Origin of the sequence: Streptomyces sp. NPDC090021 (assembly GCF_044748225.1) — a bacterium.
GTDB lineage: Bacteria > Actinomycetota > Actinomycetes > Streptomycetales > Streptomycetaceae > Streptomyces.
The window spans coordinates 1-56,670 of sequence record NZ_JBIVFO010000021.1 but is presented as its reverse complement, the minus strand read 5'-3'; the positions used below and the strand labels follow the sequence as shown (position 1 = coordinate 56,670).

The following is a 56,670-nucleotide window of genomic DNA, read 5'->3' as shown; positions in this document are numbered from 1 at the left end:
CCGTCGTAGGTGATCTGGGTGACGCGGGTCTCCTGGCCCTGGCGGACGAAGGAGTGCTTCACCTCGTCGGCGCCGATGAACCTGGAGTTCGCGTCGGACGTGGCGATCCGGTCCCAGGCGTACTCCTCGATCCGGATGCGCGCGCGCTGGATCGGCTCCTGGCTGTTCACGAACCAGCGGGCCAGGTGGATGCCGAACTGCTCGGCGGACTCGATGCCGTACTCCTTGGCGAACGCGTACACCGTGTTCTTGGTGGTGTCCGTCGGCAGGACGTTGGCGTTCGAGCCGGAGTAGTGGACGTCGTCCATGTCGCCGGAGAGGGCGACCGAGACGTTCAGGTCCTTGATGTGGTGGGTGTCGCCGTCCCGCGTGATCTTGACGACGCGGTTCTCTGCCTTGCCGTACTGGTTCTGGCCCAGAATCGTGGCCATGCTAGCTCCCTCGGTAAACGGAGTAGCCGAACGGGTTGAGCAGCAGCGGTACGTGGTAGTGCTCGCCCGGGTTCACCGCGAAGGTGATGGTGACCTCGGGGAAGAACGCACCGCTGTCCCTTACGCGGGGGGCGTCCTGCTGCGCCTCGGCTTGCTTCTTCGAAAAGTACGTCTCGGTCTCGAAGTCGAGACGTACGTGGGTGGTGCCCTCCGGCAGCGCCGGCAGGTCCTTGCAGCGCCCGTCGGCATCGGTGGCGGATCCGCCCAGGGCCGCCCACTCGCCGCTCGGTCCCGTACGGGCCGACAGCGCGATGGCGACGCCCTCGGCGGGCCTGCCGATGCTGGTGTCCAGGATGTGCGTGGACACCGACGCGGTGGTCTCGGTGCTCATGGCGGGTCTCACTCTCCTTCTACGAGGCGGGTCAGGCGGATCCGGTTGATCTTGACGAGCTCGCCGCGGGCGATCTCCCGCTCCTGCTCCGGCGAGTTGTCGATCCGGACCTTGACCGCGTCCCGCATGAACTCACCGGTCGCACCGGTGGCGCAGATGAGGAAGACGTGGCCGAACTTCTCCTGGTAGGCCAGGTTCAGTTCGAGGAGTTCGTTCCTGAGCTCCTCGGAGGCACCGGCCATACCGCGCTGCTCGCGGGCGGAGGTCGGGTCTCCCGGCTTCGGCCGGCCGATCGGCGCGTGGCCTCCCATCGCCTCGGCCAGGTCCTCCGCGGTGAGCTCCGCCATGGCGGCCTCGTTGGCGGCGAACAGGGAGTCGGCGGTGGTGAAGGGGCGCTGGGCGAGCATCTTGCTCCCCCATGCCGAGCTGGCGCACACCTCGTGCAGCTCGGCCGCGGCCGCGCTGTCGTCCAAGGTGTTGATCCGGGTGAGACCCGGGGTCGGACTCGAAGTCACGGTAGGCCTCCGTGGCCTGTTGTTGCTTAGACGGGCTGCGCATAGCTAACGCTCTCCACAACACGGCGTCAACACTTTGTTGAAACTTCCCGTACGCAAAAGCCGCCGCCCGGGTGAATCGGGCGGCGGCTCGTCACTTCGCGTCAGAATCCGCTCACGCTTGGCTGCTCTTACCGGGGTTTTCCCTGTTCAAGTAGTTGTAGACCGTGAAGCGGCTCACGCCCAGCGCGCCCGCGACCGTCTCCACCCCGTGCCGTACGGAAAAGGCGCCCCGCGCCTCCAGTATCCGCACCACGTCCTGCTTGGACTTCCGGTCGAGCTGGGCCAGCGGTACGCCGTGCCGGCGCTCCAGCGCGGCCAGGATGTGGTCCAGCGAGTCCGAGAGCTGGGGCAGGCGCACCGCCAGCAGGTCCTGGCCCTCCCAGGTGAGCACGACGTCGTCGGGCGTGGCCTGGGCCGGGTCCATCAGCTCGCCGCCCATGGCGTCCACGAGCGGCTTGACCGCCGTGACGAACGGGTGGTCGCGGGGCTCGGTCATGACGTCTCCTCGCCGATCACGTTGACCTGGAGGGTGACGCGCGTGGCCCCGGCCTGAAGGGAGTCGCGCAGCAGGGCACCCACGGCGGCGAGCACCCGGTCGGCCTCGCCCTCGGCGGTGTTGCCGAACGGGCCGACGTCCACCGCCTCCAGCTGGGCCTTCTGGATGACCTCGCGGGCCGCCACGGCATGGTCGGGGGCCTCTTCGAGGTCGAAGGGCTCGGTCGTGAACTCCACTCTCAATCGCACGCCGTCAAGCTACCGCGACGTCTCGATTTTTCGGCAGTCCGCACTTGACATCCGCACGGAACCCCATGCAGTCTTCCATCAAGCAGAAAACAACTTCCGCAATACGGAAGGAGCGCACACCCCTCATGGGATACACGGACCAGCGCTTCGATGTGAACCTGTCGATCCTCTTCACGGAACTCCCGCTCCTGGAGCGCCCCGCGGCCGCCGCCGCGGCGGGCTTCACGGCGGTCGAGCTGTGGTGGCCCTGGATCGAGACCCCCACCCCCGCTCAGGAGGAGCTCGACGCACTCAGGAAGGCTCTTGAGGACGCGGGCACCCAGCTGGTGGGCCTGAACTTCTACGCCGGCCGACTGCCGGGCCCGGACCGCGGTGCGGTCTCGGTACCCGGTGAGGAGTCGGACCGCTTCAACGCCAACATCAACGTGGCCGCGGACTTCGCCGCCTCGGTCGGCTGCAAGGCGCTCAACGCCCTGTACGGCAACCGCGTCGAAGGCGTGGACCCGGCCGTCCAGGACGAGCTGGCCCTGAAGAACCTGGTCGTCGCGGCGCGGGCCGCGGACCGCGTGGGCGCGATCCTCCTGATCGAGACCCTCAACAAGCCCGAGTCGCCGCTCTACCCGCTGGTGAGCGCCCCGGCCGGCATCGAGGTGGTGGACAAGGTGAACGAGGCCACCGGCCTCGGCAACGCCAAGTTCCTGCTCGACCTGTACCACCTGGCGATGAACGATGAGGACCTCTCCGAGGTCATCGAAAAGTACGCCGCCAAGACCGGACACGTCCAGATCGCGGACAAGCCGGGGCGAGGTGCTCCGGGCACCGGCGAGCTGCCCCTGGAGGAGCTGCTCGACCAGCTGAAGAAGGCCGGATACGAGGGCTACGTAGGCCTTGAGTACAAGGCCGCCGACGCTGCCGCCTCCTTCGCGTGGCTGCCGGCCGAGGCCCGCGCCGCCAAGTAGGAGGAGGAAGTCCGGGCGATCCGCCAGGCACCTCACGCACTTTTCGTACGAAGCATTAAGAGAAGGACCCTCATCATGAGCAACCTCCCCAAGATTGCCTGGATCGGCCTCGGAATCATGGGCTCCCCCATGGCCGAGAACCTGCTGAAGGCCGGCTACTCGGTCACCGGCTTCACCCTGGAGCAGGACAAGCTGGACCGCCTCGCCGCCGCCGGCGGCATCGCGGCCGGCTCGATCGCCGAGGCCGTCAAGGACGCCGACGTCGTCATCACGATGGTGCCGGCCTCCCCGCAGGTCGAGGCCATCAACTACGGCCCCGAGGGCATCCTCGAGAACGCCAGGTCCGGCGCGCTGATCATCGACATGTCGTCGATCACCCCGCAGACCTCGATCGACCTGGCGAAGAACGCCGCCGAGAAGGGCATCCGCGTCATCGACGCCCCGGTGTCCGGCGGCGAGGCCGGCGCCATCGAGGCCGTGCTGTCGATCATGGTGGGTGGCGAGCAGGCCGACTTCGACGCGGCCCTGCCGATCCTCGAAGCCCTCGGCAAGGTCATCGTGCTGTGCGGCCCGCACGGCTCCGGCCAGACGGTGAAGGCCGCCAACCAGCTCATCGTCGCGGTGAACATCCAGGCGTGCGCCGAGGCCGTCGTCTTCCTGGAGAAGTCCGGCGTGAACCTCCAGGCCGCCCTGGACGTGCTCAACGGCGGTCTGGCCGGCTCCACGGTCCTGACCCGCAAGAAGGACAACTTCCTGAACCGCGACTTCAAGCCCGGCTTCCGGATCGACCTGCACCACAAGGACATGGGCATCGTCACCGACGCCGCCCGCAATGTCGGTGCGGCCCTCCCGGTCGGCGCGGTCGTCGCCCAGCTGGTCGCCTCGCTGCGCGCCCAGGGTGACGGCGGCCTCGACCACTCGGCCCTGCTGCGCGCCGTCGAGCGCCTCTCCGGCGCCCAGGTCTGAGGCCCCCCGCCGGGCCCGCCCAGGGCCCGGACCGCCCCCTCGTGCAGGGGGCACCGAGTCTCCGGACGGTGCCGGTGCTGACACCTGTCCTGTCGCGCCCAAGCGCCGGCACCGTCCGGGTCACCTCACCCCACAACTTCGTTCAACAAACTGTTGACGTTTAGTTCTCGCCGAATTTAGGCTGTTCCGCATGACGGAAGACGCTTTCCGTCAGCAGTTACCCGTACGGAAGGTCACCATGTCGAAGCGCACGCTGACGACCGAGTCCGGCGCCCCGGTCGCCGACAACCAGAACTCCGCCACCGCCGGCGTCGGTGGCCCGCTCCTGATCCAGGACCAGCAGCTCCTGGAGAAGCTCGCCCGCTTCAACCGTGAGCGCATCCCGGAGCGCGTGGTGCACGCCCGCGGGTCGGCCGCGTACGGGTACTTCGAGGTGACCGACGACGTCACCGCGTACACCAGCGCCGCCTTCCTGAACACGGTCGGCAAGAAGACCGAGACCTTCCTGCGGTTCTCCACCGTCGCCGACTCCCTCGGCGGTGCGGACGCGGTGCGCGACCCCCGCGGCTTCGCCCTGAAGTTCTACACCGAAGAGGGCAACTACGACCTCGTCGGCAACAACACCCCGGTGTTCTTCATCAAGGACCCGATCAAGTTCCCCGACTTCATCCACTCCCAGAAGCGCGACCCGTTCACGGGCAAGCAGGAGCCGGACAACGTCTGGGACTTCTGGGCGCACGCCCCCGAGGCCACGCACCAGATCACCTGGCTGATGGGCGACCGCGGCATCCCGGCGTCGTACCGCCACATGAACGGCTACGGCTCCCACACGTACCAGTGGACGAACGAGAAGGGCGAGGCCTTCTTCGTCAAGTACCACTTCAAGACGAACCAGGGCATCCGCTGCCTCTCGGGCGAGCAGGCCGCCGAACTCGTCGGCAAGGACGCGAACTCGCACCAGACCGACCTGCTCCAGGCGATCGAGCGCGGGGTGAACCCGAGCTGGACCCTCCACGTCCAGATCATGCCCGCCGCCGAGGCCGCGGACTACCGCTTCAACCCGTTCGACCTCACCAAGGTGTGGCCGCACGCCGACTACCCGCTGCAGCGCGTGGGCCGCCTGGTCCTCGACCGCAACCCGGACAACGTCTTCGCCGAGGTCGAGCAGTCCGCCTTCTCCCCGAACAACTTCGTCCCGGGCATCACCGCCTCGCCGGACAAGATGCTCCAGGGCCGCCTCTTCGCCTACGCGGACGCCCAGCGCTACCGCCTCGGTGTGAACCACACCCAGCTGCCGGTCAACGCGCCCAAGGCGACGAAGGCCGACAACTACGGCCGCGACGGCGTCATGGCGCTGCGCAACGGCTCGCGCCACGACAAGAACTACGAGCCCAACTCGTACCAGGGTCCGGCCGAGACCGGTCTGGCGCTGGGCGCCCCGAAGGCCGTCTCCGGCTACACGGGCACCCACGAGGCCCCGGCCCACACCAAGGACGACGACTTCTTCCAGGCCGGTGAGCTCTACCGCCTGATGTCGGAGGCCGAGAAGGAGCGTCTGGTGGCGAACATCGCCGGCGGCCTCTCCCAGGTCACCCTTGAGGACGTCATCGAGAAGAACCTGGCTCACTTCCACGCCGCGGACGCCGACTACGGCCGTCGCGTCGAGGAGGCCGTGCGCGCCCTGCGCGACGCCTGAGCCGCACAGATGTACCGGGGGCCTGACGGGAGGTCAGGCCCCGGGTGCTGAGCCCGACCCGTGGACCCGGATGAGGGGTGGTACGCGGTGAGGGCAGACTGCGCCAGCGATGCGGCTGGCGCCGCGTGAGGACCGTGGCGGGCGTGCGAGCCAGTGCGGTGGTAATGGGTTCCGAGGCCCGTCTCTTGACCTGAGGGAGACGACGCCGGAGTTCTCGTCGCCCGCCCGCCACGGTCCCAGCCACTCCTCTTCTTACAGGGGCTACGCACAGAGCCCCCTGCGAGGAGGGGAGATCTCCTCCCCAACACACTCCGCCCGGCGGTGCGAACGTCCTGTCGCGCCAGCCTCGCACCGTCGGGCGGTAACAACCAGAGCGCCGAGTCACGGACGGTCCCGTGACTCGGCGCTTTGCCGTCGGATGACCCCAGGACCCGGCTGCCTGCACCAGGGGTCGAACGGGCCCATGCAGCAGCGGCGGGCACGTCGGATCACTACGCGCTTCTCCGGTCTCGGCGTCCGACGATCCGCAGCTGGTCCGGGGCGGGCTCGACGTTGGTCACGGCAGTGGTGAATTCGCGGCCGGAGGCACCTCGGATGTAGGCCAGCTCCATCCAGCGTTCGATGGCGGCGTCGGAGACGTTCTCGTTGATCACGGCCATCAGCACGCCTTCGGTACCCGAAGCGATGTCGCGGACACGTTGGTGGAGGAGGCGGTGGGGGACGTATTCGTAGCTCTCACTCATCGGACGTTCCTTGGAAGGTGGCGAGGAAACGCTCCCAGCCGGCCTGCGCCCGGGTGAGTAGTTCCGAGCTCGGCTCAATCGCAGCCACAGCCGTCGATGAGGAGGTGTCGTCGATACGGGCGGAACAGAGCGTTGCCGCCAGACGAGCGGGAACCTGACACATGGCCATAACTCCTTCAGACAAGCCAAACTCCTTCACTCATGTACATGAGTGATGCAGAGAAGAGTGCCGCGACTCCTGTACATGAGTCAACCCACTGTGAAGGTGAAATCACAGTGGGTTGGGGTCGGAGGGATGGGCCGTCAGTCGGTCGCCGGGACTCGAAACTCGAAGACGAACTGGTCGGCTGCCATGAGGGTGTCGCAGACCTCAACGACCCGGCCTGCCTCCGTGACCGCGTTCCGGAGCAGGTGCACCACCGTCGCTCCAGGACTCAGTGCCAGCTCGGACGCCTCCGCCTTCGAGGCGGGTCGCGCCTGCAGGGTCTCGACGAACTCGGCGAAGGTGTACCCATGCTCTTCGAGGCGGGCGTAGATGCCGCCACCTCCGGTGTTCTCCGCGAAGAGTTCCGGGATGTCGCGCACCACGTCCCACGGCAGGTAGGACGTCGCGGTTTCCACGGGAGTGCCGTTGCGGAAGTACAAGCGGCGACGCGCAAGCACTTGTGCCCCGGCATCCACTCCGAGCCGCTGAGCGATGGCCTCCGGGACCTCGACAGGGCCGATGTAGACGACGCTCACCTTGGCAGTGGCGCCGGACTGCTCCGACTCGGCGAGGTAAGCGGCTTTGCCGCCCTGCCGCAGGGAGCGACGGAAGCGATTCGACGACCGGTGGCGTACCGGTGGCCGGTCCTTCACATAGGAGCCCTTCCCGTGCCGGGTTTCCACGAGACCGCTGGCGCGGATCTCCAGCATCGCCTTGCGCACGGTCCCGCCCGAGACTCCATAGCGCTCGACCATTTCGGTCTCGCTGGGCACCTGGTCTCCCGGCTTCAAGACGCCGGCGCGAACCTGCTGGACGATGTCCTCGGCGATCTGCACATACCGGGGCACGGCGTTGCCTCCTCCTACAGCTGCTCCCATGGTCCTTCGCTTCCTCCTATGCTCATGTACATGAGTAACAGCGTCCCTTCGGACACGTCAACGCCACTTCATTCCGTGTCGGTTGCCGGGGCGGTGGTGCGCGATGACGGCCGACTGCTGGCCATCCGCAGGGCCGACAACGGGACGTGGGAGCTGCCGGGCGGGGTGCTGGAGCTGGCGGAAACCCCGGAAGGCGGGGTACGGCGGGAGGTGCTGGAGGAGACCGGTATCCATGTCGAGGTGGACCGACTTACCGGCGTGTACAAGAACATCAGGGCCGGAGTGGTGGCCCTGGTCTTCCGCTGCAAGCCCTCGGGTGGCTTCGAACGCGTCTCGGGCGAAACCACCGCGGTCCAGTGGCTGACAGCGGACGAGGTGGCCGAGCGCATGTCCGAGGTCTACGCCATCCGACTCCTGGACGCACTCGACGGCAACAGCCCCCACGTACGGAGCCATGACGGACGCCACCTCCTCACGGTCCAGCGCTGAACTGCAGCGCACAGGTCTGTGTGTCCTGAGTTCGTCGCGGCCGTACCCGGGGCCGCACTCGAACGCGGCGCGGCCCCCGCCCTCCAAGGAGGAACGGGGGCCGCCGGGTACTGCCGCGGGGCAGGGTCAGACCTGCAGGGCCTTGATGGCGGTCGGGGCGTGAGCGGGCTCGGTCGCGAGCTCCTCGAACTCGGTGACGTCGCTCATGTCGACGGTCTTGCTCATCGAGATGTTGGTGACGCGCTCCAGGATGGCCTCGACGACGACCGGGACCTGGAACTCCTGAGCCAGCTTCTTGGCCTCCTCGAAGGCGGCACCCAGCTCGTTCGGGTCGGTGACGCGGATCGCCTTGACGCCCAGGCCCTCGGCGACCTTGACGTGGTCGACGCCGTAGGCGCCGATCTCCGGGGTGTTGATGTTCTCGAATTCCAGGTTGACCTCGAAGTTGATGCCGAGACCGCCCTGCGCCTGACGGATCAGGCCGAGGTAGGCGTTGTTCACGAGGACGTGGACGTAGGGGACCTTGTGCTGGGCGGCGACCGCCAGCTCCTCGATCATGAACTGGAAGTCGTAGTCGCCCGAGAGCGCGACGATCGGGGTCTCCGGGTCGGCGGTGGCGGCACCGATGGCGGCCGGGATGGTCCAGCCGAGCGGGCCGGCCTGGCCGCAGTTGATCCAGTGGCGCGGCTTGTAGACGTGCAGCATCTGCGCGCCGGCGATCTGGGAGAGGCCGATGGTGGTGACGTAGCGGGTCTCGGGACCGAACGCCTTGTTCATCTCCTCGTAGACGCGCTGCGGCTTCATCGGGATGTTGTCGAAGTGCGTGCGGCGCTGCAGGGTGGCCTTGCGCTCCTGGGCGGAGGCGGCCCAGGCGGAGAAGTCCGGCAGCTTGCCCTCGGCCTTGAGTTCCTTGGCGACCTCGATGAAGAGCTCCAGCGCGGCCTTGGCGTCGGAGGCGATGCCGAAGTCCGGGGCGAAGATCTTGCCGATCTGCGTGGGCTCGATGTCGACGTGGACGAACTTGCGGTCGCCCAGGTACGCGTCCAGGTTGTAACCGGTGTGACGGTTGGCCCAGCGGTTGCCGATGCCGAGGACGACGTCGGACTCCAGGAAGGTCGCGTTGCCGTAGCGGTGCGAGGTCTGGACGCCGACCATGCCGGCCGCCAGCTCGTGGTCGTCCGGGATGACGCCCCAGCCCATGAGGGTGGAGATGACCGGGATGTTGGTCAGCTCGGCGAACTCGACCAGCAGGTCGCAGGCGTCGGCGTTGATGATGCCGCCACCGGCGACGATCAGCGGCCGCTCGGACTCCAGCAGGAAGCTCAGGGCCTTCTCGGCCTGGGCGCGGTTGGCCTGCGGCTTGTAGACCGGCAGCGGCTGGTAGGTGGCCGGGTCGAACTCGATCTCGGTCAGCTGGACGTCGATGGGCAGGTCGATGAGGACCGGGCCGGGACGGCCGGAGCGCATGAGGTGGAAGGCCTGCTGGAAGACGCCGGGGACCTGCGCGGCCTCCAAGACCGTCGTGGCCGCCTTGGTGACCGGCTTGGCGATCGCGGCGATGTCGACGGCCTGGAAGTCCTCCTTGTGGAGCTTGGAGACCGGAGCCTGACCGGTGATGCACAGGATCGGGATGGAGTCCGCGATGGCGGAGTACAGGCCGGTGATCATGTCGGTGCCGGCCGGGCCCGAAGTACCGATGCAGACGCCGATGTTGCCCGCCTTGGCACGGGTGTACCCCTCCGCCATGTGCGAGGCGCCCTCGACGTGGCGGGCGAGCGTGTGGTTGATGCCGCCCACGTTCTTGAGCTCGCGGTAGAAGGGGTTGATCGCAGCACCGGGAACACCGAACGCTTGTTCGACACCCTCGAGCTTGAGGATCTCAACTGCAGCAGCGGCGGCTGTCATACGAGGCATCAGGTTCTCCTGCGGGTCTGGCGGTCAGGCACTTTCCGTCATACGGAAGTTTTGTTCTGCTATACGGAACAAGCTAAGCGGCGACTTCTCCGACGTCAAGGCGCTACGAGACCCCGGAACCCACCAAATGCCGCATCTCGCTCGACGACTTGTACAAATCACCGATCGACCGGCGGGAACGGGACCGAAATGGCGCGCTCGCTCCCCCCGGCGATAGCCGGTGGTGGAGCATGGACCCACGCACGGCGACGGAGGGGGTCAGAGGTCATGGCGGAAGCGGTACCGGTGCGCTGCCCGGCGTGCCTGCGCGAGAACGGCTACACCGCGCCGGTCTTCCCCTGCGCCTGCGGAACCCCGGTCCATCCCCCGCTGGACCTGTCGGCGCCCCCGGTGCTGATGACCCACCGCACCTGGTCGGACAGCTGGGTGGCGGTACGGTGCACGGCCTGCGGGCGGGAGAGCGAGTGGCCACACCCGGAGCTGGGGTGCGGGTCGTGCGGCACGGTGGTGCGCCTTCCGGTACACCCGCCGGAGCGGCCGGAGGACGGTACGGGGCGGGGTACGGGACCGGCAGCCGCGACGGGCCCGGCACGCCCGGCCGACCCGGCGGGCTCTGCGGGCTCCACCGGCTCCACCGGCTCTACGGGCTCCACGGGGCCTACGGGGCCTACGGGCTCCACGGGCTCTACGGGGCCTACGGCCTCTACGGACCGCGAGAGCCGGGGCGGGCGGACGGGGCCGGCGGACCTCGGCGGGGGCGGAACCGCGGACCTGCGCGGGGACGGAACGGCGGCGGGGCCCGACGCGGACCCGTCGCACCCGTCGCACCCGACCGCGCCGCCTTCCGCCGTGCCGCGCCCGGCGTTCCGGCCGGTGACCATCCGTACGGCACGGGACGCGGTGGCGACCGCCGCGCTGTACCTGCGCTGGCTCGGCTTCCAGGACGTACGGCAGCCCGACGGGCGGCCGGTCCCCTCGGCGGCGGTGGACCTGCGGGCCCCGGGGCTGGTGGCCCAGGTGGACCCGACCACGGCGCCGGCCGGGCTGCGGGCGGTGGAGTGCGTCTGGCTGAACGGGCTCACGGCCTCGGCGACCAGCGTCTACTTCTCGCTCGCCGGTTACACGGAGGACGCCCGCAGCCGGGCGGACGCGCTCGGCATACCGCTGTTCGTCATGGATCTCACCGGCATGCCCCAGCCGGTCAACGACCCTGCGGACGCACTGGTCGGATCGGGTGCCTGGCCGCAGACCCCGTAGGCTCGTGGCGTTATCCGCTGCCTGTCGAGGAGAGTCCCGTGAGCCTGTACGACATCCCGCTGACCACCCTGTCCGACGAGCCCACCAGCCTGGCGGCGCACAAGGGCAAGGCGATCCTCCTGGTGAACACCGCCTCGCAGTGCGGGCTCACCCCGCAGTACTCGGGGCTGGCCCGGCTGCAGTTCGCGTACGAGGCGAAGGGCTTCACCGTCATCGGCGTGCCCTGCAACCAGTTCGGCGGGCAGGAGCCCGGCAACGCCGAGGACATCCAGACCTTCTGCGCGGCCGGCTTCGGCGTCACCTTCCCGATGCTGGAGAAGTCCGAGGTCAACGGCGAGAACCGACACCCCCTCTACCAGGAGCTGGTGAAGACCCCCGACGCGGACGGCGAGGCCGGGGACATCCAGTGGAACTTCGAGAAGTTCCTGATCTCCCCCGCCGGTGAGGTCGTGGCGCGTTTCCGTCCGCGTACCGAGCCGGAGGCCCCCGAGGTCGTCGCCGCGATCGAGGCGCACCTGCCCGCGTAGGGGCACACGCGAGGAACCGCGTACGGCGCTCGCGCGGGGACAGGGCAGACGACACGGACGGACAGGCGGACAGGACAGGCGGGACGGGCGCTCGTGCGTGAGCGGACGTGAGCGGACGTGACCGGACGTGAGCGGACACGAGGGGGCCGGGTGGGCGCCGCACCGCCCCGCCGGCCCCTCGGCGCCGGCTCAGCGCAGGTCGGCCTCGTGGTACTCCGCCGCCGAACCGGCCGCCGTGAGCTCCCGCAGCTCCACCCGCCGGATCTTGCCCGACACGGTCTTCGGGAGCTCACCGAACTCGATGCACCGGATCCTCTTGTACGGCGACAGCACGGCGCGGGAGTGCTCGAACAGCACGCGGGCGGTCTCCGGCCCGGGCTCCCACCCGCCCGCGAGGGTGACGTACGCCTTCGGGACCGCCAGCCGCAGCTCGTCCGGGGACGGGACGACGGCGGCCTCGGCGACCGCCTCGTGCTCCAGCAGGGCGCTCTCCAGCTCGAACGGGCTGATCTTGTAGTCGGAGGCCTTGAAGACGTCGTCGGAGCGCCCGACGTAGGTGAGGTACCCGTCGGCGTCGCGCGCGGCGATGTCGCCGGTCCGGTAGAGCCCGTCCGCCATGGCCTCGGCGGTGCGCCCCGGGTCGTCGCGGTAGCCGGTCATCACCCCGGCAGGCCGTACGCGCAGGTCCACGCACAGCTCGCCCTCGTCGGGGGACTCCTTGCCGGTGACCGGGTCCAGCAGGACGATCTCGTAGCCGGGCGCCGGACGGCCCATCGAGCCGGGCTTGACGGGGACGCCGGGGAAGTTGCCGACCTGGAGGGTGGTCTCGGTCTGGCCGAACCCGTCGCGGATCGTGATCCCCCAGGCCTCGCGGACCTTCTCGATCACCTCCGGGTTGAGCGGCTCACCGGCGGCCACGGCCTCGCGCGGCGGCCTGGCGAGCCGGGTGAGGTCGGACTGGATCAGCATCCGCCACACGGTGGGCGGGGCGCAGAAGGTGGTCACCCCGTGCCGGTCCATCTCGCCCATCAGCCGTTCGGCGTCGAAGCGGGCGTAGTTGTGGACGAAGACGGTCGCCCCGGCGTTCCAGGGGGCGAAGAGGTTGGACCAGGCGTGCTTGGCCCAGCCGGGCGAGGCGATGTTGAGGTGCACGTCGCCGGGGCGCAGGCCCAGCCAGTACATGGTGGAGAGGTGGCCGATGGGGTACGAGGCGTGGGTGTGCTCGACGAGCTTGGGGCGGTCGGTGGTGCCGGAGGTGAAGTAGAGCATCAGGGGGTCGGTGGCGAGGGTCTCCCCGTCGGGGGTGAAGCCGCCCTCGGCGTCCGGGGTGGCGGCGGCGTCGGCGAGCGGGAGCCAGCCCGCGGGGACCTGCTCACGCTCCCCGGCTGCGATCCGGGTGTAGCCGCCGGGCACCTCGTCGAACTTGGCCGTGTCCTCGGCGCGCGCGACGACGTGGCGGACGTGGCCGCGCTCGACCCGGTCGCGCAGGTCGGCCGGGCCAAGCAGGGGCGCGGCGGGGATGACGACGGCGCGCAGCTTCATCGCGCCGAGCATCACCTCCCACAGTTCGCGCTGGTTGCCGAGCATGACGAGGATCCGGTCGCCCGGAGCGACGCCCCGGGCGCGCAGCCAGTTGGCGGTCGCGTCGGACCGTACGGCGAGCTGCGCGAAGGAGAGGGCCTCGCTGGTGCCGTCCTCCTCGACGATGCGCAGGGCGTCGGCGTCGTTGCCGGCGGCGATGTGGTCGAACCAGTCGAGGGCCCAGTTGAAGCGGTGGGGGCGGGGCCAGGTGAATCCGGTGTGGGCGGTTTCGTAGTCACCGCGTCGCTCCAGCAGGAAGTCCCGCGCCGCGAGGAACTGGGCGGTGGCGCTGTTCCGGTCACTTTCGGTCGTCATGGCAGGTATCGTGCCGCGTCCGGTGTGCGTACCACCAGGGCGGCGTCAGCCGTGAGTTGACCGTATGCGGTGCTTCGGCGGCGGTCCCGCGCGGTGGTCGGGGTGTCGCTCCGGCGGTGGTCCGCCGGCGCGCCGGCGGCGGCCGAGGTGCCGGGCGGCTCAGCCGCGGATCGGCGCGAACCGTACGGACGGGGCGGGGCGGCCGCTCCCGTCGGGCAGCGCACCCATGTCGGCGATCAGCTTCTCTCCCTCGGCGACGATCTCCTCCCCGGTCGCCTTCGGCACACGGTCGAACAGTTCGACGGTGAGCATCCCGCCCTCCAGCTTCCACAGGCCGGCGAGGAACCCGTCGACGAGCAGGGTGCAGTGGGCCTGGTTGCCGGTCCAGCTGCGCCCCTTGACCTCGGGGGCGACCACGCGGGTCCGGTCGGCGTGCGAGAGCAGGAGGTTGTCGAACTCCGGGAGGAAGCGGGGCGGCGCCGGGGTGCCGGCCTCGGGCCGGGGCGCGTCGGGCAGGTCGAACAGCTCCACGCCGTTCTCGTCGCGGAAGACCGCCAGTGCGGGCCGCAGGCGCTCGAAGGCCTCCCGCAGCCGGGTCAGCCCGGCCCAGGTCTGCATGTCCCTGACGGAGGCGGGCCCGAAGGCGGCGAGGTAGCGCAGCACCACGTCGTCCACGGGCTGCGCGGACCCGGCGGGCTCGCCGAGCCAGTTCTCGACGGTGGTGAGCCGTACCTGCCCGCTGAGTCCCCACACCCCGCGGGGCGTGACCTGGACCAGCGGCAGCCGGCAGCGGGCCGCGACGGACAGGGACTGCGGATCTGCGTCGGGCCATTCCCGGAGCAGGTCCTCGCGGATCTCCGCCATGGTGCGCGGCGCGCTGTCGACGAAGGCGCGGGCCCGGTCGGCCAGCCGGTCCAGGTCCACCCCGACGAGGCCCCGGCGGAAGTGGGCCACCTCGCGGTCGCGGACGGGCTGGACGAGCGGGCGCAGGGTGAGGGCGTCGTGGGCGGTGTGCGTGTGGATGGTGGAGCGCATGGTGACCATCCGGACCACCTCGCGGGACTCCATGAGCCCGGCCAGCTCGGCGGTCTCGAAGCCGGCCAGCCGGGCGTGCAGTTGGAAGTAGGGCGGCTTGACGTTCTGCGCCTGCAGCCCGAGGAGGTGGGCGACGGCGTCCCGCGCGGACATCTCGGCGCGGTTCAGCAGCAGCTGGCGGGCGAGCGTGGCGCGGTTCAGCGCGCGGGTGCCGAGTACGGGATGTGTCGTCCTGGAGGCCATGGCAGCAAGCTATCCCCCCCATGCGGACACCTTCTGTCCGCAACTCCGCATCGCGTCTTCTCCGGACCACGGGCCTGCGCCGCCGCACCCAGGCGCACACCCGGGCCTCCTCCCCCTCGGCCGGAGGCCGCGCTGTACGCCATCCTCGACGCGGTGGCCGACGGCATGGCCGCACCACTTCTGCGGCCGCCATAATGGAGGCATGCCCTCCAGCCCGCAGCATCCCGCACCCGCGCCAAAGGGCCTCTCGGGGGCGGACGCCGAAAACCTCGCGCTGTACCGGGAGAAGTTCCGGAGCCGACTGCCGGAGTCGCTGGACGAGCTGCACGGGCCGACGCACGGTCTCGTGGAGCTGCCGCTGCACCTGGCCTGGTCCGGGATGACCTCGTACGACCTGGGGAAACCTCGCCAGCGCATGGGTCTGTACCGCACCGTCCTGCACGAGGGCCTGCACGACGACCTGCCCCGCTACCTCAACCGGGATCTACTCCTCCAGCTGTGGCCCGTGCTGCGCACCCTCGTCGGGCGCACCGTGCGCACCGTGTGGGAGGACGCCTTCCCCCAGCTCGCCTCTCGCACCCGGGCAGCCGCGTGACGGACATGCCGGAGCTGCACAGGCGGCTCCTGGCGGATGTGATTGCCCTCGGCTCAGCGTATCCCTTGGTCCTCACCGGCGGGTATGCCGTGAGGGCGCACAGCCTCGTGAACCGTCCCAGCCAGGACCTCGATGTCGCCACCGAGAACCCCGCGCCGATGGCCGACATCGCGGCCACACTCCGCAGCGGCCTCGAGTCTCGGGGCTGGACAGTACAGGCGCTGGAGACTGCCCCTCTGTCCGCTCGCTTTACCGTGACTGACCCAGTCACCGGGCAGGACTGTGACTCGGACACCCGGACGGGCTACGAAATCCGGCATCACGCCGCGTGACGCACATGCCGAGGGCTGCGACAGCCGTGGCCGGTAGGGCCATGTGCTCCCGAGCGCCTGTGCGCCGGGCCGGGGCGCTGCGCGGGCGCCCGTACCGGCGCGGCCGGAGACGCCGCGCGCCCCGCGAAGGGTCGCGAGGGCGGAGGATATCCGCTGCGGGCGGCGTCAGGGCCGTGTATGCCCCGAAGGACGGTGGTCGCCACGACCGGGTTTGAGCCGGGCACACCGGCAGCGCCATGATGGGGCCGTTCGAGTGGCCCCGGTGCGGTAGGAGCGGCAGATGCGGCGAGACGGGAAGACGGCCCCGTCCGATCTCCAGTTGAAGATCGTGCTGCACGGCACAAGACCGCCCTTGTGGCGGCGCCTCGTGCTGCCGTCCGACACCTCGCTCGGGACGCTGCACGACGCCATCCAGGTCGCCTTCGGATGGCACGGTGAGCATCTGCATCTGTTCACCGACGAGTTCGGCCGGGGGTACGGCGATACGGCCCGACTCACCGGCATGGATGTCAGCTTCGGCCACCAGGTCTTCGACGAGGACGCCACCGCGCTCGGCGACGTGCTGGCCGAGGAGAAGGCACGGCTGCGCTACGTCTACGACTTCGGCGACGACTGGGAGCACGGCATCACGCTGGAGAAGACACTGCCGCGCCCGGTCGGCGCAGAGCGGGCGGTGCGCTGCGTCGGCGGGCGTCGCGCCGACGTGCCGGCCGAGGACATCGGCGGCGTGTGGGGGCTGGCCGAGGTGCTGGAGCTCCTCAAGAGCCCTGACGGGGACGGGGATGGCCCGTACGGTGAGCTTGTCGCCGAGCTGCGGGCGGCCGGTTACGATCCGGCGGCCTTCGACCGGGACGGGATCACCGCGCGACTGGCCCGGCTGACGCCGGACGCGGTGTCCGGCACAGCGAAGCCGCCGACCGGTGATCGGGGCGGACGCGGCGGTGTCCGTCGGCTGACTGCCGACGACGTGGCGTTGTGTACGTGCGGGCACTGCCGGGTGGGCGATCCGGTCGATGCCGGAGTCGACGGACCGGCCGAGGACGCGCCTGTGCTGCGCCCGGTGACCCTGGCTCCGCGGGAGGACCTGGTCGCTGCCGTGCGGGGCATTCCGCTCTTCGACGCTGCGCTGCGGCTCGCCGCCTGGTGCCGCGAGGGACGGCAGGTCACCGCCGGCCGGGTGCTGCGGCCCGCGCTTGCCCGTGAGGCCGTCGAGGAGCTCCGGCTGTGGAAGCTGGCCGGCGACGACTCACCGTTCGCCGATGCCGTCGCGCGGGCTCATGCGTTGAAGTCGCTGCGCAGCGCCAAGGACGTGGCCGTTCTCGATGATCCGTGGTGGCTCGCCGTGGACGGCGGGTTGATCACGATCAGCCGCGGCCGCGCGTGGGGTGGCTCGGCAACCGACTTCACCGGTGAGGGCCTCCTTGAGTTCTGGACCGCCACGATGGGCGATCTGCTGGAGGAGATCGGCGAGACGGGGGTGCTGGACGGGTGGCACGGCGAACTCGGCGAGCTGACGGCCGAGATCGCCGACGGACTGGTCGGAGTGCTGTACGAGGCCCCGGACGACGCCTGGGTGGATGTCGAAGACCTGCGGGCGAAAGCCCGCGAGGTGGGCGAGAAGGGGCCGGAGTTCGATCTCTTCGAGGCGCTGTTCGCGGTGTCCTTCCGGAAGCTCGGGGAAGCGCTCGCCCTGCTGGGCGCGGTGGAGTACGAGCCCGGTGACGGCGGCGATTCGGCCGAGGAGACTCTGCGCACACTCCTGGACTCCGTGGTCGGACAGAAGCCGGGCGGCGGTTCGGGAACCTCGACGGCGGCGTCGGAGCGGTCGTCGGACGACACCCGCGGGCACCGCATGCGGCTCAGCCCACTCGGCCGCCACGGGCTCCGCGCGTACCTGATGGAGTGCGGTGTGGCCGCGCCCCTGCTCGGTGAGTACGCCGAAGCGGACGCCGAGGCTCTGCTCCGGGGGCTTCTGGGCTACTCCCCCGAGGAGATGCGCCGGGAGGTCGACGGGTGGCTGGCACACCGTTCGGCGGCGGATGCCGCGGTAGGACTGCTCGACGCATGCGCGGGAGAGGGGTCCGAGGCAGCGGCGAAGCGCGCCGTGGCCCAACTGGTGCTGGCCGGCCTCGACGACCCCCGGGCCCTGCGCGTACTGCGCAAGGCGGCGGACTCCGACGCCGAGGGGTGCCGTCAGGTGGCCACCACGACCCTGGGCGCGCGCCTTGGCGCAGAAGCACTCGCGGACCCGGCGCGTGCGGAGGAGGCCGGACTGTGGATGCTCATCGACGGACTGTCGATCCTCGCCGGTGCTCCGGAGGGCGAGGAGCTGACCCGGGGCTTCCTGGAGAGCTGGAACACGGCGCCGGAGGCGCTGGAACAGCGGGTGGACGAGCTGTGGCGAGTGGAGCACCCGGCAACCGCCCAGGTGCTCGCCGAACTGGGTGAGGGCCTGCGCGGCGTCGACAAGCGACTGGCCAAACGCATGCGCACCGCGGCGAACAAGGCCCACTCGCGCCGGTGACGGCAGGGTCGGAACCTGCTAATGGACGAAGGCGCGGTGAAGACCGCCTGAACGACAGTGAGGCGTAAAGGGAGTGGCACGAGTCCTCGTACACGAGCAGGGCGCAGGCGCGGGCACAGGCATGGGCACGGGCACAGGCATGGGCACAGCCACAGGCACGGGCACAGGCACAGGCACAAGCACAGGGAGCGTGCCGCCATTGGCCGCGCCGGAGTCGGCCGCCTGGGCGCGGGGTCTGCTCGACGGCGGCTGGGCGGCGGTGTTCCTGCCCGGCGAGCCTGCCCGCCTCGGCCAGTTGCTGCTCTGGCAGCCCGCCGGGGCGGCCGCCGCCGAGGGCACGGCACCCGCGGGCGTCGAGACCGAGGCGACGGAGCTCGTGCTGCCGCACGGCCGCTCGGTCAGACGGCGCACGGTGGTGGGTTACGCGCTGCCCGTCGCCCTCGCTGTGGCCGCGCTGTCCGGGGCACAGCCGCCGCACCCCTCCGCCGCCGCCTGGCAGGCCGCCGCCCGATTCGCGCTCCGGCTGCTCGCCGACGGCCGTCTCTACCCGGCCCTCACCCCCGGCGGCTACGACAGCTGGCAGGCGGGCCCCTTCACCGCCGCCCAGCGTCGGACGCTGGACGCCCTCGCCGCCGCCTTCCCGCCACACGGCCACTGCCTGCCGGAGCCGGGTCCTGCCCCGCTACGGATCGCCGAACCGGCCCCGCTGGTACGCCGGTTCTGCGACGCGGTCGCCGACGCCCTGGTCCGTACCCCGGCCGCGCCGCTCGCCATGGGAGCCCTGCCGTACGCCTGGCGCGAGACGCGTGCTGTGCCCAGCCTGCACGAGTGGGCCGAGGAGACCGCCGCCGCGTTCACCGCCGACGTCAGGGTCTCGCTGCGGGTCGACGTACCCGAGGGGCGCCGCCGGCGGTTCCGGGCCGTCCTCCAGCTGCACACCGCTGCGGATCCGGCGCTCGTCGTGGAGGCCGCACGGCTGTGGAGCGAGCCGACCGAGACCGAGCGCCTGTTCGGCCCGCGCGCCGAAACCGAGATGCTGCTCGCACTGCGGCGCGGCGCCCGCGTCTGGCCACCGCTCGACCGGCTGCTGAAGGACGCCGCTCCCGACCAGCTGCGGCTGACCGACGACGAAGCCTTCGACCTGCTGGGCGACGCCACCGACACGCTGCGCGCCGCCGGTGTCGACGTGCACTGGCCTCGCGAGCTCGTCAAGGCACTCACCGCGACCGCGGAGATCGGGCACCACACCGCCCCCGGATCCAGCGCCGGCGGCATGCTCGACGCCGACACCCTCCTCGACTTCCGCTGGCAGCTCTCGCTCGGCGGAGACCCGCTCACCGAGGCCGAGATGGACGCCCTCGCCGAGACGCGCCGCCCCCTCGTCCGGCTGCGCGACCAGTGGGTGGTCGCCGACCCGAAGCTGGTGGCCCGCGCCAAGCGCCGCCGGATGGAACCGCTCACTCCCATGGAGGCGCTGGGCGCCGCGCTGACCGGCGAGGCGGAGCGGGACGGAGAGACCTTTCGCTGTACGGCGGTCGGTGCGCTCGGCGACCTCGTCGCCCGTATCCACGACCCCGGATCCCGCACCCCCGCCCCGCAGCCCACCGCGCTGAAGGCCACGCTGCGCGACTACCAGAAACGGGGCCTCGCCTGGCTGGCCGAGATGTGCGAGCTCGGTCTCGGCGGGTGTCTCGCCGACGACATGGGCCTGGGCAAGACCATCACCCTGCTCGCTCTGCACCTGCACCGCCAGACCGACCCCGCCACCGCGGGCCCCACGCTCGTCGTCTGCCCCACCTCGCTGCTGGGCAACTGGCAGCGCGAAGCGGCCCGGTTCGCGCCGGCCACGCCGGTACGCCGCTACCACGGCGGCGACCGCCACCTGAAGGACCTCGCCGACGACGAGATCGTCCTGGTCACCTACGGCGTCCTGCGCCGCGACCGGGAGATCCTCGCCGAGATCGCCTGGTCGCTGATCGCCGCCGACGAGGCCCAGCACGTCAAGAACCCCTACGCCGCGACCGCCCGCGAGCTGCGCGCCCTGCCCGCCCGCGCCCGCGTCGCCCTCACCGGCACCCCCGTGGAGAACAACCTCTCCGAACTGTGGGCGCTCCTCGACTGGACCACCCCCGGACTCCTCGGACCGCTCGCCGTCTTCCGCGACCGCCACGCCCGCGCGATCGAGTCGAGTGAGGACCCACAGGCCGCTGAGCGTTTGTCCCGTCTCGTGCGTCCCTTCCTGCTCCGCCGCAGGAAGTCCGACCCGGGCATCGCGCCCGAACTGCCCGCCAAGACCGAGACCGACCGCGTCGTGCCGCTGACGGCCGAACAGGCAAGCCTGTACGAGGCGGTGGTCCGCGAAACCATGGCGGAGATCGCCGAAGCCCAGGGCATCGCCCGCCGCGGACTGGTCCTGAAGCTCCTCACCGCGCTGAAGCAGATCTGCAACCACCCGGCCCAGTACCTGCGCCGGTCCACACCGCTGCACGGCCGATCCGGCAAGCTCGACCTGCTCGACGAACTGGTCGACACCATCACCGCCGAAGGCGAGTCGGTGCTGGTCTTCACCCAGTACAGGCAGATGGCCAGCCTGCTGGAGCAGCACCTCGCGGAACGAGGCCTCCCCACCCTCCTCCTGCACGGCGGCACCCCTGTCACCGCACGCGAGAAGATCGTGGACCGCTTCCAGCGCGGCGAGGTGCCGGTGCTCCTGCTCTCCCTGAAGGCGGCGGGCACCGGCCTGAACCTCACCCGTGCCACCCATGTCGTGCACTACGACCGCTGGTGGAACCCGGCGGTCGAGGACCAGGCCACCGACCGCGCCTACCGCATCGGCCAGGACAAGCCCGTACAGGTCCACAAACTCCTCGCGGAAGGCACCGTGGAGGACAAGGTGGCGAAGCTTCTCGAATCCAAGCGCGCGCTCGCCGACGCCGTGGTCGGCTCCGGTGAGGCCGCTCTGACCGAACTGTCCGACGCCGATCTCGCCGAACTCGTCGCCCTGGGGAGGCAGGAATGAGCCCGTCGATCCCCGGCCCGCGCCGCACACCCGCCCGCGGCAGGCGCGCCTTCGCCGCGACCTGGTGGGGCCAGGCATGGGTGACGGCCCTGGAGGACTCCACCCTGGACTCGGGACGCCTGTCCCGCGGACGCACCTACGCCCGCCAGGGCATGGTAGGGCCGATCAGCATCGCCCCCGGGCGGGTCGAAGCCGCCGTCCAGGGCAGCAGGCCCCGCCCCTACCGCTCCACCGTCCACCTGCCCGTCCTCACCGGCGCCCAGTGGGACACCCTCCTCGACACCGTCGCAGCCCGAGCCGGGCATCTCGCCGCACTCCTCGACGGCGAAATGCCCGCCGAACTCGTCGACGACTCCCGCCACGCCGGCGTCCCCCTGCTCCCGCAGCCCACCGAACTCGACCCCGAATGCTCCTGCCCCGACTGGGGCTACCCCTGCAAACACGCCGCCGCGCTCTGCTACGCCATCGCCTCCACCATCGACGCCGACCCCTTCGTGGTGTTCGCCCTGCGCGGCCGCGGACGGGAAGAAGTCCTCGCCCAGCTGCGGGCCCGTCGTACGGCCACCCGGGCGACTTCCCTGCCACCCGCGCCGGCCGGCCTCCCGGCTGCCGGCGCCTACGCGGCCTGGGCCGCCCTGGCCGAACGCACTCCACCCCTTCCAGAACTCCCCGCACCGGCCGCCCACACCGCCGCGCTGCCCACCGCCCCGCCACCCGGCACCCGTCTGTCCACCGCGGACCTCGAACGCCTCACGGCGGACACCGCCGCACGCGCCGCCCGGCTGCTCACGGGCGACACCACCAGCCTGTACCTGACACAGCGCGAGGATGCGGCACGAATCGCCGCGAGCGACTGCGGACCCGAGTGGTTCCACCACCTCATCCAGAACACCGGTGCCAGACCGACCGCGTTCGCCCGCCTCGCCCGCGCCTGGCGGTATGGCGGCCCGCCCGGCATCACCGTCGCCGAACAGCCCCACACCCCTGACCCGACGGCCATGACAGCCGCCCGCAGCGCCTTGACCGAGGCCCTCACCGAAATGACCAGCACCCCGGTCGCCCTCAGGGCCTGGCGCAACCGCCTCACGCTCACCGACCACGGCATCCAGCTGCGCCTGGGCCCCGACACCCGCTGGTACCCCTACCTCCAGGATGACGACGGCGACTGGTGGCCGGCGGCACCGGCCGACGACGACCCCGTCGCGGCACTCACCTCCGTCTGGCAGCAGGCCGAGAGGTGACCCGTGGAACCGGCCCGTGAACCGCCTCCTCGGCCCGCGCGCAGCCGCCGCGGCCCCGGGCTCGGTACCCGTCGGCCCGGCCCGCTTCGTCACCGCCCCCGAGGCCGTTCCCGGAGGTCTCCGGACCGGGAGCTCTTCGTACGGGTGACGCCGGCGAGCCGTTCCTGCGCCGCGGTTCACCCCGCGGCTGGGAACGGACGGCGGGGCGCGGCAGCGGGCGCCGGGACAGCGATCCGACCAGGGCCAGGGTGCTGAGGGCGAACATGACCACGCCCAGGGGGACGTGCAGGGATGCCACGTGGGCGATGCCGAGGGCGACCTGGGCCGAGGCGAGGCCGAGGAAGCCGGTGGAGTACAGGATCGGGCGCGGGGATCCGCCGCCCGGGCGCCATGCGAGGACCGTGGCGAGGACGTACAGCATGGCGGCGGCGTACATCACTTTCGATCCGTAGTCGTGCAGCGTGTAGGCGCGGGTCGAGGTCAGCAGCAGGCCCGCGGTGGATGCCTGGAAGAAGAGCGCGAGGGTCTGCAGGACCGTCGCGGTCTTCAGGAGGGTGCCGCCGCGCGGCGACGCGGTCGTCTGTCCGGTCATGGTGTGGATCGGCCTTTCCGGTCGTGTGCGGTGGTGCGGATGCCTGCGGTCGTCGGCGTCGAGCCGCGGATCACGGGTCGTGGGGCGGTGTCCTGGTGCGTACGGCCTCAGGGCACCGCGTCGGCTGCCCCGGTGACAGCCGGTGGCCCAGATCACCCGGAAGTGGGGCGGGGAGGGGGCGGGGGCGGGGCGGGGCGGTACGCCGCTACGGGAGCGGGGCGAGGGTGACGTGCGGGGAGAGCGCCCGCAGGAAGTCGGGGGCGTCGAACATCTCGCCCGCGGCGGCGACACCGACGGTGCGGGTGCGGCCCGTGAGGACTCGTTCGAGGGCTTCGACGACGAGGGGTGCTGTGACGGCGTAGATGTCCTGGCCGTGGGCCACCGCCCGGCGTTCGGCGCCGCCGCGCCGGACGACCACGTCGACGACGAAGGTCTGGTCGGACCGGCCGCTCTCGTCGGCGGCGGCCGGCGCGGGCGTTGCGGGGGCCGCGATGTCCTGGACGGCGTTGGCCGTCATGTAGGTCGTGACCTGCGGGACGGAGAGGTGGGTGGGCACGGTCACCACGTCGGCCATCGTGAACTCCCCGATCACGGGGCGGGTACCCGTCGGCTGCGGGAAGCGCCATTCGAGGGTGGGCGGGGCGTCGGTGCGGTACTCCCACCGACCTCCGGTGTAGCGCAGGCGCCGCTCACCGCGCCGCTCCCGGGAGACCGCACCCGAGAGCCGCGTCCCCGCGGTGGGGTGCCAGCTGCTCAGGCCGTAGGCGATGTGCACCTCGTCGGCCTCGTCCCAGTCGCCCATGGCGGCGGTGGCCAGCAGGTCGCCGAGGCCACCGAAGAAGGCCATCGCGGGGACGACGACCGCCCCGGCGGCCCGTGCCCGGTCCGCGAAGTGGGCGAAGGTGTCGATGTTCGCCTCCAGTTCGGCCGCGACGTCCAGGTACGGCATCCCCGCCCGCAGGGCGGCTTCGATCACGGGGGCGGTCGTCGAGGCGAACGGTCCCGCGCAGTTGACGACGGCGGCCGTGCCGGCCAGCGCGCGGTCGAGCGAGTCCGGGTCGTCCACCGTTGCCGGGCGGGCGTCCAGACCGGTCTCGTGTGCCAGCTTCGCCAGCGCGGCTCCGTCACGGCCCGACAGCACGGGGACGAACCCCCGCTCCAGCAGTTCCCGCACCACGAACCGGCCGGTGTGCCCGTAGGCGCCGAACACCGTCACCTGCTGACCCGATCCCATGAACCCGCTCCTTCGCACGCCGAGTTGTGCACCGGCGGACCGTTACGGCCCGCCGCGCTCCGTCAGGAAGATCCTGGCGCGGAGCGGCCCGCCGCACGAGTGTCCGGAACGACATGACCCGTACACTTCCGGACGTGACCACTGTTGCGCTGGCCATCACCGACGGCATGCTGCATTTCGAACTGTCCCTGGCGATCGAGGTCTTCGGCTCCGATCTGACCCATATCGTCGATCCCTGGTACGACTTCGCGCTCTGCGGCCCGAGCGCCGTCCAGGTCGACCGTTTCCGCCTCCTCCCCGACCACGGACTCGAACGGCTCCGGCGGGCCGACACCGTGATCGTCCCCGGCTGGGCCGACGTCGACCGGGAGCCGCCGGCCGAGCTCGTCGACGCGGTACGGGCGGCCCACGCGGCGGGAGCCCGCGTGGCCTCGCTGTGCACGGGCGCCTTCGTGCTCGCCGCCGCCGGCCTCCTGGACGGCCGCCGGGCGACCACGCACTGGGCGCACACCGAGAAACTGACCAGACGTCACCCCCGGGTCACGGTGGATCCCGATGTCCTCTACGTCGACAACGGCAGCGTGCTCACCTCCGCGGGCAAGGCCGCCGCCATGGACCTCTGCCTGCACCTGGTGCGCCTCGACCACGGCTCGGCCGTCGCCAACACCATCGCCCGGCGTCTGGTGGTCCCTCCGCACCGCGACGGGGGCCAGGCCCAGTTCGTGACCACTCCGGTGCCCACCCCGGGCCATCATCCGCTGGCCCGCCTGTTCCCCTGGGTGCTGCAGCGCCTGGACCAGGCGCTCACGGTGGAGGACCTGGCCCGTCAGGCGGGGATGAGCTCGCGCCACCTGGGGCGCCACTTCCGGTCGGTGACCGGCACCACCCCGCTGCAGTGGCTGCTCACCCAGCGCATCCGGCATGCGCAGGAACTGCTGGAGACCACCGACGACACCGTCGACACCATCGCGACGGCCACCGGCATGGGCACCGCCACCACCCTGCGCCGTCACTTCGCCCGGACGGTCGGCGTCCCGCCGGACACCTACCGCCGCACCTTCCGTACCCGTACCCGTACCGGGACCCGCCCCGCCGACGCCCTTCCGGGCGACACCGCTGCCGGGGCCCTCGTCGGGCTCGGGCAGCGGTGATCCGGTCTCCCCAGCCGTCGACGTCCGGCGAGCGGCACCTCCCCGGGGGCCGGGACACTCGGTCATGCCGTCCCGTCGCCCTCGGCGTCCCGCGCCCGACCGGCGTCGGCCCGGGCGCGGTGGTGCCACTCGCGCAGCTGCGCCGCGATCCCGAGGACCGCGAGGGCGAAGCCCACAGCCTGGGCGAGCTCGGGTTGGAGGACGGCCAGAACGAGCGCGGCGAGTCCGGCCACCGCCACTGCCAGCCCGCTCACCACCGCGGTGGCGCGGCGGCGGAGGCGGCGCTGCTGCGCATTCTCTCCCATGACTGCGGATCCCTTCGTCGCGGCTGTTGCGCCTCAGACGATCCCTGGCCGGCCGGCGCTGATGACGGATCCCGGACCGATCCGGACCGATCCGGACCGTCCACCGTGGCCGGTTGACGGTTCCGGCGTTTCCCGTACCCGCCCTGCTCCGCTGCGCGAGAATCGGTACCCGGCGCTGACAGGAGGGGCCTCGCGATGGCGGACGAGCACCTTGAGAGGGACGCCAAGTCCAACTTTCTCGGCATGCTGCGCGAGTTGAAGGACATGGCCGGGTTCGGCACGACGGATGAGCTGTACAGAGCGACCGAGACCGCCCTGACGGTCGGACGGAGTGCCTTCTTCGCCAACTTTGGAGGAAGGACCGCCCAGTTCCCCGATTGGAACAGGTTCTGCCGCCCGTTCGTCGTCGCCTGCCTCGAACGGGCCCGGACGCCGGATTCGCCGGCCCGGGCGAACGGGCTCTCCGACCTGGGCAGCGTCGCGGTCTGGCGCAGTCTGCATCACCGCGCCGAGCGCGGCGAGATCGTCGATCTGCCGTTCACGATGCCGAGTCCTCCGGACAAGGCGCCGCCCCCGTCCGCACAGGCCAGGGCCGCGAAGGCCCAGCGAGCCCGGACACGGTCCGAAATCCTGGCCGACGTGGGGATGGTGGAGACGTTACGAGCCCTCTACCCGCGGCATTCCCTGGTCGAGCTGTGGGGCCAGACCATGCCGATCTGCGCCTACCCAGCTGCTGCGACCACGGACCTGGAAGCGGCGCTCGGACGTCTCCACGGTGCGGCACTGCCCCACTGGGCCGATTACGACGCGGAGTTCGACCCCCACGAAGGGCGTGACGCGTTCGACCGCTACGTGGCAAGGTACGGCTCCATCACGAAGGCCGAACGCCGGGCGTTCTTCTCCGGCCCCACCTACGCGCTGCACGAACTGGACCTGGGCGGGGACGCCGGCCCCCGTCTCGACTGCAAACTCGGCCGCTACTTCGCCTCACTGGCCACGTCCGAAGACCTCGACAGCGAACTGATGGACGCGCTCGCCGACGACCCCGGCCGGCCGGTCCCCCTGGAGCGGTTGAACAGGCGGCGCTGGCTGCACGACCGCGTCGCCGACCCCGTGGTCGACGGGCGGTACCACTCCGCCGCCGTCTCTCACGGAACGGTCGTCATGCTGAGGGCGGGCGACGGGACGTATGACGTACTGCTGCCTCATCGCTCCGAACATGTGGCCACCCACAGCCACTTCAACCACATCGCCCCCTCCGGCATCTTCGCGCCGCAGACCGAGCAGCCCTTCCCACCCGCCACGGAATTCTCGGTGGAGCGGAACTTCTACCGGGAGTGGGTCGAGGAACTCTACGCGGCCGACGAGCACGAGCGCCCCCCGTTCGTCGGGCCGCCGGACCCGGAAGGTGAACCGGAAGTGCTGCGCCTCAAAGCCATGCTCGGCACACAGGCGCAGTTGTACTACACCGGGGTCTCCGTCAACCTGCTGACCCTGCGCCCCGAGATCTGTCTCCTCCTCGTCATCGACGACATGGAATGGCTCCACCGGGAAAAGAGGCAGAGGCGGCCCTTCCGGTTCGGCTGGGAGTACGCGCAGACACCTCAGACAGTCCGCCACCGTTCCACCAGCCAGCCGGACCATTGGAGCCTGCGGCTCGACGCGGACCTGCGTCCGGCGAACGGGCTTCGGCTGCAACCGAGTTACCTCGTACCCAATGCCGCGGCGGCCATCGCCCTGGCCGTCGGGGCCCTCGCCGGCCGGAGCTGACGCGGGCCCCGACGGGCGCCTCGGGCCCGGCGGGCGCCGGCCTCACAGGCCGGCGAACGTCAGGGCCGCCGCGATGACGGAGCGGGCCACGGTCGCCGCGAACTCCGTGTCGTGGTCCTGGTCGACAAGGGTGTCACCCGGGGTGTGGTACTGCCGGGTACCGGTTCCCGGGTCTCCGTCGGGTGTGGAGAACAGGTCCTCGGAGACGGCGACGGCCGCCCACCCCCGCTCGTGGAAGCTCGCGTGGTCGCTGCGCCCCGCCGCCGGGTCGTCGAGGCCCGTCAGCTGCTGGACCTTCGCCTCCGGGTCGATGACCGGTACGGCGCGGGCGACACGCTCGCCCAGCGCGTCGGACGCGCTGACGACGGGCCCCGACACGAGGGAGCCGGCGTGGATCTCGACGATGGGGGTGCTTCCCGGCTGCCGTCCCGCGATCATGTCCATCTGGAAGACGCCGGCGATGTCCTCGCCCGCCGCCGCCGCGGCGCGTGCGTAGTACTTGCTGCCGACCAGCCCCTGTTCCTCGGCGTTGAACAGCACGAAGCGCACATTCCGGGTGGGCATGCGGTCGCTGCGGTTGCTGTCGAGGATCGCCCTCAGGCATTCCGCGGCGGCCATGACGGCGGCCGTGCCGCTGCCGTCGTCGTCGGCGCCCGGCGCGGGGTCCACCGCCGGATCGTAGGGTCGCGGATCGCCGAACGCGTCGACGAAGGAGCCGTTCGCGGCGGTGGAGTCCAGGTGCGCGGTGATGAGCACGGTGGAGTCGGCGCCCGGAACGGAGTGCTCGGCCTCCACGTTCAGCAGGCGGTGGTCACGCCACCGGAACGGGTGCAGGCGGACGGCCAGTCCGAGTCCCTCGAACCGGCGCGCCAGCGCCTCCACGACCAGGGCGTTGTCCGAGGCCGCCGCGTCCCGGCTGCGCACCTTCAACGCCCCGTCCTCCTCAAGCGGTCGGATGCCGGAGATGCGCGCCACGTGCCTGCCCAGCACCTCGGCCGTCACGGCCGCCCGGACCGCGGCGATCGTCTGCGGGGAGGGCGCCGTGTCCTCGAAGGCCTCCACGAACCCGGCGGGCGGGGCCCCGGCGGGGCGGGCGAGGAGTCCCGGGTCCGGCAGCAGCCGTTCGGTGTGTCCCGGTTTCGCGCCGGGCAGGTGGATCTCCTCGATCGGGGAGCCGGCCGGCGCGGCGAGGTAGACACCGCCGGGCGCGGGCCCGAGCGGGACGGCCGACGGGGCTGCGGCTGCCGCCAGTTCGCCCGCCACGAAGGCGAAGACGGTCGTGGCGCGCAGTGCCGCTTCGGCGTCCGTCCGGGTCGCGGCGGGCACGGCCGCGAGCGCCTCGACGGGCGGGAGCGGACGGTTGTCGCGGACGAGGAAGGCCGCCGTGTCCTCTACGCTGCCCTGCAAGTCCACTGCGTAGCCCGCCTGTTGGAGTGCGTCCACCCCGCCGGTGCTGGCCACAGGCATTTGAAGTCCTCCGTGACCCGGAAGCCCGGGGGCCGGCGGCCACGTGCCCGACCGGTGGCCGGGCATGCTGCTCCGAGGACAGGCTCCCGACCACTCCATCGTGGTCCCTGCGGCCGAGCCGCCGCAATACCCTCCGAATGCCGTTGAATGTCACACAGTTGAAGCGAACACGGGTGCACCGTGCATCCCGGCGGGGCCGTCCGCTTGCCACCGATGTCACCTGGTGTGACGTTTGAAGTGAGCACGCGAAGAGAACGCGCGGAGAGAACGCGCGCGCGAAGGGGTGGTACAGCAGAAACCAGGGGGACGATCACGGAGGGTCGTGTGATCAGTCATGTCGCAACTGGAAAGATTCCGCTATCACTTCACCGACGACCCACAGGCGGACGCGCCTCCCGGGCCCGAGTCCGTACGCGGCGTGGGGGCTCCGGAGGGCGTTGACGAACGGAGTTTCAACTCGGCCGAGTCCGCCGCCCGCTTCTACCTGGCGGAGAAGCTGGCCGTGGAGGAGGCACCGGCGCTGCGTGAGGCCGTTCGCGAGGACCGGCCCGAGCGGGTGCCCGATCTCGTACTGAGCACGGAACGCCGCCAGGCAGGCACCGGCACCACCCTCGTCCGCTTCGAGCAGACCCGGCAGGAGATCCCCGTCTTCGGCGCCGAGGTGCTGGTCGAGCTCGACGAGGACCAGCGGCTGGTGTCGATGGACGGCAGGCTCGGCGAGGTCGAGGGCGTCGACTCCGTGCCGCAGCTGTCGGGCACGGAGGCTCTGGACCGCGTCAGGGCGGCGACCGGCGCCACGGTCGACGCCGCGGCACTGCCGCCGCCCGCATTGACGTACGTCAACCGCAACGACCAGTGGCACCTGGCCTGGCACCTGCGCGGGGTACCGGCCCAACTGCCGGAGAACCGCCGTGAGCCGGGCCAGCGCGGCCATGGCCTGGGCGCGTCGCCGCGCGAGGCATTCCCGCTCACCGGATACCTCGTCGACGCGCACTCCGGCGAGATCCTCAAGTCCTACGGGATGTCCCCCACGATCACCGTGCCGATCAGGCTGGAGGGCGAGGACGAGGCCAGCGCCCGGCAGCGGTTCCACGGCAGCCGGCAGAACGGCTCCTTCCTCCTGCACGACAAGTGGCGGCAGATCGCCACCTACGACATGGACTTCGCGGACATCGACACCGTCCCGCCACCGACCGTGGCGATCGGCTCGCCGCAGGCGGACTTCGGCGTCGGCCACCGGGCCGGGGTCTCGGCGCACGTCAATGCCGAACGGGTGGAGAAGTACTACCGCGACCAGCTCTTCCGCAACGGCATCGACGACGCCGACATGGACCTGGTCTCCCTGGTCAACTGCACCTACCGCCTGGACGGGCCGGGGCCCGAGTGGTTCAACGCGGTCTGGTTCGACAAACGGATGTGGTACGGACAGGTGTCCGAGGGAGGCCGGCTCGTCAGCCTGGCCCGGTACCTCGTCATCATCGCGCACGAGATGACCCACGGGGTGATCGAGACCTCCAGCGACCTGATCTACCAGGACCAGTCCGGCGCCCTGAACGAGTCGCTGGCGGACACGTTGGGCGTCATCATCGCCAACTGGTACGAGGCACCCGACGCCCACGACGTCGGCACCTGGAACTGGGAGATCGGGGCCGGGATGGGCGGCAACGGCAGACCTCTGCGCGATCTGAGCGATCCCACCCGGACCGGCGATCCCGACCACATGGACGACTTCCTGTTCACGTCGAGCGACAACGGCGGTGTGCACACCAACAGCAACATCCACAACAAGGCCATGTTCAACCTGCTCACCTCGGTGGACGCCGAGGGCCGGCCGGTCCTCAAGATCGAGGAGTGGTCACTGCTGATCTATCTCGCCCTGGTGCGACTGCTGAGCGAGTCGGACTTCTCGGACATGCGACGTGCCCTGCGGGACGTCACCGGCACGTACCTCTTCGGGAACCCCGAGCTGCTGACCGCCGCGCAGGCGGCGATCGACCAGGCATACGACAAGGTGGGCATCGCCGCCTCCGGGTAGCGGCGCACCGCTTCGTGAACGCGGTCACCGGGTCCCGCCCGGGGCTCGGGCCACTCGGGCCACTCGGGTGGCCCGGGGCGGGGGCCCCGCATGGGTACGGTGGTGAGGGGGGAGCCGCACCGTGGGAAGGCGGTGGCTGCCATGGCACACGTGACGGTGGAAGGGGGCGAGGTCGTCGTACGGCTGGGGCTGCGTGAGGGCCTGGCCGCACGGCGGCGACAGGTACGGGTACCGGTGTCGGCGCTGCGCGAGGTGCACGTCGAGCGGAGCTGGTGGCGCGTCCTGCGCGGCCGGGCCGGTTCGGGAACGTGGTCGCCGGGGCGGTGCAGCGGGGTCCGCAACCGGCCCGACGGCGAGGACTTCGTCGCGGTGAAGGCGGAGAGCGCGGTGCTCTGCCTGGAGTTGGCCGAGGGCGCGCCGTTCCGGCGGGTGGCCGTCTCGGTCCCCGATCCGGAGCGGGCCGAGCGTACGGTGCACGACGCGATGCCGCAGGAGCCCGGGCCCGAGCCCGGGCCGCGGCCCGAACCCGCTCCCCCGGACCCACCGCGCAGACCAGCGCTCCAGCACGAGGGCGGCACGGTGGACGACCACGGCCGGCAGCCGGGCGTCCCGTCGCGGACGGGCAGCGGCACGGGGCGGCCGCCGCTGGACGCCAAGCGGGTGGAGCGGGCCAACGCGGACCGCGTACGCCACGACCACGTCGTCCACCCACAGGACGGTCCGGGACCTCCCGGCGCCACCGGCTAGTACCGCCGGCTGGTACTGCGGCGGTGCTTTCCGTGACGGCTGTCGGGTCCGCTCGACGGTCCGTCACGGCAAGCACCGGTGCGGTACCGAGGAGTGACGATCTCGCCGCCCTGTACGTCACGGCTCGAAACGCCCCTGGGTGGCGCGCTGAGGTGCCGGACGCCAAGGGCGGGCAGGATGTGGGTCAGCGGTCGACCAGGCGTGGACGCGGATCCTCACCCCTGGGTTCCGCGTCGGCGTCGTCGGTGCCGACCGGGCCGCGGGGAAGCATCCGGTCCAGCCATCTCGGCAGCCACCAGTTGGTCCGGCCGAGGAGCGTCATGGTCGCCGGTACCAGCACCATGCGTACGACCGTGGCGTCAATGAAGATCGCGGTGGCCAGGCCGAGTCCGAACATCTTGGTGGAGGGGTCCTCGGCGACGGCGAAGGACAGGAAGACCGCCACCATGATGAGGGCGGCCGAGGTGATGATCCGGGCCGTGCCCGAGACGCCCTCGACGATCGCCGTGCCGTTGTCGCCGGTGCGCAGGTACTCCTCGCGTACGCGGGAGAGGAGGAAGACCTCGTAGTCCATCGACAGGCCGAACAGGATGGCGAAGAGGAACATCGGGATGAACGACACGATCGGCACTGTCGCTTCCAGCCCGATGAGTGCGCCTCCCCAGCCCCACTGGAAGACCGCGACCATGATGCCGTAGGCCGCGCCGATGCTCAGCAGGTTCAGCAGTACCGCCTTGAGCGGTACGAGTATCGAGCGGAAGACCAGCATCAGCAGCAGGAACGACGTCGCCAGCACGGCGGCGACGAGCGCCGGCAGGCGTTGGCTGGTACGTCGGCCCACATCGGACAGGCTCGCGGCGGCGCCGCCGACGTGGGCCCTGGCCGGGCCGTGCCCGATCGCGGTGGGCAGCACGTCGGTGCGCAACCGGGCGATGGTGTCGGCCGTGGCCTTGTCCTGGGGGCTGGTGGTCGGGAACACCACGAGGGTCGCGATGCCGGTGGCCCGGTCGACGTGCGCCGGCGCGACGGATGCGATGCCCGGGTCCGCCGCGACCGCCCCGACGAGCCGGTCCAGCACTCCCGGATCACCGGTGGGGTCCGCGGCGATGACGAGGGGACCGTTGACGCCCGGGCCGAACCCCTCGGCGACGAGGTCGTAGGCCCGGCGCTCGGTACGGCTGTGGGGCAGTGAGCCGTCGTCGGGCAGGCCGACGCGCAGGCCGAGCACGGGCAGCGTCGCCGTCAGCAGCAGCCCCGCCGCGCCGACCGCGTACAGCACCGGGTGCCGGCCGACGTGCCCGATCCAGCGACGCCACCCGGCGGCGTGGGCGGCGCCCGCCGCCGGGTCCCGCCGCCGTGCGAGCCGGCCCGGCTTCCCGGTCTGCAGAACCCGGCCGATCCGGCCGCTCCGGCCGGCGCGGGCCAGGCGCGGGCCGGCCGCGCCGAGGAAGGCCGGCAGCAGCGTCACCGACGCGAGCACCATCGTCAGGACGACGATCGAGACGGCGATCCCGCCCACCGTCATGAACGGCACGTTCGCGACCGCCAGGCCGAGGATCGACACGACGACGGTGCCGCCGGCGAAGACCACCGGCCGCCCCGCCGTCGCCACCGCTCGTCCGGCCGCCGCCTGCGGATCGAGCCCGCACGCGAGGTACTCCCGGTGCCTGGCGAGCACGAACAGCGCGTAGTCGATGCCCACTCCGAGCCCGACCATGCTGCCCAGGACCGGTGCGAAGGTGGGGACCTCCGTCACCCCCGCCAGTACCGTCATCGTGGCGACGCCGACGGTCAGCCCGAAGACCGCCATGCCGATCGGCAGCGCGGCGGCGACGAGCGAACCGAACGCCAGGAACAGGATCGCGGCCGCGGCGAGGAGGCCGATCAGCTCGCTCGCGCCGCCGTCGGGGTCGGAGAAGGCGTAGAAGAGGTTCCCGCCCATCTCGATGCGCAGCGGCAGCTCTGCGCGCAGCCGGTCACCGAGATCGACGAGGGCGTCGAGGTCCTGGGCCGACAGCCGACTCTGGTCGGGGTACTGCACCCGGACGACCGCGATCCGCCCGTCGGCGGAAACGAGGCCGCCGCCCACGGCGGTGTCCCTACCCGCTTCGAGCGCCCCCGCCGGGTCGCTCGTGCCGAGGACGTGCGGCAGCCGCGTCACCTCGGCCCGCAGCCGGGTGAGAGCGGTGCGCGCGTCGGCGTCGTCGAAGAACGTCGCACCGTCGTCGACCGGGGTGACGACCACGTGGGCGGTCATCCCCTCCTGGCCGGTGCCGGCCCGCCCGATCAGTTCCGCGGCCCGTTGCGAATCCAGTCCCGGAGCGGTCATCGAGTCCGCGGTCCGCCCGCCGAAGGCGACGGCGGCGAGGACGGCGAGGGTGGCGGCGATCAGCCATGCCGCGATCACCCGCCAGGGATGGCGGGCGGCGCCGCCGCCCAGGCGCAACAGGGCTTTCGAGAGCATCGGGGCCTCCAACCACGTCGTCGGCCGTCCTTGTACGGCCGCCGATGCCGAGGTTCGTCGCCACGGCGCTCTGCGGCATCGGCCCGCGGGCCGTGGATCCGTCGGCCCCGGGGCGGAGTGACGACCCGTCCTTTCGGCCGATGCGCCGCGCGCCGCGGTCCCTAGGCTGAGAACCGTGCTCCGAGACGACCTGCGAACCCTGTGGACCGAACCCCGGCCGTCCGACCCGCCCGCCCGGGTACGGCGGGACTGGGCGCTGCTCGCCGCGGGCCTCACCGGTGTGGTGCTGGAGGCCACCCTGCGCGAGAACGTCGTGTGGCGGCCGGTGGCGGTGGTGTTCGCCGTATGGCTGTGCCTGCTGCCCCTGTGGCGCCGGACCCGCCCGCTGGCGACGGTGACGCTGGCGTTCGGCTCGGTGGTCCTGCTTCAGGCGGCCTCGCTCGTCGCCGCACCGCGCGAGCCCGTCGGCCTGTACACCAGCACGGTCGTGCTCGTGCTGGTGTACGCGCTGCCCCGGTGGGGATCGGGACGCGAGTTCGTACTGGGCGGCGCGGTAATCCTCGCGGCCAGCGCGCTGTGTTCCGTCACGGACGAGACCCCGCTCGCCGAGAACGTCGTGGGCTTCGTCTTCCTGCTGATGCCCGGTGTGGTGGGGGCTGCCGTGCGGTTCCGGGTGACCGCTCGCGAGCGGCAGTTGGACCAGGTGCGCTCCCGCGAGCGCGAGCAGCTCGCCCGGGAACTGCACGACACGGTGGCCCACCACGTGTCGGCCATAGTGATCATCGCCCAGGCGGGCCGGGTGCTCGCGGGCGCCGACCCGTCCGCCGCCGTCGAGGCGCTGGAGGGGGTCGAGGAGGAAGGGGCGCGCACGCTGGAGGAAATGCGCGCCATGGTCGCCGCGCTGCGCGACCGCGGGGTCGGCGCCGAGCTGGCGCCCCCTGCCGGGGTCGCGGATCTGGAGCGCCTGGTGCGCACGCCGGGTGGTCGCCTCAGGGTCGACCTGGGGCTCGACGGCGAACTGGACGCGCTGCCCCCGGCCGTGGACGCGGCCGTCTACCGGATCGTGCAGGAGTCGGTGACCAACGCGCTGCGCCATGCGGTCGACGCGACCGAGCTCGTCGTCCGGGTCGCCGCGGAACGGCACACGGTACGGGTGAGCGTGCGCGACGACGGCCGGCGCACCGGCCGGGGGCGCGAGGGATACGGACTTACCGGACTGCGCGAGCGCGCGACTCTGCTGGGCGGCACACTACGAGCCGGCCCGGGTATCGACCGGGGCTGGCATGTCGAAGCCGAACTGCCGAGAGCGAGGAGCGAGAGCGGTGCCCATTCGCGTCCTCGTCGCTGACGACCAGACGATCATCCGCACCGGGTTGCGGATCATGCTGAACGCCCAGCCCGGCATCGAGGTGGTCGGCGAGGCCGCCGACGGGCGGGAAGCGGTACGTCTGGCCCGCGAACTGCGCCCCGACGTCTGCCTGTTCGACATCCGCATGCCCGAACTCGACGGGCTGGAGGCCACCCGGCTGGTCGCCGGCCCGGCCGTCGCCGACCCGCCGGCCGTGGTCGTCATCACCACGTTCGACCTCGACGAGTACGTCTACGGCTCACTGCGGGCCGGCGCCCGCGGGTTCCTCCTGAAGGACACGGGACCGGACCTCCTGGCGCAGGCCGTACGGTCGGCGGCCGAAGGTGAGGCGCTCATCGCGCCCAGCGTCACCGTCCGTCTGCTCCAGGCATTCGCGGACCTGCCCGCCGGCCGGCCCGTGGCCCAGCCGGTCTCCCCCGTCACCGCCCGCGAGGAGCAGGTGCTCCTCGCGGTCGCTCGCGGGCTGACCAACACCGAGATCGCCGATGCACTGCACATCAGCCTCAGCACGGTGAAGACGCATCTGGCGAGCCTGATGGCCAAACTCGGCGCCCGCAACCGGGTCGAGATCGCGATGTGGGCATATGAAACGCGCCGCATCCTCCCCGGAACCTGAGCTAGGGCGTGTCTTGAAAGTAGCGCCGGGCGCCCGAAGGGCGTGGCTCACGGCGTCTGGTGCCGTGCATCGCAAGGCGGAGGGGCGCCCTTGTACTGGACGTACTTGGGCGAACCCGACAACGCAGCGAGGTGCGGTGCCAGGCGTCGTGGGCCAGGCGGGACTTTCAGAACACGCGCTAGGGCCGACGGCCCGTGGCGGAGGCGAAGCCGAGCCAGGTGTGGCGGTTGCCCCACCAGCACCAGCCGACCTTCGGTGCATTGCGCCGCTCGCGGCCGTCGCGTCCCAAACCGTTGCTGATCCAGATCGCCGGGGTGCGGGAGTCCAGTACGCCGCTCGGCTTGCGCAGCCGGGAGCCGATGGTCATGAAGCAGTGGTTGCGTTCGAGGGCGGCAGGCTGCTGGAGCAGCCAGTGGATGCCTTCCGTCAGCAGCAGGGGGCTGCGGTGCTCTCCGGTGAGGGCGGGCAGCGCCTCTTCGGGGCTCCAGTTGGCCATGCGGTCGCCGCGGTCGACACCGGTGACGAGATAGAGGGGGGCGTCCGGCAGATCGACGCCGTGCGGGGCGAAGTCGTCGACGTCGGGCATGTCGACGACGACGAAGCCCGGCCTGCCGTCCCGCTGGAGCAGCGGCGCGAGGGCAGAGGCGGCGACCCGGCCGGGGTGGACGGCGAGCAGGGTGCCGTTCCCGGAGTCGCCACTGTCTGCGGCGACGCTGTCCGCGGCAACGCTGTCCGCGGCGAAGGCACGCAGGTCGTCGGCGGCCATCCCGGCGAGCTCATGCACCCCGAGCTCGATCAGGCGCTCGGCCTGGGCGGTGAGCGGGGGCAGGTGGGCCACTGCGGCGGACGCGGTGTCGGGCAAGGGACTCCTCGGGTCTGCTGAAGGACTTGACGATCTTGCAACGGAGCACGGCGCCGGAATGTTCCCGGTGCGGCACGGGCCCGCCGGGCGCGGCTGCCGCGTCCGGGTTTGAGCGGCGGCGGAGGGGTAGCCGCAGAGAGTGGGGACCGGCGCGCACGGAAGGGGTGTGAGCGGTCATGGGTGGCGACAGGGGCGAGAAGAGCAGCCGTACGCCGGGCAGCGGGCGCGAGGAGCGGATCCGGGGGCGATCGCCGGATCCGGACCGGATGAGGACGGGCGGCCGGCCGCGCTCGCCGGCCGAGATCGCGCACGAGCGGGGCCGGGAGGACGCGACGATGCGGGACGTGATGCGGGACCTGGACGAGCAGGACCTGGACGACATGCGGGACGACCGCTGACCGGAGCCCGGCCCCACGCCCACCCGGCCCCGGCCCTGCCGCGGGCGGGCCGATGACCGAGGGGCACCGGCGGAGGAGCCGTGCCCGGACGGGCCGCCGCCGGACGCGGCGCTGTCCCGCGAGCCGTGCCCGGAGGGCCGTGGCCGGTGGCCGGAAGGCCCGTAGCCGGACGGGCCCCCGGACAGGCCGTGGCCGGGCGGCGCACTGGCCCCGGGCCGTGCCCGGAGGGCCGTACCGGGAGGGGACCGTAGGCGGACGGGACCGTGGCCGGGCAGACCCCCGGAAACAGGCCGCCGCGGGACGCGGCGCTGCCCCGCGAGCCGTGCCCGGAGGGCCGTGGCCGGTGGCCGGGAGGCCCGTAGCCGGACGCGACCGTGCCCGGACAGGCGCCCTGAGCCGGTCGTGGGCTGACAGCCGTGGCCGGAGGACCGTAGCCGGAGGGCCATGGCCGGACGGGACCGTGGCCGGGCCGGCCTCCGGGAACAGGCCGCCGCGGGACGCGGCGCTGCCCCGCGAGCCGTGGCCGGAGGGCCGTGGCCGGGCGGGCCGCGACGGGGCAGGCCGCCGCGCCAGGTGGGCCCTGGCCCGGCGGCCGGGCCTGGCCCTGCTCGGACCGGTCGCCGGCGGGCCCCGGCCTTCAGCAGATGCGGGGCAGCTGTTCGCCGATCGGGAGGTCCACGACCCGGGTGCCGCCGAGGGCGGTGCGGGCCACGACCAGGCCTGGGTGGGCGTCCACGGCCTCGCCGACGACCGCCGCGGCGCGGCCCAGCGGATGGGCGCGCATGGCCTCCAGTACGGCCTCGGCGTGCTCGCGCGGTACGAAGGCCACCAGCTTGCCCTCGTTCGCCACGTACAGCGGGTCGAGGCCGAGGATCGCGCACGCGTTGGCGACGGCGGCGGGGACCGGGACGGCGCGCTCGTGGATCACGACGCCGGTGCCCGATGCGGCGGCGATCTCGTTCAGTGAGGCGGCCAGCCCGCCCCGGGTGGGGTCGCGCAGGACGTGCAGGTCGGGGGTGACCGCGAGCATGCTCCGGACGAGTCCGCCGAGGGCGGCGCAGTCGCTCTCGACGTCCACCCCGAACTCCAGCCCCTCGCGGACGCTCATGATCGCCACTCCGTGGGCGCCGATCTCACCGCTGACGATCACGACGTCGCCCGGTACGACCCGCTGCGGGCGCAGGTCCACGCCGTCGGGGATGATCCCGATGCCCGCGGTGTTGATGTAGACGCCGTCACCGTGGCCCGCCTCGACGACCTTGGTGTCACCGGTGGCGACCTCCACTCCCGCCGCCCGCGCGGCGGCGCCCATGGCCTCGGCGACGCGCGCCACCACGGACATCTCCACCCCCTCCTCCAGGATGAAGCCGCAGGACAGGTACGCCGCCCTGGCCCCGCTCATGGCCAGGTCGTTCACGGTGCCGTTGACCGCGAGGTCCCCGATCGAGCCGCCGGGGAAGAAGAGTGGGCGCACCACGTACGAGTCGGTGGAGAAGGCCAGTCGCACGCCGCCGAGGGAGACGGTCGCGGAGTCCCCCAGCTGGGCCAGCACGTCACCGCCGAAGGCGGGGGCGAACAGGTGCTGGACCAGCTCCGCGGAGAGCGTGCCACCGCCGCCGTGGCCCATCACCACGCGCGGGCGGTCGCGCAGCGGGGCCGGGCAGGTCCAGTTCGTGATGTCGAGGGCGGGGGTGGTCGCGACGTCAGACAACGGGGCTCGCCTCCAGCGAGGTGGTCGCGGCGGCGGGAACGGTCCCCAGCTCCAGCCGCCGGTAGAGGTAGTACGCGGCGCAGGCCCCCTCGCTGGAGACCATGGTGGCGCCGAGCGGGCTGCGCGGAGTGCACAGGGTGCCGAAGGCCTCGCACTCGTGCGGCTTCAGCAGCCCCTGGAGCACCTCGCCGCTGCGGCACTCGGCGGGCTCGCGGGTGTTGATGCCGCTGACCGAGAAGCGGTGTTCGGCGTCGAAGTCGCGGTAGCGGGCGGACAGCCGCCACCCGCTGTCCGGGATCACGCCGATACCGCGCCAGGCCCGGTCGGTGACCTCGAAGACGTCCTCCAGCATGGCGAGGGCCGCCGGGTTGCCCTCGGGACGGACGGCGCGCGCGTAGGCGTTGTCGACGGTGTGCTCGCCACGCTCCAGTTGCCGCACGGCGCGGCGTACGCCCTCCAGGATGTCCAGCGGCTCGAATCCGGTGACCACGATGGGCACCCGGTGGCGCGCGGCCAGTTCGGGGTACTCGCTCACGCCCATCACGCTGCACACGTGCCCGGCGGCCAGGAAGCCCTGGACGCGGCAGCTCGGCGACCGCATGATCGCCTCGATCGCCGGGGGGACCCGGACGTGGGAGACGAGCAGGCTGAAGTTGTGGATGCCGAGCTTCTTCGCCTGGTGGACCGTCATGGCGTTGGGCGGGGCGGTGGTCTCGAAGCCGATGCCGAAGAACACCACCTGGCGCTTCGGGTTCTCCCGCGCGATCCGCAGGGCGTCGAGCGGGGAGTAGACGACGCGTACGTCGCCGCCCTCGCTGCGCACCTGGAAGAGGTCGCGGCCGGTGCCGGGCACCCGGAGCATGTCCCCGAAGGAGCAGAAGATCACGTCGGGGCGGGAGGCGATCTCCAGTGCCTTGTCGATGACCTCCAGCGGGGTGACGCACACCGGACACCCCGGACCGTGGATCAACTCGACCTGTTCGGGCAGGAGTTGATCGATCCCGTGCCGGATGATGGTGTGGGTCTGGCCGCCGCACACCTCCATCAGCGCCCAGGGGCGGGTCACGGTGGCATGGATGTCGTCAAGCAGCCGGCGGGCGAGGTCGGGATCCTGGAACTCCTCGATGTACTTCACAGCCGGCCTTCTTCCGGGGCGTGCTGGTACGGGGCGTGCCGGTCCCGGGCGGGCCGGGGTGCGGCGGCCTCCCCGGCGAACGGCGCTTCGGCGAACGGCGCTTCGGCGAGGGGCGCTTCGGTGACCGGCGCTTCGGTGAGGGGCCCGTCGGCGAAGGGCCAGGAGGAGTCGGCGCCGGCCTGCGCGGCCGCCTGCTCCCACGGGTCGCCGAACTCCTCCTGCAGCATGCCGAGTTCCTCGAAGAGCGCGAGGGTCTGCCGGGCCGACTCCTCGTCGAGGCGCTGCAGGGCGAACCCCACATGCACGATGGCGTACTCGCCGACCTGGAGGTCCGGCAGGTACTCCAGGCACACCTCCTTGTGCACCCCGCCGAAATCGACGGTAGCCATGCGGGTGCCGTCCTTCTCCCCGATGTCAAGCACTCTGCCGGGTACCGCCAGGCACATGGGCTTCTCCTTGGTGTGGGTGGTTGTGCGGTGCGGCGACGGCCGCCACCATCAGCTGGCCGAGGGACAACCCGCCGTCGTTCGGGGGGATCCGGCCGTGGCGCAGGACGGTGAACCCGGACGCCCGCAGCGTGCGGGCGCAACGGGAGGACAGCAGGGTGTTGGCGAAGACGCCGCCGGTCAGCGCCACGGTGTCCAGGCCGTGCCGTTCGCGCGCGAGTCCGCACAGCTCGACGACGAGCGCGGCGACGCCGGCGTGGAAGGCGGCGGCGATCGGCCCGGCACCGGTGCCCGCGCGCACGTCGGCCACGACGGCCGCGAGCAGCGGCGCCGGGTCGGCGACGACCGGGACGGTGCCGGGGTACGGCGGAACGCGCAGCCCGAAGGCGTAGCCGGAGCCGGCGGCGCCCGCGGCGAGGGCCGCGGCCTCCAGTTCGATCGCGGCCTGCGCCTCGTAGCCGGCGTGGTGGCAGACGCCCGCCAGGGAGGAGACGGCGTCGAAGAGCCGCCCCATGCTGGAGGTCGGCACGCAGTTCAGGCCGCGCTCCAGCTGGCGTTGCAGTACGCGCAGTTCGTCGGCCGGGCAGGCGGCGACGCAGGGCAGGTCCGGGGTCCGGGCCAGGCCGGCCGCCCACAGGTGGGCCAGGGCCATCCGGTACGGGCGGTGCACGGCCGCGTCGCCGCCGGGCAGCGGCACGTAGCCGAGGTGGGCGAACCGGGTGTACCCGGCGTAGTCGGCGAGAAGGACCTCGCCGCCCCACACCGCGCCGTCGTCGCCGTAGCCGGTGCCGTCGAAGGCGACGCCGATCACCGGATGCCCGCCGTCCAGGCCGTGTTCCGCCATGGCCGAGGCGATGTGCGCGTGGTGGTGCTGCACGCGCACGAGGGGCCGGGTTCCGGCGGCGCGGCGCGCCCACCGGGCGGAGCGGTAGCCGGGGTGGCGGTCCGCCGCGAGGAGGACGGGGCTGACGCCGGTGATGGACTCCAGCTGCTGCTCGGCGCGTTCGAGGGCGCACTGGGTGGCGAGGTCGTCCATGTCGCCGATGTGGGCGGACAGCCAGGCCCGGCGTCCCTCGCCGAGGCAGAAGGTGTTCTTGAGGTCGCCGCCGGCGGCGAGAGTCGCGGGGACGGGCCGGGGCAGCGTCATCGGCAGCGGGGCGTAGCCGCGGGCGCGGCGTACGGTCAGCGTCTCGCCGTCGCAGACCCGCACCACGGAGTCGTCGCACGGCACGTGGATGGGGCGGTCGTGGGTGAGCCAGGCGTCGGCGAGGCCGGCGAGCCGTTCCAGGGCCTCGGCGTCGTCGGTGACGATGGGTTCCCCGGCGAGGTTCCCGCTGGTCATGACGAGCAGGCGGGGGCCCGGCGGGTCACCGGGCAGGCCCAGCAGCAGATGGTGGACGGGGGTGTACGGGAGCATCACGCCGAGGTCGGGACAGCGCGGGGCGACCCCCTCGGCGAGTACACCGGGCGCGCTCCCGGGGTCCGCGGCGGCGCGGCGGCGCAGCAGCACGATGGGGCGTACGCCGCCCTGCAGCAGGGCGCGCTCCTCGGGGCCGATGTGCGCGTACCGTTCGGCGTCCGCCAGGTCCCGGGCCATCAGGGCGAAGGGCTTGTCGCCGCGGGCCTTGCGGCGGCGCAGTTCGGCGACGGCTCCGGGGTGGGTGGCGTCGCAGGCGAGGTGGTAGCCGCCCAGGCCCTTGACGGCGAGGATCGCCCCGGCCGCCAGGAGCCGGCGTGCCCCGGCGACCGGGTCCCCGTCCAGGGCGCCGTCCGGGTCCTCGTCGGGGGAATCGTCGGGGGAATCGGCGGGGGATTCGGCGGGGGGCCGCCCGGTGAGCAGGGTCAGCCGGGGACCGCAGGCCGGGCAGGCGACCGGCTGGGCGTGGAAGCGGCGGTCGGCGGGGTCGCCGTACTCGCGGGCGCAGTCCGGACACATGGGGAAGCGGGCCATGGTGGTGTGGGCGCGGTCGTAGGGCAGCCCGGTGACGATGGTGAAGCGCGGCCCGCAGTGGGTGCAGGTGATGAAGGGGTGCCGGTGGCGCCGGTCGGTGGGGTCCGCGAGTTCGGCGAGGCAGGCGGCACAGGTGGCGACGTCCGGGGAGACGAGCGTCCGGGCGGGGCCGCCGGTCCGGGAGGCGACGATGGTGAATCCGGAGCCGCCCGCGACGGGCACCTCGTGATGGTCCACTGCGTCCACGACGGCCAGGGGCGGGGCGTCCGCCGCCAGGCGTTCGCAGAACCGGGTGACGGCGGCCGGTGCACCCTCGACCTCGGCGACGACGCCCTCGGGGGTGTTGGTGACGTGCCCGGCGAGGCCGAGCCCGGTCGCCCGTGTGTAGACGTAGGGGCGGAAGCCGACGCCCTGGACCACGCCGCGGACGGTGACGCGGCGGCGCTGCACCGCCTCCATCAGCGGGTCTGCGCGGCGGGCTCGGCGTGCGGGAGCCGCTGATCGGAGCCGGGGCCGGGGCCGGGGCCGGGGCCGCGATCGTGCTCGGGACCGGCGGTACGGCCGTCGATGTGGCCGCCGGTGTGGGTGTGGTCATGGCCGGGCCCGTGGTGGTGAGGGTGATGGTCGGACCCGTGAACGTGATCGTGGTCGTGGTCGTGGTCGTGATCGGGGCCGTGGCCGTGGCCGTGGTCGTGTCCATGGCCGTGCAGGGGTCCGTGGTCGTGGCCCTGTGCCCGCTGTCGGCGGGCCATCACCGGGGTGTGCGTCCCGGTGCCCGATCCGGCCGCCAGCGCCCGGTCCAGCAGGATGCCCAGGCCTCCGCCCGCGCGGGCGGAGGTCATGACGATCTCCACACCGGGGTTGACCCGTTCGACGTTGGCGCGGAAGGCCGCCTCGTCGAACTCGACGGCCCGCGCGATGTCGGTCTTGGTGACGACCACCAGCTGCGCGAGTCCGAAGGCCGTCGGGTACTTCAGCGGCTTGTCCTCGCCCTCGGTGACCGAGGCGAGCACCACCCGCAGCGTCTCCCCCAGGTCGTAGCTCGCGGGGCAGACCAGGTTCCCCACGTTCTCCACGAAGAGGATCCGGGTGTCCTCGGGCAGCCAGCCGTCCAGGTGCCGGCCGAGCATCCCGGCCTCCAGGTGGCACAGCCCGTCCGTGAGCACCTGCTTGACCGGCACACCCGACCGGGCGAGCCGCCGCGCGTCGTTCTCGGTGGCCAGGTCCGCGGTCAGCGCGGCGACCGTCACCCCCCGCTCCCGGGCGAGGAGCAGTTCGCGCTCCAGGAGCGCCGTCTTGCCGCTGCCGGGGCTGGAGAGCAGGTTGACCACCGTCGTACCGCGGGCGGTGAGTCCGGTGCGCAGGGCCTGGGCTGCGCCGTCGTTCTTGGCGAGCACCGCCTGCCTCAGATCGACCACTCGGCACATGGTTCAGGCCTCCTCGGGAATCGGTTCGCGGGTACGGGGACCGGCGTGGCCGTCCTCCCAGCGGACGCTGAGGATCTCCAGCTCGCGGCCCGACAGCAGTTCCACCTCGGTGGCCCTGTCACATGCGGGACAGCACAGCTCGGGGGGCATCCCCACGGCCCAGGTGCCGGGGCAGGTCCCGCAGCGGGCGCGGGCCGCCACGGTTTCGGTGACGAGTTCGGCGCCGTCGAGGACCGTTCCGGCACAGGCCAGTTCGAAGCAGAAGGCCAGCGCGTCGGGCACCACCCCCGCCAGCTCGCCCACCTGGAGCCGTACGGACGTGACGGCGTGCGCGCCGCCCGCCCTGGCGGCCTCTTCCACCTGGCCCACGACGGCCATGGCGATCGACATCTCGTGCATCGGTCTCCGTCCTGCCGGGGCTCATTACACCGGCGGGGCGGGGGTGCGGCGGTCGGGCACGCCGGTGCACCGCGCCCCCCGTACGCCGTTCGGCGGCGGGGGGCGGCGGCAACGGGTTCACATCCGGCGCATGTGCAGGTAGCGCCTGATGTCGGGGAGCACCTGCAGCAGGACGGCGGCCAGGGCGGCCACGGCGGCCCCGCTGATGACGGCCTTCTTCATGGGGTTCTCCTCAGTTCGCGGCGGAGTGCGCCGGCTTCTTCGGGGGCCGGACGTCGAGTAGGTCCAGTGCCATGCGGACGGCCCGCGGTACGGCTGCGGCCACGGGTGCGCTCAGTCCGATGCCCTCCTCGACGCGGGCCGGTTCGCAGCCGAGGACCAGCGTGCGGCGCGGCGGGGTGGCGCCGGTCCCCGCGCACAGGGTGCCCAGCAGGGCCAGGACGGTGTCGGGCGACATGTGGTGGCCGTCGAGTACGGGGCCTTCGCCGGGTCCCGGCGCCCGCGCGTCCGGGGACGTGGCAGCGGCTCCCGTGCCCGCCTCGGCCTCGATGAGGTAGAGGGTGCCCGGTTCGCCGCCGCGTGGGGTGGCGTCGACCAGTACGAGCGTGTCGTAGCCGTCGAGGAGCTGGTAGGCGAGGTGGACCCCGCGCACGCCGAAGTCCACCACCTCGACGCCGTCGGGCAGCGGGTGCGCGGACAGGGCCCGTACGGTCTCCACGCCGAAGCCGTCGTCGCCGAGGAAGACGTTGCCGATGCCCGCGATCAGGATTCCGGGGCTCACGCTTCCTCCAGCGGGGTGACCTCGTCGGGCTGGAAGTAGAGGAAGCGGCCCTGTTCCCGGCGGATGTCCGCGCCGGGGTCGTCCTCCACGGTGACGGCGAGGTGCACTCCCCCGTCGACGTCGTGCAGGACGGCTTCGACGCGTGCGGCGCGGCCGTGGAGGAAGAGGTCCTGGGCGTCGGTGCGGCGCGGTCCGGGGCGGAGCAGGACCCGGCTGCCGGGGCCGACCGGGGTGCCGTCGACGCTGATCCGGTCACGTGCCGGGTCCGCGGTGTCGGTCCGGGCGGGGTCCCACCAGGGGGTGTCCGGTCTGAACACGGCTTCCTCGTCGGGGATTTCGGTGATCTGCTCCGGTCCGTCCGGGCCGGTGACCTCGCGCAGCGAGCGCACCGCGCCGTGCAGCCGTTCCAGGACCTCGGGGGGCAGGGAGTCGGCGAGGTCGACGACGGCGGCCGCCCGGGCGTCGGTGCCGCGTGCCTCGCGCTTCTCCTGCTCGGTCAGGGCCGCCGTGCGCAGGGCGAGGATCTCGTCGATCTCGGTGGCGTCGTACATGGCGCCCGCGCTCTCGGGGGCGATGGCCGGGTGGTCCTCCAGGATGATCGGGGAGGACAGGACCACGTCGGCGCGGCCCGCCGCGCCGGCGAGCACCGGCCAGGTGTGGCGGTTGTCGCAGGCGGCGACGGCCTCCCGGGCCCATTCGGGCGGGTCGGTCATCGACAGGAAGGACCCGGAGTCGAGGCCCAGCAGGAGGTGGGCGGCGACCAGTGAGCGGGGCAGGGCCGCCTCTCGGTCGGCGTCGGCTGCGGCCGCCGGGGTCCACGGGCTGGTGTTCTCCACGACCACCGTGAGCCGGAACACCCGGTAGGCGCCGTCGAGTTCCACGGCGCGCAGCCGCAGGACGCCCTCGGCCTCCTCGGTGCGCCGCACCAGGCGGCCTGCCGTCCGACCGTCGGCGTCGAGGACGGGCTCGGTGTCGTCGCGGGCCGGGCGGGTGAACGGTACGGTGACGCCTTCGCCGGTCAACTCGGCGACTGGGAGCGAGAGTTCGACGTGCTCCTCGGTCCCTTCGTCCCAGGGGACGAGGACCCGGTCGGCCAGGTGCAGTTCGTCGACGTCGGCGAAGCCCCCGTCGTCCAGGGCCCGCTGGACGGTACGCCGCTGCGCGTGCAGGAAGCGCAGTTCCAGGGCGAGCGTCGCGTCGCCCTTGGGCTCCATCAGGACCTCGGTCCGCTGGAAGGCGTGTTCGCCGTGGGCGGGCCCCCATGCGGGGGGTACGAGGACCCCGAACTGCCAGCGCATCCGGTTCTTCGCGGCGGAGGCCCGGTACGGGTACAGGACGTACCCCTCCAGCAGGACGGCATCGGCCACCTGCCGGGCGGCGGCGAAGCGGGGGTCCGCTGTGGTGGCCGTGGTCACGGGGCGGTCCTCTCGGTGAGGCGCGGACGCAGCGCACCCGGTCGGAGGGAGCCCGGCCGGGGCGGGGGCGGCCGGTCCGGACCGGCCGCGTCCAGCAGGGCGCGTACGGTCGCCTCCCAGGAGGCGAGGGCATGGCGGGAGCGGTAGGCGAGCAGCTCGGCCATCATGTCCGCGGGCAGCCGGAGCCAGCCGCAGCCGGGGAAGTGCTGCTCGACCATCTCGCGCCAGACGGCCACGGGCATCCGGTAGGCGGCTTCGCGGTCCCAGGGCACCGGCTCGACCCGGAAGCCGCCGTCACCGGCGAAGGCGGTGCCGGAGAACAGCATCAGCAGCGGCACCTCGCCGTCCTGCAGGGCTTCGAAGTACCGGGTCGCGGCGATGTCCATGTCGTAGGTGCAGGGTACGACCAGGTCCGTCTCGGTCTCCCCGGTGAAGCCGGGCACCATCACCGACACCTGGGCGAACTGTACGGGCTGGAGCGTGGTGCCCCACCGGGAGCGTTCGCCGAACAGGTCCGCGAGGCCCTCGGCCTCGGCGGGGCCGTAGCCGCGCCGGGCCGGTTCGATGCGGATCTGGCAGCGCAGGGCCATGGCGTGCACGCGGGTGTCCGGGTCGGCGGTGATACGCAGCCGGAAGACGAGGGTGGGGCCCGCGGCGTACGGGTCCGCCCGGACCCCGGTGCAGGAGAAGCCGAAGCCGGTCATGAGCGGTCCCCCGTGGGCGCCACGGGCCTGGCCCGCCGTTCGACGTCGTCGAAGAAGCCGCGGAGCGCGGCCCGTGCCTCGGCTCCGCCGTCGAAGCCCTGCCAGAGCATCCGCATGCGGCCCACCAGTTCGTAGCAGGCGTCGATCGGCACCAGGCAGCAGCCGGAGCGGCCCTCCCAGCGGTGCACGAGCAGCGCCTCCGTGTCGGGTTCGAGCATGGCGGCCAGCGGCGCCCCGTCGAGGACCTGCTGCCAGGTCTGCGGGTCGAGTTCGCTCTCGGTCGCCCCGGCCGGGCTGGGGTAGAGCGCGACCAGCCGGTCGAGTGCGGCGTTGCGGAAGAAGAAGGCGACGCCGACGGGGATCTGGAGGCGTTCCCACAGCCCCTCGTCGAGGCGGTGGTCCGGGTCGGTCAGGTACCGGTCGGGAACGGCCCGGTAGCGGCCGGTCCGGGTGCCGGGCCGGTCGAACAGCAGGGAGCAGGCGGTGCAGGCGCAGACCAGCGTCCGCTTCTCCGTCTCGACCAGGTGGCGGTGCCCGTTGGGGGGCACCGCCACCCCGCACAGCTCGCAGGTCTCGGGCCGGGGCGGGCGCGGGCCGGTGAACCGGCGCAGCCCGCGCGGGCCCCCCGTACGGACGGCGGGCCCGCTCACGGCACCCGCGCCGGGCTGTGCGGCCGGGTGCCGATCTGCAGGAGGGCGGGCTGCGGGGCGGGGGCGGGCTCCGTCTCCACGCTCGTCACCTCGGGGGCGAAGCAGGCGAGGGTGTCCTCCAGGGTCCGCCGGGCGGCCTCCTCGCCGCCGGGGCCGCAGCCGCAGCCGGTGGGGGCGGCCGCGGGGCGCAGCCGCAGGACACCGGTGCTCTCGTCGAAGGCGAGCAGTTCCACCGGATCGGGGGCGCCGGCCAGGGCGCGGGCGATCCGGGTGTGCACGTCCTCGGGGTGCAGGCCGTGCAGGCAGAGCAGGCTCGCCACGAGTTCGTCGTCCGCGGCCGCGGCGAGCGGGCCGTCGCCCAGCTTCGCCGCGATCCGGGCGAGCCCGGCGCCGTAGAACTCCATGAGCACCCGCACCAGTTCCTCGGCGGCCTCGCACGCCCCGCGGTCGCCGGTGGCGGCCAGCCGGTCGAGGACCTCCTCGACGCGGCGGCCCGTCTCCCGGGCGTCGACGGCCGCGCTCATCCGCCCAGTCCGCTCAGGCCGGTGGGGACGTGCATCGTCTTGACCGTCTTGCCGCCGCCGACGTACATGTGGACGCCGCAGGGCAGACAGGGGTCGAAGCTGCGCACGGCGCGCATGATGTCGATGCCCTTGAAGTTCTCCGGGGTGTTCTCCTCGAAGATCGGGGTGTTCTGCACGGCGTCCTCGTACGGTCCGGGCGTGCCGAAGGTGTCGCGGGTGCTGGCGTTCCACGGCGTCGGCGGGTAGGGGTGGTAGTTGGCGATCTTGCCGTCGCGGATGACCATGTGGTGCGAGAGGACGCCCCGTACGGCCTCGGTGAAGCCGACGCCGATGGACTCGTCGGGCACCTCGAACTTCTCCCAGGTCTGGGTGCGTCCGGCGCGGACCTCGGCGAGGCCCTTCTCGGCGCAGTGCAGGGCGATGGCGGCCGCGTACGCCTGGAAGTAGGTGCGGGCGCGGTTGCGTTCCAGCGCGTTGCTCCACTTCGGGATCTTCCACTCGAAGCGGGTCTCGGGCTTGGTCATGGTGCGGGGCAGGTTGATGACGACGCTGTGCCCGGTGGCCTTGACGTAGCCGACGTCGACGAGGCCGGACAGGGCCGTGGACCACAGCCGGGCGATGGGGCCGCCGCCGGTGTCGAGGGCGAGGTGGTCCTTGCCGTCGAACCAGCGCGGGGACATCACCCAGCTGTACTTGTCGTCGAAGTTCCGCTTCTGCGGGGCCGGAATGGTGTGCTGGTTCCACGGGTGGCGCGGGTCGACCGGGTTGCCGAGCGGGTCGTGCGTGACGAACTGCTCCTTGCCCTCCCAGTCGTCGTAGTACGAGCTGCCGAGCAGGATGCGGATGCCGAGGTTGATCTGCGTGAGGTCGTTGGTGACGAGTTTGCCGTCCACGACGACGCCCGGGGTGACGAACATCTTCCGTCCCCAGTCGGTCATGTTGGCGTAGGTGAAGTCGCAGTGCTCGGGGTCGTTGAGGGCGCCCCAGCAGCCGAGCAGTACCCGGCGGCGGCCGACCTCCTCGTAGCCGGGCAGGGCCTCGTAGAAGAAGTCGAAGAGGTCGTCGTGGAGCGGGACGACGCGCTTCATGAACTCGACGTACCGCATGAGGCGGCTCATGTAGTCCGTGAAGAGCTGGACGGAGGCGACCGTGCCGACGCCGCCCGGGTAGAGCGTGGAGGGGTGCACGTGGCGCCCCTCCATCAGGCAGAACATCTCGCGCGTGTACCGGCTGACCTGGAGGGCCTCGCGGTAGAACTCGCCCTCGATGGGGTTGAGGGAGCGCATGATGTCGGCGATGGTGCGGTAGCCGTGGTCGCCTGCGTGCGGGGCCTCGGTGCGCTCGGCCAGTTCCAGGACGCCGGGGTTGGTCTCCCGGACCATCTTCTCGCAGTAGTCGACCCCGACCAGGTTCTCCTGGAAGATGTTGTGGTCGAACATGTACTCCGCGGACTCGCCCAGGTTGATGATCCACTCGCCGAGGTGCGGCGGCTTCACCCCGTAGGCCATGTTCTGCGCGTAGACGGAACACGTGGCGTGGTTGTCTCCGCAGATCCCGCAGATGCGGCTGGTGATGAAGTGCGCGTCGCGGGGGTCCTTGCCGCGCATGAAGACGCTGTAGCCGCGGAAGACCGACGAGGTGCTGTAGCACTCCGCGACGCGCTTCTGCTTGAAGTCGATCTTCGTGTGGATGCCGAGACTGCCGACGATCCGGGTGATCGGATCCCAGGCCATCTCCACCAGGCCGCTGCCGTCGCCGGCCGCCTTCGTGTTCGGTGCCATCGTGTCTGCCGTGACCCTTCTTCGGTGCGTTCTGGACGTTGACTGCGGGGGTGGGCGGAGCGGGGGCCGTCACCAGGGCGGGCGGTAGCCCGTGGTGAGGCTGCGGCCGGTACGCCGCCACTTCGGCTCCTCGTCCACGGTGTGGGCGGTGACCGCCCGGAGTTTGCGGATCACCGCCCCGTACGCCCCGCTCGCGGTGACGGAGACCCTCGCGCCGGGGGGCTCGTCCATGAAGGGCATGAACTTGTCGGGGAAGCCGGGCATGGTGCAGGCGATGCAGATCCCGCCGACGTTCGGGCAGCCGCCGATACCGTTCATCCAGCCGCGCTTGGGGACGTTGCACTTCACCACGGGACCCCAGCAGCCCAGCTTGACCAGGCACTTCGGGGAGTCGTACGTGTCGGCGAACTGCCCCTGCTCGTAGTAGCCGGCGCGGTCGCAGCCCTCGTGGACGGTCGCGCCGAACAGCCAGGTGGGGCGCAGCTTGTCGTCGAGGGGGATCATCGGGGCCGATCCCGCCGCCTGGTAGAGCAGGTAGGTCAGGGTCTCCGAGAAGTTGTCCGGCTGGATCGGGCAGCCGGGCACGCACACGATGGGGATGCCGGCCTGCGACTTCCAGTCCCAGCCCAGGTAGTCGGGCACGCCCATGGCGCCCGTCGGGTTGCCCTCCATGGCGTGGATGCCGCCGTACGTGGCGCAGGTGCCGATGGCGACGACGGCGAGGGCCTTGGGGGCCAGCCGGTCGATCCACTCGCTGGTGGTGATGGGCTGGCCGGTCGCCGGGTCGTCGCCGAACCCGCACCAGTAGCCCTCGGGCTTGATCGACTCGTTGGGGATCGAGCCCTCGACGACCAGGACGAACGGATCGATCTCGCCGCGCTCGCCCTTGAAGAACCACTCGATGAAGGTGTCCGCGCCGCCGACCGGCCCGCATTCGAAGTCGATCAGGGGCCAGTGCACGGCGATCTTGGGGAGACCCGGAAGGGTGCCGGTGACGATCTCCTCGATGCTCGGCTGCATCGCCGCCGTCAGGGACACGGAGTCGCCGTCGCAGCTCAGACCCGCGTTGATCCAGAGGATGTGGATCACGGGGTCTTCGACCGGGTCCTTCGTCACTGCGGCCATGCGCTGCCTCCTCGGGGAGGGGATCAGGGTGTGAGGGGGTGAGGGGGGCGGTGAGGCGGTCTGCCTCGGCCCTTCGTTTCTTGCTAACAGCTGCAGGGGCCGGACGCCGCGTCTGATGCGGCCAGTCCAGTGACGCCGGATCCGGCACCGGATCCGGAACCGGAACCGGAACCGCGGCGGTCCGCGGCGGCGCGCGCGAGATGGGCCGGGGTCGCGGCGGGGTGCTCCTTGCGCACGAAGGCGCGGCGCAGGGCGTGGTAGGGCGCGTCCGGGTCGAAGAAGGTGCGCCGCATCCGCGCCAGCTCGGCGGCCCGGTAGGCGGCGAGCGGGCGGCGACCCTCGTGCAGTTCGCGTTCGGCCTTCTTCACGGCGATCCGGGAGGCGGTGGCGGGCAGGGCGGCCAGACGGGCCGCGAGGCGCTCCGTCTCGCGGGGGAAGTCCGCGGGTGCGCAGCCGACCGTACGGTCGACCAGCCCGATGCGCTGCGCGGCGGAGGCCCCCAGCGGCAGCGCCTCGGAGGTGAGGCGCACCGCCAGGCTGGAGCCGACGCGGCGGGGCAGGGTGTACGTCCAGTACTCCGAGCCGAACAGCCCCATCAGGCGGTAGTGCGGGTTCAGGACGACACCGGAACGGCACCAGACCTCGTCGGCGGCCAGGGCGAGCATGACCCCGCCGGCGGCGGCGTTGCCGCCGAGGGCGCTGACCACGAGACGGTCGGTGGTGGACAGCACCGCTTCGACCAGGTCGTCCATCGCGTTGATATTGGCCCAGGACTCCTCGGCCGGGTCGTCGGCGGCCTCGATGACGCCCAGGTGGATGCCGTTGGAGAAGAAGTCCCGGCCGCCGCCCAGCACCAGGACGGTGGTGGGGCGGGTGCAGGCGGTCCGGTACGCGTCCAGCAGGCGGCGGCAGTGCGCGGTGCTCATGGCGCCGCCGGGGAAGGAGAACGACAGGAAGCCCGTCTGCCCCTCCTCGTGGTAGCCGATGTCGGACCAGGCGGGGCGGTAGGGGCCGCCGTCCGGCGGTGCGGGGATTTCGGGCAGCGGCGGCAGCCGGTCGCCCAGGGCGAGCGTCGCGGGGAGCCGCGGGGTGGTCGGCCGTCCCGCTGCGCGGGGGGCGCGCAGCTCGGGGATCCAGACGGCCCCGTCGGCCGTGGCCCGGCAGACCGCGCCGGCCCGGGTCGCGAGCAGTTCGCCGGGCCGGCCGCGCAGGTCGTCCTCGCGGTGGCCGCCGTGCAGGTACCAGTCGCCGCCCAGCAGGTGGTCGCGTACGCCGGGCTGCGAGTCGGCGGCGCGCAGGACGCGCAGGACGCGCTCGGTGCCGTCGGCCGCCCAGTCGATGCGGCGGCCGTCCTGGCGCAGGAACGGACGGGCCCGGCCGCCGGCCTGGCGCTGCGGGACGTACGTACCGGAGGCGAAGCGCTCCACGGCGAGCAGGACGGCCTCCAGTGCCGCGTCGGCGATCTCGCCGCGGTAGAGGTCGCTCTTGCCGACGGGGGGCACGGGGCAGTCGGCCGCGGCCCAGACGTCCCCGGCGTCCATCTCGGCGTTGGCCTGGAGCACGGTGACGCCCCATCGGGTCTCGCCGTCCTGGACCGCGTGGTCGAGGGAGGAGGGGCCGCGGTCACCGACCGGTCCCGGGTGGACGACGAGACAGGTGTACGCGGCCCAGACCTCCTCGGGGAGGGCGGTGCGCAGCATCGGCGCGAGGACGAGGTCGGGGTCGTGGCGCCGTACGGTGTCGGCCAGGGGGATGTCGGGCAGGGCCAGTTCGACCGCCACCCGGTGGCCGTGGTCGCGCAGCTCGGCGTGGACCCGCTGGGTGAGGCTGTTGAACGCGCTCGCGACGAGCAGGACGTACACGTGGCCTCCCGGCGGTGCCCGGTCTGATCGGCGGCTGATGACCGGAGCATGACCGGCCGCCTGCGATGCTCGTCCCCTCGGGGCGGGGGGCGGCCGAAGCGGTGCGGCGGTGTCACCCGAAAGCGCGGCTTCGGGAGCCGCTCGGCCCACACGGCGCCCCTGCAGGGTTGCTGGGCGGGCTCCGGGCTTGCTTCGCCGGGCCCCTGCGGGGTTGCTCGGCGGATTCCGGGCTTGCTTCGCGCGATCGGGATCGCCCTGCGCGGCGGGACACAGACGCGGTGGGGCGGGGTCGGGGGGCCGGGCCCCGGCGGGGTTGCTCGGCAGGTTCCGGGGTTGCCTTGCCGGATCCGGAGCCTGTTGCGGGCACGGTGGGGCAGGGTCGGGGGGCCGGGCAGGGGTGTCTCCTCGGCTCGGCGCGTGCTCCTTGTCCCGGCTGTACCCGGTGGTCACGCCTCGTCCTGCGGGCCCCTGCACCGGCTGGGCTGGTCACCCCAGGTCCCCGCGCACCGGGCCGTCGAGCGGGCCGAACAGGCCGTGGCCAAGTGGCGGCCGAAGCAGTGGTCACAGGTAAGAGGACTGCTCAGCGCCTGAGCGCGTGGCCAGTCTTCAAGGACGAGGCCAGCCAGGGCCTGCGGCTCAGCCAAGATTTTCGTGATGCGGTGACGGAACGTCACACCGATAGGCTGGCGTGCTCTGCTTGTGCTCCGCCGCGCCGGTGACCCGCTGGGTGAGGCAGCAGGACGCTGCGATCGTGTGAGGTGTCGGCGGCGAAGCCGGCTGCGTCGCGTCCCGTGGCCCTCACCGACAGTACTGCCGATCAGGGCCACGGCATTTCGCGCAACATGTTGGCCGTCAGATTGCGCAACCTAGTGTCTTGTGATCCTGTTCATGTCAGTTCGAGTTACTATTGACGAGTTTCTTCACATTAGTCGCGACGAGTCTGACCTTCGCGAGGACCTCACCGGCCGCTGCGGTCCAGGTGAACGGTTTGGCGTTCTCGTTCCAGGAGTTGATGTAGTCACGGATCTGTTTGATCAGGACGTTGACGCTGGAGAACGTGCTGCGGCGGATGGACTGCCGGGTCAGGATTCCGAACCAGATCTCGATCTGGTTCAGCCACGAGGAGCCGACCAGGGTGAAATGGAAGTGGACGTGCGGGTTCTTGACCAGCCACTCCCTGACCTCCGGGGTGGTGTGCGTCGAGAGGTTGTCCAGGACCACATGGATGTCCTTCCCGGCGTGCGGCTTCACCGCCTTCTTCAAGAAAGCCAGGAAGTCCTTGCCGTTCCGGGTCGGCTTGCACCCACCGAGCACCTCGCCGGTGCTCACGTTCAGGGCGGCGAACACGTTCGAGGTGCCGTGCCGTGCCGGACGTAGTCGGCAGTGCGCTTCTCGCTCGCCGCGAAGGCGACGGGCAGCACGGGCTGGGTCCGGTCCAGTGCCTGGATCTGCGCCTTCTCGTCGGTCGAGAGGACCACCGCACCGCCCGGAGGGGACAGATACAGGCCGATCACATCGTCCACCTTCTCCGCGAACGCGGGGTCCTTGGAAAGCTTGAAGGTGCCGGACCGGTGCGGCTTCAGGTGTTCTTCCCGCCAGACGCGCGCGACGTAGCGCCAGGACACGGTGATGTTCTCGGTCCGCTTCAGGTACTTCGCCAACTCCCGGGTGGACCAGTGCGAAAGCCCCGTGCCGTCCGGCGGTGTCATGCGCGATCACGCGGGACCGCACCCGGGCCGGCACCTGTTCCCGTGCGCCACCGGGACGCTCCCCTTCCAGTCCGGCCAGGCCCTGCTCGGCATAGCGGGTCCTCCAGCGGTCCACCGTCGGAAGCGACACCCCGAGCAGCCCGGCGATGTCCTTGCGGCGACGCCCCTCGCCCGACCACAGCACAATCCGGCCCCGCGCGGCTATATCCGCAGGCACGTCCCTGCTGTTCACCAACTCCCGCAACTCGGCGGCCTGTTCCACGGAGAGCTCCATACCAAGAGACCCTGCCACACAAGATCAAGTAACGCTGACGGAATCACGAGACATTAGTTGCCCCCACTGTGACAGCGGGAGATCATGGACATCTCGGCCTTCTACCACGGCGCCCACAGCTTCTCCTTGTTCAGCCTCGATCCACCGCGTGAATTCTGATCACGCGGTGTGATTGTTTTCGGGTTGGTTTTCCGGTTACGGGCAGGTGTATTTTCCGGCGGTCCGTCCGGTGCGGGGTCTCCGAGGATTTTCGTGGTCGTGGGCGGTCAGGACGGCTGTGGGGTCAGGTCCGCAGGCGGTGGCCAACGGCTGTCCACAGGTCCATGAACGCCTCGGCCCATGGCCAGTGTTGGGGAAGATGCCAGGTCAGGGTGCGCGCTTGGCTGGCCAGGCGGGCGGGGATAGCCAGTAGTTGGCGGCGGACGGTGCCGGTACGGGCGCGAGCGTGGAACGCGGAGGCAAGGGCGCCGACGGCACGGGTCAGGTTGTGGGCGAGGGTGGCCAGGGTCAGCCAGGCCGCGTTCGCGGTGAACTTCCCCGAGGGCAGGTGCCCGAGCGCGGAGTCCTCCAGGTCGGCGAAGACCTGTTCCACGATGGCGTGCCGACGGTGGCCAGCCTCGGTCGCGACCAGTGGCTCGCGGGAGTCGGTGAACACGGCGTGGAAGCGCCAGGCGGCGAACAACTCGCCCTGCCCTTCAGGCATCGAGACCGGATTGAGGCGCTTGACCCGACAGACCAGGAGACGGGCGGTGACCTGGTACTTCTTCGCCCTGCCGGTGAACGCGGCGTACTCAACCTCGGCGACCTCCGCGTCGGAGACCCACCGCTCTTCGTCCTTGTCCCAGATCGCCTTGGGATATTGGATCGGCGTCCAGGCGTCCTCCGGGATGGTGGCGACCGCGGAGCGGACCTTCTTGCGCTGGGCGACGGCGAAGGAGAAGCGGGCCCTGGCGCTGCGGCAGGCGTGCACAACCTTGGCAGAGAAGAACGCCGAGTCCCCGCGCACCACGATCACGCCCCTAGTGTCCTGAGTCTCGGAAGAGGTGCATATCTAGGGTTTGGGGTTCGGCAGGCGGTTCAGGTAGCCGGCGAGGCGTTCGAAGATCTCGTCGGCGGACTTGGTC

General features: G+C 71.9%; 50 protein-coding genes and 3 pseudogenes (1 of these 53 only partly in view). 19 read left to right on the top strand and 34 right to left on the bottom strand.

Annotated features, from left to right (window positions below):
- From pucL to ACIPXC_RS18615, 5 genes are all read right to left on the bottom strand, one after another.
- Positions 1–431, bottom strand: partial view of a factor-independent urate hydroxylase gene (gene pucL, locus ACIPXC_RS18635; RefSeq protein WP_046779820.1) — the 5' portion only. 493 nt of this gene lie to the left of the window's left edge; only the first 431 of its 924 coding nucleotides appear in the window; the start codon lies at positions 429–431; its stop codon lies beyond the left edge, outside the window.
- Position 432: 1 nt separating this feature from the next.
- Positions 433–822, bottom strand: a complete 390-nt coding sequence (uraH, locus tag ACIPXC_RS18630) for a hydroxyisourate hydrolase (protein WP_401619046.1) — start codon at positions 820–822, stop codon at positions 433–435.
- 8 nt (positions 823–830) lie between these two features.
- Positions 831–1,337 carry a 2-oxo-4-hydroxy-4-carboxy-5-ureidoimidazoline decarboxylase gene (gene uraD / locus ACIPXC_RS18625; protein ID WP_401619044.1) on the bottom strand — a complete coding sequence of 169 codons (507 nt, stop codon included), beginning with the start codon at positions 1,335–1,337 and terminating at the stop codon, positions 831–833.
- Between the two features lie 154 nt (positions 1,338–1,491).
- The gene (locus ACIPXC_RS18620) at positions 1,492–1,875 is read right to left on the bottom strand and encodes a helix-turn-helix domain-containing protein (protein WP_030961155.1); all 384 of its coding nucleotides are present in this window, start codon (positions 1,873–1,875) and stop codon (positions 1,492–1,494) included.
- On the bottom strand, positions 1,872–2,123 hold the full coding sequence (locus ACIPXC_RS18615) for a thiamine-binding protein (protein ID WP_401619040.1): 252 nt from the start codon (positions 2,121–2,123) through the stop codon (positions 1,872–1,874). Before ACIPXC_RS18615 ends, ACIPXC_RS18620 begins: the two co-directional genes overlap by 4 nt.
- A 125-nt stretch (positions 2,124–2,248) precedes the next feature.
- On the opposite strand from ACIPXC_RS18615, the gene ACIPXC_RS18610 reads away from it, so the two are divergent.
- The 3 genes from ACIPXC_RS18610 (at position 2,249) to ACIPXC_RS18600 (ending at position 5,744) form a co-directional block, all read left to right on the top strand.
- Positions 2,249–3,082: a TIM barrel protein gene (locus ACIPXC_RS18610; RefSeq protein WP_401619038.1), complete on the top strand. Its 834-nt coding sequence runs from the start codon at positions 2,249–2,251 to the stop codon at positions 3,080–3,082.
- Between the two features lie 75 nt (positions 3,083–3,157).
- A complete protein-coding gene (locus ACIPXC_RS18605) occupies positions 3,158–4,048 on the top strand; it encodes a 2-hydroxy-3-oxopropionate reductase (protein WP_401619035.1) in 891 nt (296 codons plus the stop codon).
- Positions 4,049–4,286: 238 nt separating this feature from the next.
- Complete coding sequence (locus tag ACIPXC_RS18600) at positions 4,287–5,744, top strand: catalase (protein WP_401619208.1); 1,458 nt, start codon at positions 4,287–4,289, stop codon at positions 5,742–5,744.
- Between the two features lie 491 nt (positions 5,745–6,235).
- Here ACIPXC_RS18600 and ACIPXC_RS18595 read toward each other — a convergent pair whose 3' ends face one another.
- Both ACIPXC_RS18595 and ACIPXC_RS18590 read right to left on the bottom strand, forming a co-directional pair.
- A complete protein-coding gene (locus ACIPXC_RS18595) occupies positions 6,236–6,487 on the bottom strand; it encodes a hypothetical protein (RefSeq protein WP_401619032.1) in 252 nt (83 codons plus the stop codon).
- A gap of 303 nt (positions 6,488–6,790) precedes the next feature.
- Positions 6,791–7,570, bottom strand: coding sequence for a GntR family transcriptional regulator (locus tag ACIPXC_RS18590; RefSeq protein ID WP_401619029.1), 780 nt, complete (start codon positions 7,568–7,570; stop codon positions 6,791–6,793).
- 18 nt (positions 7,571–7,588) lie between these two features.
- On the opposite strand from ACIPXC_RS18590, the gene ACIPXC_RS18585 reads away from it, so the two are divergent.
- The gene (locus tag ACIPXC_RS18585) at positions 7,589–8,059 is read left to right on the top strand and encodes an NUDIX hydrolase (RefSeq protein WP_401619026.1); all 471 of its coding nucleotides are present in this window, start codon (positions 7,589–7,591) and stop codon (positions 8,057–8,059) included.
- A gap of 126 nt (positions 8,060–8,185) precedes the next feature.
- On the opposite strand, the gene gcl is transcribed toward ACIPXC_RS18585, so the two are convergent.
- Positions 8,186–9,973: a glyoxylate carboligase gene (gene gcl / locus ACIPXC_RS18580; protein WP_401619023.1), complete on the bottom strand. Its 1,788-nt coding sequence runs from the start codon at positions 9,971–9,973 to the stop codon at positions 8,186–8,188.
- Positions 9,974–10,290: 317 nt separating this feature from the next.
- Positions 10,291–10,476, bottom strand: a complete 186-nt coding sequence (locus tag ACIPXC_RS18575) for a hypothetical protein (RefSeq protein WP_401619021.1) — start codon at positions 10,474–10,476, stop codon at positions 10,291–10,293.
- Positions 10,477–10,846: 370 nt separating this feature from the next.
- Here ACIPXC_RS18575 and ACIPXC_RS18570 point away from each other — a divergent pair, with 370 nt between their 5' ends.
- The gene (locus tag ACIPXC_RS18570; RefSeq protein WP_401619018.1) at positions 10,847–11,230 is read left to right on the top strand and encodes a hypothetical protein; all 384 of its coding nucleotides are present in this window, start codon (positions 10,847–10,849) and stop codon (positions 11,228–11,230) included.
- A 38-nt stretch (positions 11,231–11,268) separates the two neighbouring features.
- Complete coding sequence (locus tag ACIPXC_RS18565; protein WP_401619015.1) at positions 11,269–11,757, top strand: glutathione peroxidase; 489 nt, start codon at positions 11,269–11,271, stop codon at positions 11,755–11,757.
- Positions 11,758–11,946: 189 nt separating this feature from the next.
- Here the strand turns inward: ACIPXC_RS18565 and ACIPXC_RS18560 are convergent, their stop codons facing one another.
- Positions 11,947–13,653, bottom strand: a complete 1,707-nt coding sequence (locus ACIPXC_RS18560; RefSeq protein ID WP_401619012.1) for an AMP-binding protein — start codon at positions 13,651–13,653, stop codon at positions 11,947–11,949.
- A 159-nt stretch (positions 13,654–13,812) separates the two neighbouring features.
- Positions 13,813–14,931, bottom strand: a complete 1,119-nt coding sequence (locus tag ACIPXC_RS18555; protein ID WP_401619009.1) for a winged helix DNA-binding domain-containing protein — start codon at positions 14,929–14,931, stop codon at positions 13,813–13,815.
- Positions 14,932–15,133: 202 nt separating this feature from the next.
- On the opposite strand from ACIPXC_RS18555, the gene ACIPXC_RS18550 reads away from it, so the two are divergent.
- The 5 genes and pseudogenes from ACIPXC_RS18550 (at position 15,134) to ACIPXC_RS18530 (ending at position 22,642) form a co-directional block, all read left to right on the top strand.
- On the top strand, positions 15,134–15,526 hold the full coding sequence (locus ACIPXC_RS18550; protein ID WP_401619006.1) for a hypothetical protein: 393 nt from the start codon (positions 15,134–15,136) through the stop codon (positions 15,524–15,526).
- A 5-nt stretch (positions 15,527–15,531) separates the two neighbouring features.
- Positions 15,532–15,819 (top strand): annotated as a pseudogene (locus ACIPXC_RS18545) (hypothetical protein); the annotation flags it as partial.
- Between the two features lie 319 nt (positions 15,820–16,138).
- The gene (locus ACIPXC_RS18540; RefSeq protein WP_401619004.1) at positions 16,139–18,382 is read left to right on the top strand and encodes a hypothetical protein; all 2,244 of its coding nucleotides are present in this window, start codon (positions 16,139–16,141) and stop codon (positions 18,380–18,382) included.
- A 139-nt stretch (positions 18,383–18,521) separates the two neighbouring features.
- The gene (locus tag ACIPXC_RS18535) at positions 18,522–21,401 is read left to right on the top strand and encodes a DEAD/DEAH box helicase (protein ID WP_401619001.1); all 2,880 of its coding nucleotides are present in this window, start codon (positions 18,522–18,524) and stop codon (positions 21,399–21,401) included.
- A complete protein-coding gene (locus ACIPXC_RS18530) occupies positions 21,398–22,642 on the top strand; it encodes an SWIM zinc finger family protein (protein WP_401618998.1) in 1,245 nt (414 codons plus the stop codon). The genes ACIPXC_RS18535 and ACIPXC_RS18530 overlap by 4 nt, the downstream gene beginning before the upstream one ends.
- Positions 22,643–22,877: 235 nt before the next feature.
- On the opposite strand, the pseudogene ACIPXC_RS18525 reads toward ACIPXC_RS18530, so the two are convergent.
- Positions 22,878–23,234, bottom strand: a pseudogene (locus tag ACIPXC_RS18525) (hypothetical protein); the annotation flags it as partial.
- A 205-nt stretch (positions 23,235–23,439) separates the two neighbouring features.
- Positions 23,440–24,468, bottom strand: coding sequence for a saccharopine dehydrogenase family protein (locus ACIPXC_RS18520; RefSeq protein WP_401618995.1), 1,029 nt, complete (start codon positions 24,466–24,468; stop codon positions 23,440–23,442).
- A gap of 134 nt (positions 24,469–24,602) precedes the next feature.
- Here ACIPXC_RS18520 and ACIPXC_RS18515 point away from each other — a divergent pair, with 134 nt between their 5' ends.
- Positions 24,603–25,619: a helix-turn-helix domain-containing protein gene (locus tag ACIPXC_RS18515; protein WP_401618992.1), complete on the top strand. Its 1,017-nt coding sequence runs from the start codon at positions 24,603–24,605 to the stop codon at positions 25,617–25,619.
- Positions 25,620–25,681: 62 nt separating this feature from the next.
- Here the strand turns inward: ACIPXC_RS18515 and ACIPXC_RS18510 are convergent, their stop codons facing one another.
- Complete coding sequence (locus tag ACIPXC_RS18510) at positions 25,682–25,924, bottom strand: hypothetical protein (RefSeq protein ID WP_401618989.1); 243 nt, start codon at positions 25,922–25,924, stop codon at positions 25,682–25,684.
- Between the two features lie 195 nt (positions 25,925–26,119).
- Between ACIPXC_RS18510 and ACIPXC_RS18505 the strand changes: the two genes are divergently transcribed.
- Positions 26,120–27,694 (top strand): hypothetical protein, encoded by a 1,575-nt coding sequence (locus tag ACIPXC_RS18505; protein WP_401618987.1) that lies wholly within the window; start codon positions 26,120–26,122, stop codon positions 27,692–27,694.
- A 42-nt stretch (positions 27,695–27,736) separates the two neighbouring features.
- Here the strand turns inward: ACIPXC_RS18505 and ACIPXC_RS18500 are convergent, their stop codons facing one another.
- A complete protein-coding gene (locus ACIPXC_RS18500) occupies positions 27,737–29,161 on the bottom strand; it encodes a M28 family metallopeptidase (protein ID WP_401618985.1) in 1,425 nt (474 codons plus the stop codon).
- 334 nt (positions 29,162–29,495) lie between these two features.
- On the opposite strand from ACIPXC_RS18500, the gene ACIPXC_RS18495 reads away from it, so the two are divergent.
- Both ACIPXC_RS18495 and ACIPXC_RS18490 read left to right on the top strand, forming a co-directional pair.
- Positions 29,496–31,196, top strand: a complete 1,701-nt coding sequence (locus ACIPXC_RS18495; protein WP_401618983.1) for a M4 family metallopeptidase — start codon at positions 29,496–29,498, stop codon at positions 31,194–31,196.
- A 141-nt stretch (positions 31,197–31,337) separates the two neighbouring features.
- Complete coding sequence (locus tag ACIPXC_RS18490; RefSeq protein ID WP_401618981.1) at positions 31,338–31,943, top strand: hypothetical protein; 606 nt, start codon at positions 31,338–31,340, stop codon at positions 31,941–31,943.
- A gap of 184 nt (positions 31,944–32,127) precedes the next feature.
- On the opposite strand, the gene ACIPXC_RS18485 is transcribed toward ACIPXC_RS18490, so the two are convergent.
- Complete coding sequence (locus tag ACIPXC_RS18485; RefSeq protein ID WP_401618978.1) at positions 32,128–34,407, bottom strand: MMPL family transporter; 2,280 nt, start codon at positions 34,405–34,407, stop codon at positions 32,128–32,130.
- Positions 34,408–34,582: 175 nt separating this feature from the next.
- Between ACIPXC_RS18485 and ACIPXC_RS18480 the strand changes: the two genes are divergently transcribed.
- A complete protein-coding gene (locus tag ACIPXC_RS18480; RefSeq protein ID WP_401618975.1) occupies positions 34,583–35,755 on the top strand; it encodes a sensor histidine kinase in 1,173 nt (390 codons plus the stop codon).
- Positions 35,730–36,392: a response regulator gene (locus tag ACIPXC_RS18475; protein ID WP_401618972.1), complete on the top strand. Its 663-nt coding sequence runs from the start codon at positions 35,730–35,732 to the stop codon at positions 36,390–36,392. Before ACIPXC_RS18480 ends, ACIPXC_RS18475 begins: the two co-directional genes overlap by 26 nt.
- Positions 36,393–36,570: 178 nt before the next feature.
- Here the strand turns inward: ACIPXC_RS18475 and ACIPXC_RS18470 are convergent, their stop codons facing one another.
- Positions 36,571–37,254, bottom strand: a complete 684-nt coding sequence (locus ACIPXC_RS18470) for a DUF5701 family protein (RefSeq protein ID WP_401618969.1) — start codon at positions 37,252–37,254, stop codon at positions 36,571–36,573.
- 176 nt (positions 37,255–37,430) lie between these two features.
- Between ACIPXC_RS18470 and ACIPXC_RS18465 the strand changes: the two genes are divergently transcribed.
- Positions 37,431–37,652 carry a hypothetical protein gene (locus ACIPXC_RS18465; protein ID WP_401618966.1) on the top strand — a complete coding sequence of 74 codons (222 nt, stop codon included), beginning with the start codon at positions 37,431–37,433 and terminating at the stop codon, positions 37,650–37,652.
- A 637-nt stretch (positions 37,653–38,289) separates the two neighbouring features.
- Here ACIPXC_RS18465 and hypE read toward each other — a convergent pair.
- The 15 genes and pseudogenes from hypE to ACIPXC_RS18390 all read right to left on the bottom strand — a co-directional run bounded on the left by hypE (position 38,290) and on the right by ACIPXC_RS18390 (position 53,563).
- Positions 38,290–39,279, bottom strand: a complete 990-nt coding sequence (gene hypE / locus ACIPXC_RS18460) for a hydrogenase expression/formation protein HypE (protein ID WP_401619206.1) — start codon at positions 39,277–39,279, stop codon at positions 38,290–38,292.
- A 76-nt stretch (positions 39,280–39,355) separates the two neighbouring features.
- Positions 39,356–40,498 (bottom strand): hydrogenase formation protein HypD, encoded by a 1,143-nt coding sequence (gene hypD, locus ACIPXC_RS18455; protein ID WP_401618964.1) that lies wholly within the window; start codon positions 40,496–40,498, stop codon positions 39,356–39,358.
- Positions 40,499–40,665: 167 nt separating this feature from the next.
- Positions 40,666–40,944, bottom strand: a pseudogene (locus ACIPXC_RS18450) (HypC/HybG/HupF family hydrogenase formation chaperone); the annotation flags it as partial.
- The gene (gene hypF / locus ACIPXC_RS18445; protein WP_401618961.1) at positions 40,913–43,354 is read right to left on the bottom strand and encodes a carbamoyltransferase HypF; all 2,442 of its coding nucleotides are present in this window, start codon (positions 43,352–43,354) and stop codon (positions 40,913–40,915) included. The gene hypF and the pseudogene ACIPXC_RS18450, both read right to left, overlap by 32 nt.
- Positions 43,354–44,322, bottom strand: coding sequence for a hydrogenase nickel incorporation protein HypB (gene hypB, locus ACIPXC_RS18440; protein WP_401618958.1), 969 nt, complete (start codon positions 44,320–44,322; stop codon positions 43,354–43,356). Before hypB ends, hypF begins: the two co-directional genes overlap by 1 nt.
- A 3-nt stretch (positions 44,323–44,325) precedes the next feature.
- Positions 44,326–44,721, bottom strand: coding sequence for a hydrogenase maturation nickel metallochaperone HypA (locus ACIPXC_RS18435; protein WP_401618955.1), 396 nt, complete (start codon positions 44,719–44,721; stop codon positions 44,326–44,328).
- 117 nt (positions 44,722–44,838) lie between these two features.
- Entirely contained in the window at positions 44,839–44,943 is a 105-nt protein-coding gene (locus ACIPXC_RS18430; protein ID WP_400736736.1) for a DUF6893 family small protein, read from the bottom strand.
- A gap of 10 nt (positions 44,944–44,953) precedes the next feature.
- Positions 44,954–45,502 (bottom strand): hydrogenase maturation protease, encoded by a 549-nt coding sequence (locus ACIPXC_RS18425; protein ID WP_401618952.1) that lies wholly within the window; start codon positions 45,500–45,502, stop codon positions 44,954–44,956.
- Entirely contained in the window at positions 45,499–46,917 is a 1,419-nt protein-coding gene (locus ACIPXC_RS18420; RefSeq protein ID WP_401618949.1) for a hypothetical protein, read from the bottom strand. The genes ACIPXC_RS18425 and ACIPXC_RS18420 overlap by 4 nt, the downstream gene beginning before the upstream one ends.
- Positions 46,914–47,621, bottom strand: a complete 708-nt coding sequence (locus tag ACIPXC_RS18415; protein WP_401618946.1) for a DUF6084 family protein — start codon at positions 47,619–47,621, stop codon at positions 46,914–46,916. The genes ACIPXC_RS18420 and ACIPXC_RS18415 overlap by 4 nt, the downstream gene beginning before the upstream one ends.
- Positions 47,618–48,271 carry a DUF5947 family protein gene (locus ACIPXC_RS18410; protein WP_401618943.1) on the bottom strand — a complete coding sequence of 218 codons (654 nt, stop codon included), beginning with the start codon at positions 48,269–48,271 and terminating at the stop codon, positions 47,618–47,620. The genes ACIPXC_RS18415 and ACIPXC_RS18410 overlap by 4 nt, the downstream gene beginning before the upstream one ends.
- A complete protein-coding gene (locus ACIPXC_RS18405) occupies positions 48,268–48,795 on the bottom strand; it encodes a hypothetical protein (RefSeq protein WP_401618940.1) in 528 nt (175 codons plus the stop codon). The genes ACIPXC_RS18410 and ACIPXC_RS18405 overlap by 4 nt, the downstream gene beginning before the upstream one ends.
- Positions 48,792–50,576 carry a nickel-dependent hydrogenase large subunit gene (locus ACIPXC_RS18400; RefSeq protein ID WP_401618937.1) on the bottom strand — a complete coding sequence of 595 codons (1,785 nt, stop codon included), beginning with the start codon at positions 50,574–50,576 and terminating at the stop codon, positions 48,792–48,794. The genes ACIPXC_RS18405 and ACIPXC_RS18400 overlap by 4 nt, the downstream gene beginning before the upstream one ends.
- A 69-nt stretch (positions 50,577–50,645) precedes the next feature.
- Positions 50,646–51,701: a hydrogenase expression protein HypE gene (locus ACIPXC_RS18395; protein WP_401618934.1), complete on the bottom strand. Its 1,056-nt coding sequence runs from the start codon at positions 51,699–51,701 to the stop codon at positions 50,646–50,648.
- Between the two features lie 83 nt (positions 51,702–51,784).
- Positions 51,785–53,563 carry a hydrogenase maturation protein gene (locus ACIPXC_RS18390; protein WP_401618932.1) on the bottom strand — a complete coding sequence of 593 codons (1,779 nt, stop codon included), beginning with the start codon at positions 53,561–53,563 and terminating at the stop codon, positions 51,785–51,787.
- Positions 53,564–53,980: 417 nt separating this feature from the next.
- Between ACIPXC_RS18390 and ACIPXC_RS18385 the strand changes: the two genes are divergently transcribed.
- On the top strand, positions 53,981–54,154 hold the full coding sequence (locus ACIPXC_RS18385) for a winged helix-turn-helix domain-containing protein (RefSeq protein ID WP_401618929.1): 174 nt from the start codon (positions 53,981–53,983) through the stop codon (positions 54,152–54,154).
- Positions 54,155–54,454: 300 nt separating this feature from the next.
- On the opposite strand, the gene ACIPXC_RS18380 is transcribed toward ACIPXC_RS18385, so the two are convergent.
- On the bottom strand, positions 54,455–55,546 hold the full coding sequence (locus tag ACIPXC_RS18380; protein ID WP_401618926.1) for an IS630 family transposase: 1,092 nt from the start codon (positions 55,544–55,546) through the stop codon (positions 54,455–54,457).
- A gap of 283 nt (positions 55,547–55,829) precedes the next feature.
- On the bottom strand, positions 55,830–56,561 hold the full coding sequence (locus tag ACIPXC_RS18375; RefSeq protein ID WP_401618923.1) for a transposase: 732 nt from the start codon (positions 56,559–56,561) through the stop codon (positions 55,830–55,832).
- Between the last annotated feature and the right edge of the window lie 109 nt (positions 56,562–56,670).

Bases quoted from the DNA above. Each gene is read 5' to 3' on its own strand.
- ACIPXC_RS18595 (WP_401619032.1), bottom strand. From the start codon at position 6,487: ATGAGTGAGAGCTACGAATACGTCCCCCACCGCCTCCTCCACCAACGT.
- ACIPXC_RS18380 (WP_401618926.1), bottom strand. From the start codon at position 55,546: ATGGAGCTCTCCGTGGAACAGGCCGCCGAGTTGCGGGAGTTGGTGAAC.
- ACIPXC_RS18555 (WP_401619009.1), bottom strand. From the start codon at position 14,931: ATGGCCTCCAGGACGACACATCCCGTACTCGGCACCCGCGCGCTGAAC.
- ACIPXC_RS18465 (WP_401618966.1), top strand. From the start codon at position 37,431: ATGGGTGGCGACAGGGGCGAGAAGAGCAGCCGTACGCCGGGCAGCGGG.
- ACIPXC_RS18520 (WP_401618995.1), bottom strand. From the start codon at position 24,468: ATGGGATCGGGTCAGCAGGTGACGGTGTTCGGCGCCTACGGGCACACC.
- ACIPXC_RS18535 (WP_401619001.1), top strand. From the start codon at position 18,522: ATGGGCACAGCCACAGGCACGGGCACAGGCACAGGCACAAGCACAGGG.
- ACIPXC_RS18510 (WP_401618989.1), bottom strand. From the start codon at position 25,924: ATGGGAGAGAATGCGCAGCAGCGCCGCCTCCGCCGCCGCGCCACCGCG.
- ACIPXC_RS18495 (WP_401618983.1), top strand. From the start codon at position 29,496: ATGTCGCAACTGGAAAGATTCCGCTATCACTTCACCGACGACCCACAG.
- ACIPXC_RS18500 (WP_401618985.1), bottom strand. From the start codon at position 29,161: ATGCCTGTGGCCAGCACCGGCGGGGTGGACGCACTCCAACAGGCGGGC.
- ACIPXC_RS18485 (WP_401618978.1), bottom strand. From the start codon at position 34,407: ATGCTCTCGAAAGCCCTGTTGCGCCTGGGCGGCGGCGCCGCCCGCCAT.
- ACIPXC_RS18430 (WP_400736736.1), bottom strand. From the start codon at position 44,943: ATGAAGAAGGCCGTCATCAGCGGGGCCGCCGTGGCCGCCCTGGCCGCC.
- ACIPXC_RS18395 (WP_401618934.1), bottom strand. From the start codon at position 51,701: ATGGCCGCAGTGACGAAGGACCCGGTCGAAGACCCCGTGATCCACATC.
- ACIPXC_RS18600 (WP_401619208.1), top strand. From the start codon at position 4,287: ATGTCGAAGCGCACGCTGACGACCGAGTCCGGCGCCCCGGTCGCCGAC.
- ACIPXC_RS18585 (WP_401619026.1), top strand. From the start codon at position 7,589: ATGCTCATGTACATGAGTAACAGCGTCCCTTCGGACACGTCAACGCCA.
- ACIPXC_RS18610 (WP_401619038.1), top strand. From the start codon at position 2,249: ATGGGATACACGGACCAGCGCTTCGATGTGAACCTGTCGATCCTCTTC.
- ACIPXC_RS18590 (WP_401619029.1), bottom strand. From the start codon at position 7,570: ATGGGAGCAGCTGTAGGAGGAGGCAACGCCGTGCCCCGGTATGTGCAG.
- hypE (WP_401619206.1), bottom strand. From the start codon at position 39,279: ATGGGCCACGGCGGCGGTGGCACGCTCTCCGCGGAGCTGGTCCAGCAC.
- ACIPXC_RS18490 (WP_401618981.1), top strand. From the start codon at position 31,338: ATGGCACACGTGACGGTGGAAGGGGGCGAGGTCGTCGTACGGCTGGGG.
- ACIPXC_RS18620 (WP_030961155.1), bottom strand. From the start codon at position 1,875: ATGACCGAGCCCCGCGACCACCCGTTCGTCACGGCGGTCAAGCCGCTC.
- ACIPXC_RS18550 (WP_401619006.1), top strand. From the start codon at position 15,134: ATGCCCTCCAGCCCGCAGCATCCCGCACCCGCGCCAAAGGGCCTCTCG.
- ACIPXC_RS18400 (WP_401618937.1), bottom strand. From the start codon at position 50,576: ATGGCACCGAACACGAAGGCGGCCGGCGACGGCAGCGGCCTGGTGGAG.
- hypF (WP_401618961.1), bottom strand. From the start codon at position 43,354: ATGGAGGCGGTGCAGCGCCGCCGCGTCACCGTCCGCGGCGTGGTCCAG.
- ACIPXC_RS18505 (WP_401618987.1), top strand. From the start codon at position 26,120: ATGGCGGACGAGCACCTTGAGAGGGACGCCAAGTCCAACTTTCTCGGC.
- gcl (WP_401619023.1), bottom strand. From the start codon at position 9,973: ATGCCTCGTATGACAGCCGCCGCTGCTGCAGTTGAGATCCTCAAGCTC.
- hypB (WP_401618958.1), bottom strand. From the start codon at position 44,322: ATGTGCCGAGTGGTCGATCTGAGGCAGGCGGTGCTCGCCAAGAACGAC.
- ACIPXC_RS18560 (WP_401619012.1), bottom strand. From the start codon at position 13,653: ATGACGACCGAAAGTGACCGGAACAGCGCCACCGCCCAGTTCCTCGCG.
- ACIPXC_RS18540 (WP_401619004.1), top strand. From the start codon at position 16,139: ATGCGGCGAGACGGGAAGACGGCCCCGTCCGATCTCCAGTTGAAGATC.
- uraH (WP_401619046.1), bottom strand. From the start codon at position 822: ATGAGCACCGAGACCACCGCGTCGGTGTCCACGCACATCCTGGACACC.
- ACIPXC_RS18405 (WP_401618940.1), bottom strand. From the start codon at position 48,795: ATGAGCGCGGCCGTCGACGCCCGGGAGACGGGCCGCCGCGTCGAGGAG.
- ACIPXC_RS18530 (WP_401618998.1), top strand. From the start codon at position 21,398: ATGAGCCCGTCGATCCCCGGCCCGCGCCGCACACCCGCCCGCGGCAGG.
- ACIPXC_RS18415 (WP_401618946.1), bottom strand. From the start codon at position 47,621: ATGACCGGCTTCGGCTTCTCCTGCACCGGGGTCCGGGCGGACCCGTAC.
- ACIPXC_RS18435 (WP_401618955.1), bottom strand. From the start codon at position 44,721: ATGCACGAGATGTCGATCGCCATGGCCGTCGTGGGCCAGGTGGAAGAG.
- ACIPXC_RS18605 (WP_401619035.1), top strand. From the start codon at position 3,158: ATGAGCAACCTCCCCAAGATTGCCTGGATCGGCCTCGGAATCATGGGC.